The sequence below is a fragment of the Corynebacterium sp. NML120713 genome (genome assembly GCF_001875735.1).
GTDB classification, from domain to species: Bacteria; Actinomycetota; Actinomycetes; order Mycobacteriales; family Mycobacteriaceae; genus Corynebacterium; species Corynebacterium pseudogenitalium.
In genome coordinates this window covers 1-57,671 of the sequence record NZ_MLCR01000029.1, presented here as the reverse complement: position 1 = coordinate 57,671, position 57,671 = coordinate 1, and the positions used below count along the sequence as shown (strand labels likewise).

Genomic DNA, 57,671 nt, shown 5'->3' with positions numbered 1-57,671 from the left:
ACATGGAAGAGGGAGTTACAGCAACAATCCCCGCGCCTTACGACGCCTCTTTGATAGCTACCCTGCAGGACCAAGCAGTCCGTGCATTCAATGCACTGAACTGTAAGGGATTGGCACGCGTGGACTTCTTCGTCACCGACAAGGGGCCTGTGCTCAACGAGATCAACACCATGCCGGGGTTCACCGCAATTTCGATGTACCCACAGGTGTGGAACGCAAGCGGCATCGACTATCCGAAACTGCTCGACACTCTGGTCCGCACTGCGCTGCAGGTAGCCGACGGCGCAACGGACTAAGACTTGCGTTCGGGGACGTGCTTCTCGACGAGCTCGGTCAGCGTGGTGATGACCTCATTGCCCTCACCTGAGGGCACAAAGGCCGCGACGTTGACCTCTCGCCCGAGCGCGTACCACGTCGACGAGGTGGTACCAGTTGCAGTGATGGTGTCCTCAAACCAAGGGATCCCGTTGATCTGTTGCAAGGTCGCTCCGGCCTCGTAGTGCTCCGGGTCGTTCACACCACAACGCAGCACAATCGGTTCGTGGCCAAGCTGCGTCCAGACTGCAGTTTGCGGCGAAGCCACTTTGTTCTCAGGAAGCCGTTTATAGCCTTCGACGAGCGATTCAGGAAGCGCAGCAAGCAATCCGCCGCATGCGTTTGCTCCACTCCCGTCCGTTAAATGCGTCGCTGGCTGCAGCTCAGAGAGCGGCGCCGGGTTGCGGGGAAGATCGCGCTGCGGCAGCGCACTCACGTTAATCTCGTCCACTGGCGTATCTGCCCTGCCGAGTCCCTCCGCGTCGGTAGTCACGGCGACTACCGGCCAACGGTCCGCGCTAAACCACGTGACCATGCTTGAGCCTGGGGTGGCGTCGTCAATTCTGATCCACTCTGCACCATTGTGGGAGGACACCGGGGTGTACTCGGTGTACTGCAGGGGCATTTCCACGCCGCAGCGCAGCGTGACGCGTCGAGTTGAAGAGGACTGCCACGCGGCAGCACCTGCCGGAGCCGGGGCGGCGAGCTCCGCACGCTTGTGCCCAAGCACCTTTTCAGGAAGGCTGTCCACGAGCGCAGCGCACTCGGGTGAATCAGCCTCGGGGGAAGGCAGCTCAGTCATCGCCACAGGCTGCAGTGCCACCTGCTGGAAAAAATACCGAGCACCCACAATGACGCCCAGAACAAGCGCCACTGCGAGGCCCAAACTGATGTAGACCGCTGTACGGTTAATCTGTGAATCATGCAACGCGCCAGTGGAATCTTTCATGGCGTACAAGTCTACTGAAAGGCGCACTTTGGTGAGTAACGTCGGCTTTCCCACGCACGGCCCGACGCTCCGGGAGGTGGGAGAACAAGCAACGATTGACGCCATCGTTGGTGCAGCGCCATCGCCGCTCAACGGTGATGACGCAGCAGTGCTCGAATCGCACACGCCGAATAGCCGCGCGGTCGTAACAACGGACATGCTCGTCGAGGGACAGCATTTTCGCTTTTCGACGACCACCCCTGCTTTGTTGGGGCGCAAAGCCATCGTGCAAAACTTCGCCGACATCGAGGCGATGGGTGCTCGCCCCGTTGCCGCGCTACTCGCGCTCTCGGCGCCTCCGGACACCCCGCTTGCCGTCGTGAGTGAGCTTGCACGAGGGATCCATCTCGAATTGGAGCGATACTCGAGCGAGCTCGTCGGCGGGGACATCACGAGTGGGAACCAACTGACGATCGCGATCACCGCGATTGGTTCGTTAGGAGGCAGTTTGCCGCCACTGCGCTTGAGCCAAGCGCGTCCGGGGCAGCGAGTGATAGCGCACGGGAAAATCGGCTATTCTGCTGCAGGCTTTGCACTACTGGAGTCCGGACGGGAAATCCCGGAACGGCTTGCAGATATCGTACATGCGCACCGCTGCCCGCAACTGACTCCTGGGCGCGGGGTTGTTGCACGAGCAGCAGGGGCTACAGCCATGACAGACAACTCCGACGGGCTACTGCACGATCTGGGCGTGATAGCCCGGGCCTCGAACGTGGGGATTAACATCTCGCGCGCCGCTGTAGCCCCAAGTGATCAGCTGCGAGAAGCCGGTGAGTTCCTAGGCGTCGACCCATGGGACTGGGTACTCAACGGGGGAGAAGACCACACGTTGCTGGGCACGATCGATGGGTCCGCACCCGTGGGGTATCGTTCGATCGGTACGGTCACACGCAAAGTCGGCGTGGAAATCGACGGCGTCGCACACACCGCGCGCCATGAATGGGAGCCATTTTCATGAACTTACCCGTCCACCCTTCCTGGCAGGAACCGCTGGCGGAAGTAGAACCTGCCATCCACGCGATGGGAGACTTTCTCCGCGGTGAACCCGCGTACCTGCCTGCCGGAAAAGATATTCTCCGTGCGTTTTCGACCCCATTTGAAGATGTCCGTGTGCTCATCTTGGGCCAAGATCCGTACCCGACGCCCGGCCACCCCATGGGTCTCTCATTCTCGACGCAGCCAGGCGTGAAACCGCCCCGATCGTTGGTAAACATCTACCAGGAGCTCAACGATGACCTCGGTATCCCCCCACGAGCCGACGGGGACTTGACCTCCTGGCAGCGAAACGGAGTCATGCTGCTCAACAGAGTACTCACAGTCCGGCCCGGCGCGCCGGCGTCACACCGCGGGAAGGGCTGGGAAGCGGTGACCGCACACGCAATCGCAAAGCTCGCTCAGCGTAATACGCCGTTGGTTGCGATCCTGTGGGGCAGAGACGCACAAACTGCGAAACAGTTCCTCGGGAGTACGCCAACGATTGAGTCCCCACATCCGTCGCCGCTGTCGGCGCGCCGGGGATTTTTCGGGTCGCGGCCATTCAGTCGGGCAAATCAGGCGCTCATTGCACAGGGTGCCTCACCTGTCGACTGGGCACTGTAGACTGTCTGACCATGGAAACAGCAACTGCACTCGATGGACCACGGCTCCTGTCCTGGGCTCGTCGGGCAGCGGCAGAACTCGAACGTCGCCGACACGAGATCAACCAGCTCAATGTGTTCCCCGTCCCGGACGCGGACACTGGTTCCAACATGGCGCAGACGATGGCGGCGGCTGTCGAAGAGGCGTCGAAAAGATCTGATGCTCAGTCGATGCAGGAAGTAGCCGAAGCGCTTGCTGTTGGCGCCATTCGCGGCGCGCGTGGCAACTCGGGTGTTGTGCTGTCCCAGGTCATCCGAGGCGTCGCGCAAACCGCCGATGAAGATACTCGAAGCGGACAGTTCATCGCGAACGCGCTTGCCCAAGCAGTGCAGTTTGTTGACCGTGCAATTGCCGAGCCTGTAGAAGGCACCGTGATCACGGTGCTGCGGGCGGCGTCGACTGCGGCATCGCAAGCGCTGCAGGAAACAGGGGGAGAAGCACCCGCGTTGAGCATCGCGCAGGCTGCCGCCGACGCTGCGCAAACTGCACTCGCACGTACCCCGTCACAGCTGGAAGCGCTGCGGGAAGCGGGCGTCGTCGACGCAGGAGGCACCGGCCTCGTTATCCTCCTAGAATCACTTGTATACGAACTCGACGGCCAACCCTACGAGGTAGCGCAGCCTGCCACACACGCATCCAATCACGTGACCTCACACGCAAGTGGCAAGGCAAACCTGGAAGTCATGTTCTTCTTCGAAGGCGACATGGATGCCCTTGAGGGCGAACTGAGCACCATGGGCGACTGTCTTGTGATCGCTCGCAATAACGAGCGCAGCGGCAAAGTCCACATTCACTCCACCGAGGCCGGCGCAGTGATTGAGCGCGCGTTCGCCCGCGGTACCGTGACACAACTGCATCTCGAAGTGCTCCCGGACGAACCTGTCACGCAAACTCCCACAAGACTGGTTGTCGCAGTGACGCCTCCCGGATCACTTACTGATCTCTACGCGCAGGCAGGTGCGGTAACAGTCGCGCCGGGCGAGAATATTGTCGCGGACATCCTCGCCGCCGTCCACAAAACCGAAGCTCGCGAAGTTATTTTGCTGCCGAACGGACTGCTTGATCAGCGAAGCCTCGCCGCAGTGGAGAAAGCAACCCACGCCTTCGAACAAAGCATCACCCTGCTTCCTACCGTGCGGCTCGTTTCCGGTATCGCGGCGCTCGCCGTTCATGACCCAGCCCAACCACTCGCGACGGCAGCTTTCACCATGTCGGAGGCCGCCGGAGAAATGCGAACCGCTGTCCTCCAGCGCGCCCCTAAAGCCGGGCTCGTGCAAGGAGGGGCAGTCTCGAAGGGCGACATCATCGCCATGGCACACGGCGAAACACTCCTGATCGCTGACGACGCGATAGCCGCCGTCGAAAAGACCTGCAAGCGCCTCCTCGAGCCCGGTGGGGAACAAGTCACCGTACTCTTCGATACCGCATCACTGCGCGCCGAAGACCTCGCGGCACTAGACGACAAACTCGACGTCGACGTCATCGTTTTCCCCGCAGACGGGCTCGGTGCCGTCGCCGAGATCGGAGTCGAATAGGAAGTGCTAGGAAACATCGACCCCAGGCCGCTCAACCTCGTCATCCCCCTGAAACAAGCCAAGGCAATCACCAAACACCTTGGATACAGCACCTGCGGCGAGCTCCTCGAGCACTACCCACGCCGATACCTCCACTACGGCACCGCGACCGACCTTGCCACCATCAATGAAGGCGATACACTCAGCATCGTCGGCGAAATCACCGCTACCCAACGCATCCCCAACAGAAAACACCCCAACCGACCCATCTACCGAACCCACGTCTACGACGGCACCAACACCTTCACCGCAACATTCTTCGGCTCCAACTACGCCATGCGAGTGCTCAAAGAACACACCCGCGTGATGATGACCGGCAAAATCAGCACGTACCGCAACGAAATCCAGTTCCAACACCCAGACTTCGTACTACTCGACGGCCCCACCCAAGCCACCGGAGCACTACGACAACTCCAACACTTCGGCGACCTCGAAGCAATCCTCTCCGGACACGAATGGCTCCCAATCTACCCGGCAACAAAACAGGTCAGCACCTGGACCATCATGGGAGCCGTCCACACCATCCTGCAAAGCCTCCCCACAGTCCCCGAACCACTCGGCGCAAGCCCTGACGGATACATCGCCCGCGACAGCGCCATCCGCACCATTCACCAACCTGACACCGAAGGACCCGAACCCGCCCGCCGACGCCTCAAATACGACGAAGCCATGACCGTCGCACTCGCCATGAGCGTGCGACGCACCGATGCAAACAACCACAACGCTCCAGCCCTTCCCAAACAACCAAACGGCGAACAATCCCGACTCATTACACAACTCCCATTCCCACTCACTGGCGGGCAACAACGCGTCATCCAGGAAATCTCCACCGACCTGACTCACGCCCACCCAATGAGCCGCCTCCTCCAAGGAGAGGTCGGCTCCGGCAAAACTATCGTCGCACTGATCAGCATGCTCCAAGCGGTTGATAACGGCGCTCAAGCAGCCCTGCTCGCACCTACCGAGGTGCTCGCGCAGCAACACGCACGATCGCTTACAGAGACACTCATGCGCGCCGGGCTGCACACGACTGTGGTGCCACTCACAGGCTCCATGCCGACGGCACTGAAGCAAGATGCCCTCCTCAAGATTGTCTCGGGTGAGGCGGACATAGTCGTGGGCACCCACGCGCTGATTCAAGACAGCGTGGAGTTCTTTAACCTTGGCTTCGTCATTGTCGACGAGCAGCATCGTTTTGGCGTGGAGCAGCGCGACCGACTTCGCGCTAAGTCGGGGGCGCAGACTCCGCACTTACTTGTCATGACAGCGACGCCGATCCCGCGCACAATCGCAATGACCGTCTTTGGTGATCTCGAGGTCTCGGTGCTCAACGAGCTGCCAGGCGGAAGGAAGCCTATTCAGTCCTCAGTTGTTCCGGAGTTCAAGCCGACGTGGATTGCACGTGCGTGGGAGAAGATGCGAGAAGATGTCGCGGCTGGCCACCAGGTCTACATTGTGTGCCCGCGTATTGACGGCGAGGGTGGTGTCCTTGAGACTGCCGAGTGGTTGCGCGCTACCGAGTTCCCAAGCCTGCAAGTAGCCGTACTGCACGGCAAGATGCGTGCTGAGGAAAAAGACGCTGTGATGTCCGATTTTGCAGCGGGTGGCATTGACATCTTGGTAGCTACGACCGTCATCGAAGTTGGCGTAGACGTGCCGAACGCGACTGTCATGATGGTACGGGAATCAGAAAGCTTTGGCGTTTCACAGCTGCACCAGCTGCGAGGCCGAGTCGGGCGAGGCGGCAATCAATCTCTGTGTCTTTTCCATACACAGGCAGAAGAAGGCAGTGATGCCTTTCAGCGGGTCTGGGAGGTTGCTCAGACGAGCGATGGCTTTGCTCTTGCCGATCTAGACTTGCGCCACCGCCGTGAGGGTGACGTGCTCGGAACAGAGCAGTCAGGTATCCGTCGCACGTTTAAATTGATCGACTTGATTGAGGACTACGAGATCGTTACCAGTGCGTACCGCGATGCGGCCCGCTTTGTCGAAGAAGACCTTGAGAAGGCACGGGCGCTCAGTGCACACCTCCAAGATGAGGACTTTGTGTACCTAGAAAAGAGCTAAAGCTAGAGTGAGTACCATGAATCGCATCATTTCTGGTGAAGCCCGTGGGCGCAAGATTAAAGTTCCGCCGGAGGGGACACGGCCAACGTCGGACCGCGCGCGAGAGGGCCTCTTTTCCTCTCTGCAGGTCCGCTTTGGGTTCCCTGGGCAGCACGTCCTTGACCTCTTTGCCGGATCCGGCGCACTAGGGCTGGAGGCAGCCTCGCGTGGAGCTGAGGAAGTGGTGCTTGTGGAAAACGACCCGAAAGCGGTCGCGGTGATTGAGCACAATGCGGGCGTTGTCGGGCACCCGAACACCCGTGTCGAGCCCGTGAAAGTCTCCGCGTATGTGGCGCGTGCTCCCAAGCAGCACTTTTCAATGGTGCTCGCCGATCCACCCTACGACCTTGCCGATGAAGCCGTCGCTGAAATGGTCACTGCGTTGCAGGAGCTACTTGTCGACGGCGCCGTGGTCGTCATCGAACGCCACCGCGAAAGCCCCGAGACCGCATGGCCGCCCGCGTTTACCCCTACGGGACAGAAACTCAAGAAGCGCTTGTACGGGATTGCAAGGTTCGATATGGCAGTGTATACAGCCCCCTCAGACGCTCAGGAGGAGTGAGTTATGGCCCAATCGTCAGCTTCGTCCCGTAACGTTGCGGTGTGCCCCGGGTCGTTCGACCCCTTCACGAACGGGCACCTGGATATCGTAGACCGTGCTCGACGCCACTTCGACGAAGTAGTCGTTCTGGTAACTGGGAACCCAACCAAGAAAACCGGAATGTTTACAGTGGCGGAACGCGTCGCCTTGATCCAGTCCGCCGTCGCCGACATGCCGGACGTGAAAGTAGACAGCTGGGGTGGGTTGTTGGTCGACTACACCAGCGCACACGGCATTACTGCCCTGGTGAAAGGCTTGCGATCGTCACTTGACTATGAGTATGAGCTGCCAATGGCGCAGATGAACCGCCGACTCACCGGTGTTGAGACGTTCTTCTTGCTCACTGACGAGAAGTACGGCTACATTTCGTCCTCGCTATGCAAGGAAGTCGCCCGCTTCGGAGGCGATATCGGGGGACTGGTACCTCCGGCGGTCATGCAGGCGATGAACGAACGCCTGCGCGAAGCAAAGTAAAAACCCGGAAGATCAGCCAAGCAGATCTACCGGGCTCCGATTGGGCGCTCAAGCTAGAAAATTGTAGAAAGGAAGGCCTTCGTGCGTTCCTTTTGAGGGTTGTCGAGCACCTGTTCAGGGGTGCCGTACTCGACGATCTGACCGTCGGACATGAATGCAACGTGATCTGCGACCTCGCGCGCGAATGCCATCTCGTGCGTGACCACCAACATTGTCATGCCGTCCTGCGCAAGTTGCTTCATCACCCGCAACACTTCACCGACAAGCTCCGGGTCAAGTGCGGACGTGGGCTCGTCGAAAAGCATGAGCTTTGGATCCATCGCGACCGAACGAGCGATAGCGACTCGCTGCTGCTGACCACCTGAAAGCTGGATCGGGTAGGCGTCCGCCTTCGATTCGAGACCGACCATGCGCAGAAGCTCCATCGCACGGACCTTTGCCTTCTCCGGCGACTCGCCCTTGACATGGACCGGAGCTTCAATGATGTTGTCGAGCACGGTGCGGTGCCCGAACAAGTTAAAGCTCTGAAAGACCATCCCGATGTCCCGGCGCTGGACTGCGGCATCCTTCTCGCTCATCTCATAGAGCGTGCCGTTCTTTTCGCGGTACCCGATCAGATCACCATCAACGTACAGGCGACCAGCAGTGACCTTCTCAAGATGGTTAACGCAGCGAAGGAATGTGGACTTGCCGGAGCCGGAAGGACCGATCAAACAGGTAACAGAACCCGGAGCTACTTCGAGGTTGATGCCCTTGAGTACTTCCAAGCTGCCGAAGGACTTCCATACGTCAACCGCTTGGATCATTGGCGTTTGGGCGGGGGAAGAAGATGTAGGAGAAGCCATGGTTACCGTTGGTTCCTTTCTGGAGCTTCAATGATCTCGACGTTGTTTGGAATTGTGCCTTCGGCGTCGGCCAAGCTAGCGAGCTGCCGGGCAGTGAGCTGGCGGGTTGCGCCCCGGTCGAAGTAGCGCTCCAGGTAGTGCTGCGCGACCATCAGCAAGGAGGTGATTACCAAGTACCACGTTGCTGCCACAAGCAGCAACGGAACCGGCTGGAACAGCGCTGCAGCGATATCCATCGAGCGGCCGTACAGCTCCAGGGAGTAAGGAACCGCAACAACCAACGAAGACGTCTTCAGCAAGGAGATAAATTCATTTCCTGTCGGCGGAATGATAATGCGCATCGCTTGGGGAAGAACTGTCCTAGTCATGGTCTGGGACCAGCTCATGCCCAGCGACTTCGACGCTTCAATCTGTCCTTCTGGAACAGCGGAGACACCCGAGCGGACAATTTCCGCCATGTAGGCGGCCTCATTGAGGCCCAGACCAACGACGGCGAGAGCAAATGCGGAAGAGGTGAACGGATCGAGGGAGATTTGCGTAAACCCGAGATTGATGGAGTCGTAGATTGCTCCGATCAGGCCCCAGAACATCAACTGAACGTACACGGGGGTACCGCGGAAAATCCAGAGGAAAACCCAGCTTACGGTGCGAAACACCGGGTTGGGACTCATACGCATCACGGCAAGGAGCACACCGCCGACCACGCCAATAAGCATCGCGAGGACCGTAATCGCAATGGTGTGTAGAGCAGCTACCGCGATTCGAGTATCGAAGAGGTACTGCGCGTATGTGTCCCACCCATACGCTTCATTCTTGGCTGCGCCAATAATAAACCAGACAACGAGGACGCCGAGCAGGACCGCGAGCGCCCACCGTCCTGGGTGCCGTAACGGTTTCGCTTCAATTCTGGCAGGCCGACTTTGGCTAGTAGATGGTGTGGTCATGGTCTGTTACTTCCATTCTGTAAGGGGCTGTTCGTTAATAAGCGCGGTATCGAGCAGGCCAGTTCGTACGTTCCACTGCGCCAAAATGCGCTCGTAATCGCCAGTGTCGATGAGATGCTGCATTGCGTGGGCAAGCGCAGTGCTCAGACCTGAGTCTTTTGGCACCGCGATTCCGTATGGTGCTGCGTCGAACATGTCACCCACGAGCTCGAGCTTCCCGTCGGAGCGTTCGACCGCCCAAGACGTGACAGGGGAGTCAGCACTAAAGGCATCTGCACGGCCAACCAGTGCCGCGAGCGCCGCGTTGTCAGAGGTGTCGAACGACAGGATGGTGATGGGTGGTTTTCCTGCTTCAATACAAGCATCATTCTTCGGACGCACGTCATCGGTCTCGGAAACGGTTGTGCGCTGAACCGCAACTGTGAGACCACAAGCATCCTCTGGGTTCACATGCGTACCGGTGAGTTGAGCCCACTGGATTCCTGCGAAGAGGAAATTAACGAACTCAAAGCTTTTGCGGCGCTCTTCGTTATCAGTAAATCCAGACATGCCAGCGTCAAGGCTGCCTGCCTGAACCGCAGGTAGGATCATAGAAAAATCCATCTCCTGTGGATCGAATTCGAGACCCATGATTGAGGCAAGCGCGCGCCCGAGGTCAAGCTCCAGCCCGATCAAATTACCTTGTGAGTCTTTGAACTCGAAGGGGGCGAATGGTGGGTTGGCGCCAATTGAGAATTTGCCGTCTTTCGAGACATTCTCGGGCACCATCGCCGCAATCTCAGGAACGGTAGCAGGCTCAATAGGCTCCCAGCCATCTGGGTTGCCACCTTCCACGTTGGTAACGCAGCCACTGAGAAGACCAACGCCCATCATCAACGTGAACGCGCTGAGGACCCTCGTCGCCTTGCCAAAGCGTTTGTTTTGGTTCATTGTTTTCGACCTTGTTTGGGATTGTTTCTAGCGTGGGGTTGGAAGCGATCGCAGCCCACGCATGATGAGCTCTACCGTTTGTCCAACCAGAAACACACTCAACATTGCGAGAAGCACTGGTGCTGTCGCTTGGCTTGAGCCCTGAGAACTTTGAGCAAAATTACCAGTGAACAATCCACGGACCATATTCGAAGATCCCTGTACCTCAGCTTTAGTCCATTCGAGCGGGTTTGCGGTGCTTGGTATCGACGACCCCTTCGCCCATCCCTGAACAAAGTCCTTGCCGTCGCCCTCTGGCATGTCATCAGTCCACTTGAGGAATAGCTCAGAGCTGGAGATTTTCTGCACTGGGTTCTTTTCGGGCGGAATGTAGAGAGGGTCGTTCTCTGGGTCTTGATCCAGGGAGCTCTTCTTTTCGCCCTCGGACGCGCTAGAAGCTTCACCGGCGTCTTTATCAGAGTCTATCGAACTTGTAGCAGGTGCTTCGGGGGCTGGGATTTCCGCAAGTGCGGAAGGGCTGACCACCGAAGCCGTTGCAATGAGAGAAGCCGCGGTGACCGCGGCCGTGATACGTTTGCGCATGAGTGAATAATACCCACTCGGACAGTTTTGCGCTAACAAATCGAAAGATTTTACCCCCAGGCAGTTCTGACCTGGGGGTTTACTAATCTAAGAGAGGGAAGAAGTGGTGATTTTATCTATTCTTCCGAAGTTGTAATATGCGGCACAGGCTCCTTCTGGGGAAACCATGCAGGTACCAATCGGGGTGTCCGGCGTACAGGCGGTACCGAAGACCTTGCACTGCCACGGCTTGATGTGGCCGGTCAGGACAGACCCGCACTCACATGCCGCGGGGTCTTCGACTCGGTTGCCGGGCACATCGAAAATGCGCTCCGCATCCCACTTGGCGAACTCTTCAGAGATGGCCATTCCGGAATGGGGAAGGGTTCCAAGGCCACGCCACTCGAACTCGTCCCGTATATCGAAGACCCTATCCAAGAGCGCTTGCGCTGAAGGGTTGCCCTCTGGGCGCACGACGCGGGCGTACTGGTTTTGGACGCGTGCCTTGCCCGCGGCAATGTCGCCCGACGTAAACTGCTCCAGCAACTGGGCAACGCCCTGAAGAATATCCAAAGGTTCGAAGCCGCAAACGGAGACTGGCCGGTTAAATTCTTCAGCCAGGAAATCGAAAGCCTTTGTGCCGACCACAGTTGCTACGTGGCCGGGCCCGATAAAGCCGTCAACCTCCGAGACACCCCCGTTGGCGATTGCACGCAGTGGTGGCTCGATGGTCACATGGTTAGAAAAGACTGAGAAGTTTGGGATATCGCGTTGCTTGGCGGCGGTTAGCGTCACAGCGGTGGATGGCGTCGTCGTCTCAAAGCCAATTGCGAAGAAGATAACGTGCTTATCCGGGTTCTCCTCCGCGATCTTGAGAGAGTCCAGTGGAGAGTAGACAAAGCGAACGTCGCAACCACGTGCACGAGCCTGCAACAGTGACTCCTCGGAGCCTGGAACACGCATCATGTCGCCGAACGTGGTCAAGATAACGTCAGGCTGGTTTGCAAGCCAGAGTGCGTCATCGACCCTGCCCATTGGAATGACGCAGACTGGGCAACCAGGTCCGTGAACGAGGTCGATGGAGTCGGGGAGAAGATTTTCCAGGCCGTAGCGGTAGATCGTATGGGTATGCCCACCGCAGATTTCCATGAGCTTAATCGGGCGGTCGAGTTGCTTCGCCTGTTCCTCAATGGTTGCAATCAGTTGGCGAGCTGCGGCTGGGTCGCGAAACTCATCGACGAATTTCATGTGGGGTCCTTTCTTAGGAACGTAGGGGGCGGTGGCTTAGTCGATTCTTGAGGTTGTAAACGAATCGAGCTCGTCCTCAAACGTATTTGCGCCGAGTTGTTGAATCTGTTGCAGGGTTGTCGCGGCTTCATCCTCGTCAATTTTTGACAGCGCAAATCCTACGTGTACCAGCACCCATTCGCCGACCTCGAGTCCTTCTTCAACAAGAAGGTCAGTGGAGATTGCACGGGTTACTCCCGAGATGCTGACTGTTGCGCGGGTGGGATCCTTAATTTCGACAACCTGCGCTGGTACTCCCAGACACATAAAGCAGAGCCTTCCATCGATTGCATTATTTTCACACTTTTTCGTGCTTATTCCGTTTTACATTATTGCCCATGATTTGTGCATTTCTAAAAGTACCCAGCAAGCCAACTATGCGCGTCACCCACAACCTTCAAGCCCCGAAAACCCAAAACGCGGTACCGGCGGTAGAATTCACACACGGAACTATTCGTAGCAATTCCACACGGTGGCTAGTTGCGAAAATAAGAAAAGGAAAGTGCTGTGCAGCCTAAAAACCGCCTCAATGTAGATGAGTCCAAGGTCAATGACAACATTGCTCGAGTGCGTCGTCGTGGTGGACGCTTGAAGGATGAATATGTCACGCTCGCACACGGGGCGGGCGGAAAGGCGAGCGCGACACTGCTAGAGCAGGTATTTTTCGACGAGTACGGCAACGATCTGCTCTCACAGGGGGAAGACTCGACGCTGTTGGACCTCGATTTGAACGGCGGGACGCTGGCGTTTACAACCGACAGCTATGTGGTGAACCCGATAGAGTTCCCGGGTGGATCCATCGCGGATCTCGCGGTAAACGGTACCGTCAACGATCTTGCCGTGGGTGGTGCGGAGCCGAAGTATATTTCGGTGGGTTTCATTCTGGAAGAAGGGCTTGAAGTAGAGACGCTTCGCCGGATCGCGCAGAATCTCCGCACCGCAGCAGAACGCGCCGGAGTACAGATTGCGACTGGCGACACAAAAGTAGTTCCGAAGGGTGCTGGGGACAAGATTTATATCAATACAGCAGGCATCGGCGTAGTACCTGCTGGACGGGAACTCGGTTTTGCAAAAGTCAAGCCTGGTGACCGGATTATCGTTTCTGGCCCGATCGCAGACCACGGTATGGCGGTCATGATGGCCCGCGGAGACCTCGCAATCGAAGCTCCGATCGAGTCCGACTCGCGCGAGGTCGCAAGTTTGGTGCGGGCGATGCTCGCCGATGCCCCCGAGACTCGTTGGATGCGTGACGCCACACGTGGTGGTCTAGCGACAGTCATGAACGAACTTGCAGAATCAACTGGCTACGGCGTTGCACTGCACGACGAGAAGATCCCTGTGCAGCCGATGACGCGCGCCGCTTGCGACATGCTGGGCATTGATCCGCTCTACGTCGCGAACGAAGGAACGTTTACGGCGGTGGTGCCGGAAGACCAGACCGACCAAGCACTCGCGGCGCTGCATGCAGCAGGCGCTGAAGGGGCGGCGGTGGTTGGAAAGATCGTCGAGGAACCAGCTGCAGCGGTGGTGTTGGTCACCGGCTTTGGTGGTACCCGTATGGTCGACAAGCTGGTCGGCGATCCGTTGCCACGAATCTGTTAACTTCCTGAGGCTGCATGGGTTCGCTACCGCGACCAGATCCTTCCTGCGGCCGCCTGGCCGAGGCTGAGCCCGCCGTCGGTGGCGGGCACTTTTTTATGCGTTAACACCGTCAATGAGGGGTGTTGGTGCCGGAGTACTTGCAAGATGTCGGTCATCAAAATGCGGTTGACGGCGCAGCCCCCCGTGATGCCAATGACCTCGGTTGCTTCTTCTTGGGCGGCGTCAATAAGCGAGCGAGCAACGAGTGTCGCTATGCCTGCGTGTGCAATTCGGGCAATGTCTTCGAAGAGGCGTGTTCCATCTAGGGTTGCGTTGATCACCCATTGTGCAAGATGCGGGAACGATCGAATATCTTCGGTTGCGTCAAGCGCTTCTGCCAGCGAAAGGCGAGACTTGCCTGCGAGGGCCTCAAGCTCCATCGCTGCTTGCGCTTCGTAGCTCACCGATTGCTGAACCTGGAGTATCGATGCGAACGCGTCGAAGAGACGTCCCATCGAAGTTGTTGCAGTGGTGCCGAACCCGCTGCTGAGCTGAGAGTCGACTAATCGCAACTCGTCTAGATCAACTTCAGGAGGCACGCTGAGGCCTTCGAGCTGCCAGCTATATGCGAGACCGCGCGCAATCCGCCACGGATTTCGCACCGCTTTATCGCCACCTACGAGGGAAAATGGTGGTAGGTGCCAGAGCCGCTCGGCGTTGCCATCGTCGGATACATGAAGTATTTCGCCACCCCAAATGGTGCCGTCCGTTCCGTAGCCGGTGCCGTCGAGAGCTGCAACGACGGCGGGCGTCGATAGTCGCTGATGCTCAGCCAACAGTGACAGTGCATGTGCGTGGTGATGCTGGACCTCAATGAGCTCGACGTCACGCTGGTCAGCGTAACGCTGCGCCCACATCGAAGTTTGGTAGCCAGGGTGCATGTCGCACACAACAACGTCGGGTTGTGCGCCTTGTATTGAGCAGAGCTGTTTTACCATTTTCTCGAAGTGCCGCTGAGCATCCCATGACCCCATATCGCCTACATGCGAGGAGACGTGTGCGTACCGCCCAACGGCCAGAGTCGCCGTGTTCTTGAGTTCGCCCCCTACCGCTAGGACAGTGGGCTTTCGCTCAGTGTCGAGCAGCATTGGAATCGGCGCCAGTCCGCGAGACCTCCGAACAAGCGTCGTATCGACGTAGACCGAGTCTTCCACGGGCACATAAATCTCACGATCGTGGAGCACAAACATGTCCGCGAGGTGCGTAAGTTTCCGAAGTGCCTCTTCATTAGTGACGCATAAAGGCTCGCCGCTGAGATTGCCCGAGGTAGCTACCACAGGTCGGTCAACCAACAGATGGTGCAGTGGCGAATATGGAAGCATGAGGCCTACTTCCCTCAAACCAGGCGCAATCCCTTCGCAGAGTGCTCCTTCGTGAAGCGGAACAGACACGATCGGATGTGACGGCGATACCAAAAGATCCTCCGCTTCTTTACTGAGTGTTGCAATGGATTTGGCGGCGTCGAGATTTGGCACCATCACCGCGAGAGGCTTGTCGGGTCGGCGCTTGCGCTCCCTCAGCTTTTCGACGGCCTCTTCGTTTTCCGCCGCGCACATCAGGTGAAAGCCACCAATCCCTTTGACCGCGACGACCGCACCAGATTCCCAGGCGTTTTGAACCTTGAGCACGAGCTCGTCGAATTTGCCGGGGTCCAATGCAAGCGCATCCGTTCGCGTTTCGGCGAGGACGGCACCGTTGGCATCCGTACACCACAAAGTAGGGCCGCAATGTGGGCAGCTTATTGGTTGCGCGTGAAACCGCCGGTCGTCTGGGTTCGTGTATTCTTCCTCGCATTGTGTGCACATAGGGAATTCACGCATGGTGGTAGTCGCGCGGTCGTAGGGGAGCGAAGTAATGATGGAAAGACGTGGTCCGCAGTGCGTGCAAGTGGTGAATGGGTAGTGGTAGCGCCGATTGTCTTGGTCATCAATATCGGCTAGGCAGGCTTCACACGTTGTCATGTCAGGGGAGATGAGTGTCTTTTCTCCCTCGACATGTTCTGACTCGACAATCCGAAACCCCGTTTCGCCGTATACGAGTGGGAGTGAAGACGTTTGGCTATCCAAAATGTGAGCGAGAGGCGGGAGCTCGTCGATAAGCGTCTTCTGCGCATTGTGGAGTGCTGTTGCGTCGCCCTGAAACTCGATAAAGACTCCGCGCTCGTTGTTGCCGACAAGTCCAGTAAGGCCGAAGCGTTGTGCGATTCGCGCGACGTGCGGACGCATTCCCACCCCCTGGACAATGCCTTCGAGAAAGACGCGGACTCTGCTCTGTGCTCCCATGCTGCATACTCTACAAACTTCTTGAATAATCGCCTAGGCTAGGTGCTGTGCATGAAGTTGCATTAAGTCATCAGTTAGCGTCAGCAGTTCAGCGCGCAGCGCGCGGACGAACAGTGCTGTCGGTGCACCTCCGAATCGGTGCGCTGCGACAAGTCGTGCCGGAATCACTCGAGTATGCCTGGGGGTTCGTCACAAAGGGGAGCCCCATGGAAAAGTCGGAGCTGCGGATCGACTGGGTTCCAGCCGAGATCGAGTGCAGCAACGGGCATCGAAGAATACTCGACCCCAATGAGTATCTCGACGTCCGATGCCAGGAATGCAACGCTCCCACGAGTGTGATTACGGGCGAGGAATTCGCTGTCGTAGACATTGATGTGACATCTGACCGTTAAGAAGGAGAAAAGAAGCATGGGACGTTTCCACCGCCACGACGACGGGACTGTTCACAGCCACGATCATTCGCATGATCACACGCACCACCACGAACACGATCACCTCCACGTGGGAGTAGATGCGGAGCACTCTGAGCACGGAGACCACACTGGGTATGACACTGGACGTGAACGCATCGCGGTGCTTGAGGATATTTTCACGGAAAACGATGTAAAAGCGGCCGCAAACCGTTCCGCGTTTGAAGAGCACGGCGTGGTTTGCATCAACGTGATGAGCTCCCCGGGAGCAGGAAAGACGACGCTGCTGCGTAAAACCTTGGAAGCGCTCGCGGACAAAATCCGTTTCGGGATTGTAGAAGGTGACATCGAAACTGCGTTAGACGCAGAGCGCTTGGAAAACCTCGGTGCACAGGTAAGTCTGCTCAATACCGGGAACGGGTTTGGGGGCGAGTGCCACCTCGATGCTCCGATGGTTGCGCATGCTTTAAAGGGGCTCAACCTCGATGATGTCGATATGGTGCTGATTGAAAATGTTGGCAACCTAGTGTGTCCGGCTGAATTTGAAGTTGGAGAGCATCATAAGGTAATGGTTGCCTCAGTTACCGAGGGGGAGGATAAGCCGCTGAAGTACCCGGTCATGTTCCGGAGTGTCGAAGTGGTCGTCGTAAACAAGGTTGACCTGCTGCCTTACCTGAATTTCGATCTCGATCTGTTCAAGGAAAATCTTGAGAAGGTGAATCCTGGAGTGAAGGTAATCCTTACCTCAGCTACAACGGGGGAAGGATTAGACGAGTGGAATGAGTGGCTTATGTCCCAATCGGGGGTAGATTTCTAGCCCTGCCGACTTCACGACACCGGAATTACTTTCATGTCTTGATACCCTGGCCCTATAGATGCGTTAAGCATGCAGCTTGACCGCTGATGGAATCTGTACACGTTCATTTGAGGGGTATGGGCCGGAGTATGTGCCGGCACATGGCTCTCGCATGAGAGGGAAAATCGATGCTTCTACAAGACACTTGGCAGAGTGGAACGCTTTGGGAAAACCTGTCGAAGAAGGGGGTGAAGCGTCGAGACTTCCTTAAAATGTGCAGCTCTATGGCTGCAGTGTTTGCAGTGGGTGCGCCGCTTGCCTCACGCGCCAACGCTGAAGAGACTGAGGTAATTGCCGAGGCGCTCGGTGATGTAAAGAAGCCAATGGTTGCTTGGCTTCAGCTACAGGAGTGCACCGGCTGTATGGAGTCGGTGCTTCGTTCCGGTTCCTCCACAGTTGAGGACCTCGTCTTGAACCAGCTGTCGATGAACTACAACGAGCTCGTGATGGCTGCATCAGGGCACGCAGCCGAGCAGGCACTGGAAGAGATGAACAAGGAACCGCACATTCTGGTGGTCAACGGCTCTGTTCCAACTGGTGCAGGTGGCGCATACTGCCAGATCGGCGGCAAGAGCGCCGAGCAAGTTCTCCGCGAAGCCGCAGAGAACGCAACCGTAATCCTTTCCGTAGGTGCATGTGCAGTGTATGGCTCAGTACAGGCTGCTCGTCCAAACCCGACCGGGGCAGTGGGTGTTGACGAAATTATCAAGGATAAGCCAGTCATCAACGTGGCTGGTTGCCCGCCTATCGGTGAAGTTATCACCGCAACAATCACCTACCTGCTGACCCACGGTGAGCCACCAAAGGTGGATGCAGAGGGTCGTCCACTCTTTGCGTACGATCAGCGCATTCACGATTCCTGTCCGAAGCGTCCACACTTCGATGCGGGCCAGTTCGTGCGCACGTTTGATGACGAAGGCGCTCGTAATGGCTGGTGCCTCTATGAAGTTGGTTGCAAGGGCCCATCGACCTTCTCGCCATGCCCGATCATCCAATGGAACCTCAAGTCCGGCTGGCCGATCGGCGCTGGTCACCCGTGCATCGGTTGTACGGAAAAGGACTTCTTTGACCGGTTTACTCCGTTCTACGAGGAACTGCCGAATGTTCGTGCATTCGGTCAAGAAGCTTCCGCTGGCAAGATTGGCCTCGGCCTCATTGGTGTCGCCGCCGCTGGTACCGCAGTCCATGGCGCACTCAGCGTAGTCAAGGAGGTTGGCATCCGTCGCAAGAGTGGCGAAGTTCAGCCTCTTGCGGCCTTTGGCGAAGAAGATGGTCCCGAGGATATCTCGGCACTTATGGCAGAGGGTGATCGGGCATTTGCGACGAGCACAGATGCCGATGGCCATCACAGGCCGACCAACCCTTCCGCGTAAGCGGCGTTCACGACGATTGAAAGGAAAAGCAACTAAAAATGGCTGAAAGAGTTGTTGTAGACCCGCTGACGCGTATCGAGGGTCACCTCCGCATGGAGATGGAAGTCGAAGACGGCACCATCACCAACGCTTGGAGCGAGACCACGATGTTTCGCGGCATTGAGAAGATTGTAGAAGGTCGAGATCCACGCGACGTCTGGGCGTTTGTTGGCCGTATCTGTGGTGTTTGCACTGGCGTCCACTCCCTGGCAAGTGTTGTTGCCGTCGAGGATGCGATTGGAAGCCACATCCCAAAGCAGGCGCAGCTCATCCGTGACCTCGTCCTGACGAGCCAGGAGATCCACGACCACGTTGTGCACTTCTACCATCTGCACGCCTTGGACTGGGTAAACGTCGTCTCCGCCGCAAAGGCAGACCCGGAGAAGGCAGTCGAGTTTGCTAAGTCCATTGGTTCGAAGTGGAAGCTGAACTCCGTTGACAAGTTCCAGGAGGTCAAGGACACCTTGAACTCTGTTCTTGACTCCGGTCAGCTGTCTATCTTCACTGGTGGGTACTGGGATCACGAAGACTATCGCCTGCCTCCAGAAGCGAACTTGATGGCGGTCTCTCACTACCTCGACGCGCTGCAGTTCCAGCGCTCCATTATTCGCATCAACACAGTGTTTGGTGGCAAAAACCCGCACCCGAACTTCCTGGTAGGCGGCATGGCCTGCACGATTGATCAGGATAAGTCCGAGACAGTCAACCAAGTTTCTATTGATCAAATCAAGAACTGGGTTGCAGAGATCGACGAGTTCGTCAAGGGCGTGTACTTGCCCGATGCAATGGCGATCATGGGCGTATACAAGGACTACTTCGATATCGGCGCTGCAGCTCCAAACTTCCTCGCAGTCGGGATGGCAGGTGCGACGGTTCGTGGTGACCATATGGAGCGCACCATGGGATACACCCACACGGATATCACCCCAGGTATCCTCCTGAACGGTGATTACTCCAAGGTGCATGAGCTCAACCCAGACCTGTTCAAGGAATATGTTTCTTCCGCATGGTTTGCGCAGGAAGACAAGAACGAGGGCAAGCACCCATTTGAGGGCGACACCATCGCCGATTACACCGGTCCGAAGCTGCCATACAAGTGGCTCGGCGATAACGAGGAATACACCTGGTCGAAGGCGCCGCGTTACGACGGCCACGTTATGCAGGTTGGCCCGATTGCTCGTATCCTTCTTGCGTATGCACAGAACGAGCCAAGCACGAAGCGTCTCGTTGATGATGCGCTCAAGAAGCTTGACATAAAGCTCGAGCAGCTGAACTCGACCGGTGGTCGCACCCTGGCACGTGCTCTGGAAGCGGTAACGACGTCCGAGGCAATGTCCAACGTGTTGTTGCCTGAATTCATCGAGGGACTTCGCAAGCGCGATTACGATGTCTTCGACTCGAGCAAGTGGGAGCCTTCAACCTGGCCGAAGGAGGCCGAAGGCTTCTGCATGATGGAAGTGGCCCGCGGGTCCCTCAGCCACTGGACCAAGATCAAGGACGGTAAGACGGAGCGGTACCAAGCTGTCGTCCCGACCACTTGGCTGGCGGGCGGCCGTGACCCTGAAGGCAAGATGGGCCCGTACGAGGAGTCGCTGGCGAACGGTAAGCACCCGCTTGCTAACCCAGATGAACCGCTCGAGGTCCTTCGTACGATCCACTCGTTTGACCCCTGCATGTCCTGTGCAGTCCACTTGTTGGACACAGAAGGTAATGAACTTGTGAAGGTGATTACCCAATGAGCACCCAGCTAAATCGTGCATCTGCGGGTTCGGGTGATACACCGGCCACTCGCCAGATCACACCAGACAAGAACTTGGTGTTGAGTGTTACAGAATCTCGTCCGATTGATGACATCGGTGCCGAGACCCTGTTGCGCTTGGCATCTTCGCAGCCCGCAGACTCTCCCGACCCCGTGGACCAAGCTTTGCTGCGGGCGGTTGACCCGGACTACGTATATGGCACTGTAGAAAGCTTTAGCCCTGCGACGCCGAGTCGAAAATACTCGCTGTCGGTGGTGCGCAACGCAAAGCTGCTCGGTGAGCGCCAAGACGTAGCAGTGATGCGTGGAGATCTTGCATCAGTAATTCAAGCATCTGCGTGGGATAAGCACGAGATGAAGACGATGATGCAAAACGTCGACACGGTCTCCAAGTTCGGCAATCGCTGCATGGGCGTTGCCGTGGCACCAGTCGACGGCGACACCACGGGTGAATTTGTCCTGAAGGGCTACATTGCCTTCGGCATCGGCGACCATGTTCGTCCTCGCCCAGTGACTAAGGGCGGCTACACACGAATCGAGATGTGGCCGGTTGCCCTGCGTTGGCAGCACTGGATTAACATGCTCCTGATCATCATTATGACGATCACGGGCTACTACATCATGGATCCCTTCTTCGGTCCATCGAACGCACATGACGCAGGAATGCTCATGGGCTGGAATCGTCTGATTCACTTCATCGCAGCCTTCGCGTGGATCGCGCTGTCCATTTGGAGGCTCGCCATCATGGTGTTCGCCCAGACACGGCAGATGAAGTGGCGGGCGCTCTGGCCGGTGCGAAGTCAGGATGACCTCAAGTTGATGTGGGAACAGACGAAGTACTACCTGCTCCTCACCAATGAGCCACCGCCACGTGTTGGGCACAACGGTCTGCAACAGACTGCGTACACCGGAATTTACGCTCTGTGTATGGTGCAGATTTACTCTGGTCTTGCGCTTTTCGGTTTGCCCAAGCAGGATAGCTGGTTCTGGCGGCTCATGGCTGCACCCGTGGAATGGATCGGCATCCCATACTTCCGTTTGGTGCATGCATTGATCATGTTCATTATTTGGGCTTTCGTCATTCTGCACGTCTACCTTGTGTTCCGTGCCGATGCGACGGAGCGCCACGGTGGCCTGTCTGCAATGATCAACGGCGGTGTTTGGTTGCCGAAGGGCACGAAGCCGGTTGACGGCCCTGAGGTTGAGTAGAGTATGACGGTCACGAGGAAGCTTCGTTCCGCGCCAGATGTCCCGGTGCCATCGCCTGAGCTGGTGACGCTTGATGGCGTCACTATCAACGTCATTGGCATTGGAAACGAGATCATGGCGGATGACGCAGTTGGGCTGGCCATCCTCCGCGAGCTTGAGGCGGACCCGATCCAGGGCGTGAACTTCATCTATGGAGGAACGTCTGGCATGGAGATCCTACCCATGGTGCAGGACGCCGACTACCTGCTGGTGCTCGATGGGCTCAAACAGGGCCAGCCAGGTGATGTGGCTGTGCTCGTCGGTGATCAAATTCCGCGCCTATTGCAACAGCAGCTATCGCCTCACCAGGTGGGACTGCTGGACCTGTTGAGCGCCGCGCGCCTCACAGGTCAAGAACCCGACAACGTGGCGGTTGTGGGTATCACGGCGCGCGACGTCGAATTCCGTACATCGCTGAGTGAGGAGATCAGTGCTGCAATTCCAGAAGCAGTGCAGCGGGCCCGGCAGCTGCTAAAGGAGTGGACATCAGAAGCTACTCAACATCAACCCAAGTAACTTGGAACTCGTCACCCCCACGCAGATCTGCAGTGGGGGTGTCACATTTAGGGCATCGCAGCGCGAAGTATTCGTCAATCTCGACGGTATCTTCACATTGAGGGCACCAGACTGCCGCGGGGATAATGTCCAAGTCGAGCCGGGCTTGAGCACACGTTGTATCGACGCGTGCAAGATCCCATGCTTGGCGAAGCGCATACACATCAACCCCGGAGCGCGTGCCTACTTTCATACCGACCGCCAGGACGTTTCGGCCGGGCACCGACTCGTTCACTGCATCGATTACCCCGCGAAGTAGACTCAATTCATGCATACCCCCATTATGTTCAATTGGGGTAGGCAACGCGAGTAAGGAGCATGGAAAATGTCAGAGAAGTTGTTTCTTGACGCCGTCATCGATCCGCTTGCAGCGACAGTCATTGTTGAAGGCGAGGGCAATGAACGCACCGCACGCTTCGACATCGCCGGCGTGCCGCGCGTAGACAAGCTGTTAGTGGGCAAGCGCGCGAGCGAAGTTCCGACTATCGTGACGCGACTCTGTGGGCTGTGCCCGGTAACGCACCACTTGGCGGGGATGCGAGCACTTGACCAACTTGTTGGGTCGAGCGATTCGATGAGCGAGCAGGCCGTGCAGCTCCGGCGCCTTCTTCATGCGGGTTCGGTCCTTGACACGCTCGCACCGCGCCTGCTGCCTGACCACGGATTAGAGATCCGCAAGTTTGCGAAGCTGGTGCTGCGTGCCGCCGGTTGTCCGGGTCACTTTCCCGATGTTGCGATTCCTGGGGGAGTGCACGCACACGCCGATGCCGATGAGGTCAAGCGCGCAGCTGAAGGCGTCTCGACGATCCGTAGTCTCTTGCCTTCCCAACCGGTTGAGCCTGTGGAACAGCATCCACCAAAGCTTGCCGACCTTTTCGCGTGTGATGCCGACGGCGCAGCAGATCCACTAGGAGAGTGCATTGCCGCGCGTTTCGAGGGTGAGCTGCATTTGTTCCCAGCGCATGATTTCTATGAGCACGTTCGAGAGCAGCACCCCGGTGCTATCACCCCGCGGCCCCAGGTACTTATCGACGGCCACTGGCGCGACTACCGGGTAGGCCCAGTTGCGCGATTCCCCCATCTGAGCGCGCGCGACGCCCAGTTTGCGCTTGTGCGCTCGGTACTCGACGATATCGAAAAGCTTTTGCAGGTTCCTGAGCTGTTGGCTGAGCCGGTCGTCGTCGATAATTCACTGCGCGATGGCACCGTAACGGGCATCGTTGATGGTCCTCGAGGCTTGTTGGTGCACCGCTACACTGTGGAAGACGGCAATCTGATCGATTGCCAGATTTTGAGCCCTACCGCGCAAAATGAGGGATGGCTTGCTCGGATGCTCACAGAGGCATCGACTCCTGCAGAGATGGAGTATGCGATCCGTAGCGCGGATCCTTGCCTGCCGTGCACCTCGGCACCGGAAGGCGCCATGAACATCAACATTGAAAGGAAATGATGTAGCGATGTGTCTTGGAGTTCCAGCGAAAGTGCTGAGCACTGGCGACCTGTCCAGCCCCATGCCGATGGGGGCCATCGATATGAAGGGTGAGGAGCGGCCATGCTGCTTCGCATATCTTCCAGAAGTTGAGGTGGGGCAGTGGGTGCTCATCCAGAATGGATTCGCAATGGACGTCATTTCGGAAGATGACGCGCAGGCCTCGTTCGAGGCAATCGATGAGTTTGATCTGCTACCAAACCAACCCGGCTCTACTGTGCGCTGACCTTAACGGCGTCCGATTGTTGTTCTGCTCGCGCCGTGCGCTATATTGAGCAGGCACGCCCCAGTAGCCCAATTGGCAGAGGCAACGGATTCAAAACCCGTCCAGTGTGAGTTCGAGTCTCACCTGGGGCACAAGGAGCCTGGTCGAGGATTCCCTCGACCAGGCTCCTTTTGTACGAAACTTAGCTATCAGGCTGATGCCAACTCGTTGATGCGTTCAACAGTTGTGACTGGGTCATCAACTGTGAGGACGAGGCGGGCGAAGTTCTCATCAGCTAACTCGATTACGACCGTATTCTCGAATCCGCTGACGTTCCAAAACAGCTTTTCACCATCTGAGTGGAACGTTCCCGCAAGCTTTTCTCCCATCCTTAGTCCTGGGCAGCGAAAACCCTTCGGCTCGTTCTTCATACCCGGGTCATGTGTAGCTCCGCGTACATGTTCCCAGGGAACCTCGATGGATCCTTTGAACGACCAAATCTTATCTAAGCCGAGTGGCTCAACAACCAGAGTAGCGTCGGTGAATTTGAGATTGTTGTTGCTCATTGTGCCTCTCCTTTGGAAGTGCTGCTTGCGCGGTCGAGTAAGTGCTTGCCTAGTGCTGCTGGGCCTTCAGCAAAGCAAAGGGAATTTGCTTCGAGAATCAAGGGGCGTAGCTCTTGGCTTACGGGCGCGACTTCCACGAGAGTGACTGCAACAAGACTCTTGGCTTCTAGTGTCACTTCACCTGTCTTAGCGTTTCGGCATACTGCTTCCAGCGCCGTTCTCAGCAGGCCATGTTTGGAACCGAAGATTTTATAGAAGCTCGAACGATTTATCTCAAGGTAGGTAAGAGTTGCGTCAACGGACTGTGCTGTATACCCGCGTTCACCGAAAAGCTTTATAGCCCTGCGGATGACTTCGTCTTCATCGAACTCTCGTGGTCTACCCATGACTTTCATACTATTCGTTCTGGAATGCATTGTCCATTATCTGAGGCGGATTAGATACCGTGTCGCGCGCCAAGTGCGTGTTTATGGCTCTACGCCCGGATACTGGAAAGGAACCGGTGCTGTTGTGGTTTGGGGCTCAGTTTAAAAGTAGCGTTGGTTAGTGGATTATGCTCCGGTACCGAGTAGACCGCGCACAAGTGCGGTGAACCCGCCGAAGATCGCCAGGGCGAGTGCTATTCGGTACCCCAGTTGTACTGGTACCCGTGGTGCCATACGGGTGCCAACAACGATGCCCAACACCATCGCAACAATGCCAACCACCCACGTTTCAGGAGTCACCGCGGAGAGGTTTGCTGCACCAGTGATTTCCTTAATGGCGAATGAGAGTGCGCCGCTGACCAGGAAGATTGGCTGGAGCGTAGCTGCGTAGATCTCCTTAGGCCAGCGTGCCGCGTGGGCGTACACGGTGATTGATGGGCCAGCTACGCCTGCCAACGTGTTCATGAAACCACCAAGTGAACCTGCGATAACAGAAGGTACGGTGCCTTCAATATTCGGTATGTAGCGTTTTCCCAACGTCACTGTGCCGAGCGCGATCAACAATAGAACGCCAACGATGATTAGAAGCAAACTAGTTGAAACTGCCCGTATGAGGAATGCGCCGGGTACCGCACCCAAAACAAGGGCTCCGGCAATTGGGGCAAAGCGTTTCCAATCAACGCGCTCGCGCATTGAATAGGTGTTGGCTATCGCGTTGACTGTGGCTAGCACGTTGACCATCAACACCCCAGAGACTGGACCGAGGAGGACAGATAGTGCGGGGGCCGCGATAAGCCCAAGGCCCATTCCTGAAATTCGCTGCAAGGCAGCTCCAGCGAACACAGCCAGGAAGATTCCGATCAGAACTGTTGTCACTGCACCCTCCTGTGCTCTGCTTCATATACAGCGCTCATCACCCTACCTGACGAATTTTAGATACCTGGAGTGAACTGGCGATTTAGATGATCGCGTGGTGCGATTCACGCCTGAGCGCTTGCCTGCTATATACTTTGCGACGTCGCCCCAGTAGCCCAATTGGCAGAGGCAACGGATTCAAAACCCGTCCAGTGTGAGTTCGAGTCTCACCTGGGGCACAACACCCGGCCATAAGCCGGGTTTTCTTGTTTGAGTCGTCATGTCGGGACGTACGTCTACACTAGGGGCCGTGAAGAAACGGTTATTGCTCATTGACGGACACTCCATGGCATTTCGAGCGTTCTACGCTCTGCCTGCTGAAAACTTTTCGACGACCGGTGGCCAAACAACGAATGCGGTGTATGGCTTCTTGTCGATGTTCGCCAACGTTGTGGCGCAAGAAGCACCAACGCATATTGGTGTGGCGTTTGATGTGGGGCGCAAGACGTTTCGAACGGAACGTTTTCCGGAGTACAAAGCTCAGCGCGAATCCACTCCGCCTGAGTTTAAGGGGCAGGTTCCGCTGATTCAGGAGTGCCTTGAGGACCTCGGAATCATCAGCTTGTCGAAGGAGAATTTTGAAGCTGACGATATCGTGGCGACGCTGGTGCACCAGGCTCGCGTTGATCAGGATTTCGAAATTGTCTTGGTTTCAGGGGACCGCGACTACCTACAACTGGTAGACGATTCAACGACGCTGTTGTACCCGATGCGCGGGGTTTCGACGATGACACGTTTCACTCCGGACAAGGTCGAGGAGAAGTACGGGCTGACTCCGGCACAGTATCCGGATTTTGCGGCGCTTCGGGGAGACCCGTCTGATAACCTCCCCTCGGTTCCGAAGGTCGGGGAGAAGACGGCGACAAAGTGGATCACGCAATACGGTTCGCTTGCAGAACTCGTTAACCACGCGGATGAAATCAAGGGAGTCGCAGGTCAAAACTTCCGAGACCGTATCGAGCAAGTGCAGCTCAATCGTGAACTCACGCAGATGGTCACCGACGTGGAGCTCCCTGTTACGCCAAATGACTTGGAGCTAAAGGCCGTAGACATCGGTGCTATTGCGAAGCGATTTGATTCTTTGGAGTTCGGCACGAATCTTCGCGAACGTGTGCTATCCGCGCTTCCTACGGAAGGGGACGCCGAAGAGCATTTGCCTGTGGAGCTTCCAGAAGTTGTGATCGACGAAGGGCCGTTGGACGATTGGATCGCTTCCCATAGGGGGCAAGGATTAGCACTGTATGTGGACGGTAGTCCGGTGCCGGCAAACGGCGATGCTACTGCGATTGGGATCGTCGATAAGGAGCGGCACGGCATCCAACGCGAAACAGCGGAGCTTACCCCTGAAGAGGATGCTGCGCTGAAGGACTGGTTGGAGTCAGATGACCCCAAGTACCTCCACAACGGTAAAGCTATGTATCACATGTTGCGGGGCAGAGGCATCACACTCAGCGGGATTGCGCATGACACAGCGATTGCTGCCTACCTGCTTCGCCCGGGGCAGCGCACCTATGCGCTGGCTGATGTATACCAGCGTCACTTGCAGCGACAGTTGGACGTAGGGCAAGAGCAACTCAGTCTGTTGGATCAAACTTCACAGGTTGATGCCGCCGTTGCTGTGTTGGAACTGGCGCAACATCTTGCTCAAGAACTTCGTGAAATCGACTCTTACGCGCTGTATGCCGACCTGGAGCTGCCACTTGTACCCATTCTTGCCAGGATGGAGGACGTCGGCGTGGCTGTTGATATCGAAGCTCTTGAAAATCTTCGCAAGGAGTTTACTGACAAGGTTGCCCAGGTAGAAGGAGAGGCCCGCACGCTTGTCGACGAGCCAGCTCTCAACCTTTCGAGTCCGAAGCAGCTTTCTGTCGTTCTTTTCGACAAACTTGACTTGCCTAAAACCAAGAAAACAAAGACTGGGTATTCGACGGCAGCCAAGGAGATCGAGGCGCTTGCAGAAAAGAATCCGCATCCGTTCCTTGATCATCTGTTGGCACATCGTGAATATCAGAAGATGAAGTCCACAATCGAGGGGCTTATCAAGGCGGTACACAGTGATGGCCGAATTCACACAACCTTCAACCAAACCGTGACTTCAACGGGCCGACTGAGTTCGACTGATCCAAACCTGCAGAATATTCCCGTCCGTACAGAGACAGGTCAAAAGATTCGAGCAGCATTCACCGTTGGTAAGGGGTATGAGTATCTTCTGACCGCTGATTACTCACAGATTGAGATGCGAGTGATGGCGCACCTGTCCGGGGACAAGGGGCTCATCTCCGCGTACAAGGATGGCGAAGACCTGCACAACTACGTCGGTTCACAGGTATTTGATGTTGCTATCGACGCCGTGACGCCCGAGCTACGCCGTCGGGTCAAGGCAATGTCATATGGTTTGGTTTATGGGCTCTCTGCGTACGGCCTCGCCGCGCAGCTCTCGATCTCGCCAGGTGAAGCCAAGGAAATCATGGAGAGTTACTTCCACCGTTTCGGTGGGGTGAAGCACTATCTGGACTCGGTCGTCGAGAAAGCCAGAAAGGATGGATACACCGCAACTGTGTTTGGGCGCCGACGCTACCTGCCTGAGCTCAACAGTGACAACCGAGTCGCCCGAGAAAATGCTGAGCGGGCGGCCCTGAATGCTCCTATCCAAGGTACTGCCGCAGACATCATTAAAGTAGCGATGATTCACGTTGACCGAGCGTTGGCTGACTACGAGTCCCGTGTGCTGTTGCAAGTGCATGACGAGTTGGTTGTTGAAGTCGCTCCGGGTGAGCTCGATGAAGTGCGTGAGATTGTTGAGCGGGAGATGGATCGCGCTATTGAACTCAACGTGCCGCTCGAGGTTTCTACCGGATACGGAGAGAACTGGCAGGATGCTGGCCATTAGGGCGGGAAGTGCGGGGCTATAGAGCGGCCCCCATTATTCCGCTCTATAGCCCCGAGACGGTCCCAGAGCCTCCTTCTCAATCCGTCTGGGACTGCCTTCCCCCATCAACCGCTTCTTCCCCCGAGTTCCCCCGAGAAGCGGTGCCACGGTTCACCTCGCGAGGTTTCACAGCTCTAGATTGGCCTTATCTATCGCTGCTGCGCCTTGATCGTGGCAATGAAAACACTAACAGACGTCTGTGGGGAACGTAAGAGAATTGGCCAAAAATGGACTACATTAAACAAAATATTGACTAATTATGGGGGTGTGGGATGGCGAGTGTATTGCTTTGACCTGCGAGTTTGCGCCTTATCGGCGGTGCGGCAGACTTACGGCGTTCTCAGTTGGCGAGTTCGGTGAAGGATGTGTTGTTTGCCTTAACGGTCGACCTGATGGGGATTTATCCGAGTGTTGATATTTGCGCGAGCTGGGCAAAGGCGATATTCTTGCACGAGCATATCTGGGCAATAGGTCTCGTGGTGTCGTAATAGGAGGGCATCACCGGCTCATATTGCGGGATCTTTCCGCGCTGGTAAGAGATGATATGCCCCTGTCCAAATACGATCTCCTATTTCAATTTCGGAGCACATTTAACTTATGCGCACTTCCAACGCACCACAGGTCGCAATCAACGATATCGGCGGACCTGAGGAATTTCTCGCCGCTGTAGACGCAACCATCAAGTACTTCAATGATGGTGACATCGTCTCCGGCACCGTAGTTAAGGTTGACCACGATGAGGTTCTCCTTGACATCGGCTACAAGACTGAGGGTGTTATCCCTACCCGTGAGCTGTCGATCAAGCATGACGTTGACCCGGACGAAGTTGTCCAGGTCGGCGACGAGATCGACGCACTGGTCCTGACCAAGGAGGACAAGGAAGGTCGCCTCCTGCTCTCCAAGAAGCGTGCTCAGTACGAGCGTGCTTGGGGCACCATCGAAGAGCTGCAGAAGAACGACCAGCCAGTTACTGGTACGGTCATCGAGGTTGTCAAGGGTGGCCTCATCCTCGACATCGGTCTTCGTGGCTTCTTGCCTGCGTCGCTCGTTGAGATGCGTCGCGTCCGTGACCTGGATCCATACATTGGCCAGGAGCTCGAGGCAAAGATCATCGAGCTGGACAAGCACCGCAACAACGTGGTCCTGTCCCGCCGTGCATACCTCGAAGAGACGCAGTCCGCTGTTCGTTCCGACTTCCTGCACCAGCTGCAGAAGGGTCAGGTACGCAAGGGCGTTGTTTCTTCCATCGTCAACTTCGGTGCTTTCGTGGACCTTGGCGGCGTAGACGGCCTGGTTCACGTTTCCGAGCTGTCCTGGAAGCACATCGACCACCCATCTGAGGTTGTCACCGTCGGCGATGAGGTTACCGTTGAGGTTCTCGACGTCGATCTCGACCGTGAGCGTGTTTCCCTGTCGCTGAAGGCGACCCAGGAGGACCCATGGCGCGTGTTCGCACGCACCCACGCTGTCGGCCAGATCGTGCCGGGCAAGGTCACCAAGCTTGTTCCATTCGGTGCGTTCGTTCGCGTCGAAGAGGGCATCGAGGGTCTGGTTCACATCTCCGAGCTGGCACAGCGCCACGTCGAGGTACCGGACCAGGTTGTCAACGTTGGCGAAGAGGTCATGGTCAAGGTCATCGACATCGATCTCGACCGTCGTCGTATCTCGCTGTCGCTGAAGCAGGCGGACGAGGATTACAACGAAGAGTTCGATCCGTCCCGCTACGGCATGGCTGATTCCTACGACGAGCAGGGTAACTACATCTTCCCAGAGGGCTTCGATCCGGAGACCAACGAGTGGATGGAGGGCTTCGACGAGGCTCGTCAGCAGTGGGAGGCTCGCTACGCAGAGGCTGAGCGCCGCTTCCAGGCGCACACTGCACAGATCGAGCGTCATCGCGCTGCTGCTGCCGAGGCGGCAGAGCAGGCGGGTGACCAGGCGAACTACTCCTCGCAGTCCAACGCTGCAGCTCCGGCAGCGGATGAGACCGCTAGCGCAGGTGGCTCGCTCGCATCTGACGAGCAGCTCGCAGCACTTCGCGACAAGCTCGCTGGCAACTAGTCTTTATTAGCTAATCGACGACCCCTTCCTGGAATCCAGGAAGGGGTTTTCGCCTAGTATGTGACGCATGTTGAAAATTGGGCTTACCGGAGGAATCGGAAGCGGAAAGTCGTCCGTTGCCGCGTTGTTACGTGAGCGTGGCTTCGTCGTAGTCGATGCTGACCGTATCGCGCGCGATGTTCTGCAACCAGGAAGCGATGCGCTAAAAGAGGTGGCTGCTGCATTCGGCGATGACCTGGTGGACGCTTCCGGCGCTTTGAACCGCAAGTTGCTGGCGCAGCGGGCGTTTGTCTCGGAGGAACAGACGCAGAAGCTGAATTCGATTACGCATCCTGCGATTCGCAAGGAGTCATCACGGCAGTTCGACGCCGCTGAAGCTGAAGGAGCCCGGGTTGCTGTGTACGATATGCCACTGCTTGTAGAGCTTGGGCTGCACCGTCAGATGGACTTCACCGTTGTAGTCGATGTGAACGAGGAAGAGCGAGTGAGGCGGCTGGTTCAATTGCGCGGTCTATCGGAGGCAGACGCCCGTTCCCGTATAGCACGGCAGATTGATGACGACGATCGACTTGCGGCCGCTGACTACGTGATTGACAATAACGGTCCGTTGTCTGAGCTCGCTCCGCAGGTGGATGCTTTGGTCGACTATGTCGAGCGAGAATTGTTGCAGCATCAACGTTGAGGAATCTGGTTGAGTCATTAGACTGAGCTGCATGGCATTTGCAGCAGAGCATCCGGTCCTGGCACATTCGGAGTTTCGACCAGTAGGCGAGATCGAGCGTCGAGAAAAGCCCTTTGAAGTCGTCTCGGAGTTTGAGCCATCGGGTGATCAGCCTAAAGCGATCGCAGAGCTAGATGAACGTCTCAACCGGGGAGAAGAAGACGTCGTCCTCATGGGTGCCACCGGCACCGGCAAGTCGGCGACGGCAGCGTGGCTGATTGAAAAGCAGCAGCGCCCAACGCTCGTGATGGCTCCGAACAAGACGCTCGCCGCGCAGCTAGCAAATGAGCTTCGGCAGCTCCTCCCAAATAACGCGGTTGAGTACTTCGTCTCGTACTACGACTATTACCAACCAGAGGCATATATCGCTCAGACGGATACATACATCGAAAAAGATTCCTCCATTAATGATGATGTAGAACGCCTGCGTCACTCAGCTACCTCCGCATTGCTGTCGCGTCGTGACGTAGTGGTGGTGTCGTCAGTCTCTTGTATCTACGGCCTTGGTACGCCGCAGTCCTACCTTGATCGCTCTGTGGTGCTGCGCGTGGGGGAAGAGGTTGAGCGTGACCGCTTCCTTCGATTACTCGTTGATATCCAGTACGAGCGCAACGATATTGACTTCAAACGCGGTACGTTCCGAGTAAAGGGCGACGTCGTCGATATCATTCCCGCGTATGAGGAAGTCGCGGTTCGGGTTGAGTTCTTCGGAGACGAGATTGACAGCTTGTATTACATTCATCCGCTCACGGGAGACGTGCTGAGCCAAGAAGATGAGCTTCGGATCTTTCCTGCTACCCATTACGTGGCCACTGAAGAGCGAATGGAAAAGGCGATCGAATCCATCAAAGAAGAGCTTGCAGACCGTTTAGAGGACCTTGAGAACCGCGGAAAACTACTTGAGGCTCAGCGACTTCGGATGCGCACCGAGTATGACCTCGAGATGATTCAGCAGGTTGGCTTCTGCTCAGGCATTGAGAACTATTCTCGTCACATGGACGGGCGCGAGGCAGGATCGGCGCCAGCGACGCTCATCGACTACTTCCCGGAAGACTTCCTCACAATTATCGACGAGTCTCACGTGACCGTCCCGCAAATTGGAGGAATGTTTGAAGGCGATATGTCGAGGAAACGCAACCTCGTGGAATTCGGATTCCGGCTGCCGAGCGCCGTCGACAACCGTCCGTTGACCTTCGATGAGTTTGAATCGCGCGTGGGGCAGACGGTGTACATGTCCGCGACACCGGGCGATTACGAGCTCGAAGCAGCACACGGCGAGTTTGTTGAGCAGGTTATTCGCCCAACAGGCCTCGTCGATCCAAAGGTCACGGTGAAACCGACGAAGGGACAAATCGACGACCTGATTGACGAGATTCGCGTCCGGGTGGAGAAGAACGAGCGCGTGCTGGTCACTACCTTGACGAAGCGCATGGCTGAGGACTTGACTGATTATCTCCTGGATAACGGGGTAAAGGTGCGCTACCTGCACTCTGACATTGATACGCTGCAGCGCGTTGAGCTGCTCCGCCAGCTGAGGCTTGGAGAGTTTGACGTCCTCGTTGGCATCAACCTGCTGCGAGAGGGTCTCGACTTGCCGGAAGTTTCACTTGTTGCAATTCTCGACGCCGACAAGGAAGGGTTCCTGCGTTCGACCAAGTCGCTGATTCAGACTATCGGGCGCGCAGCTCGTAACGTATCTGGAGAGGTCATCATGTACGCCGACCAGGTCACTGAGTCGATGGAGGAAGCAATCAGTGAGACAGAGCGGCGTCGCGAAATTCAGTTGGCGTACAACAAAGAACATGGGATCGATCCGCAGCCGCTGCGCAAGAAGATTGCCGACATTTTGGATCAGGTATATGAGAACACTGACGGTGAAGCTGAAAATGGCGTTGCCTCGGATACCGCAGTTGTATCGAAGCCAGACGTGTCCGAGATGGCCTCTGATCAGGTACAAGCATTGATCGACGACCTTACGAAGCAAATGGGTGCAGCAGCTCGCGAGTTGAAGTTTGAGCTCGCCGGCAGACTGCGTGATGAAATTGCTGATCTCCGAAAGGAACTTCGTGGTATGAAAGATACAGGAAACTAAGAAAGGTTCGAGGAATCTATGCATACCTATAAGTCGATTGCTGTCGGTACTGACGGTTCACCAACTTCGCTTGTTGCGGTTCGTGCTGCTGCGAGCCTGGCCCGCGTGTATGACGCGAAGCTCACAGTCATCTGTGCTCACTACACAGCGTCGGGCTCGATGCTGAACGCAACCAACGCGGAGCTGAGCAAGATCGATATCGTGACGGAATCGGGCGCCGAGGATATCTTGAGGCGTGCGAAGGCGATCGCAGTCGAAGAACAGGCACCAGAGATTAACTTGGTCTCCAGTGGCGGCCAGCCTGCGAATGTACTGCTGGAATCAGTAAAGGAATACAGCGTAGATCTCCTCGTGGTTGGAAACAAAGGAATGCGGTCCCTCGCCGGTCGAGTCTTCGGCAACATCCCAGGTAGCGTGGCAAAGAAGGCGCCGGTTGATGTCATGCTCGTTGACACCCGAGCTGAAGGCCATGACTAGCCTTCATCCGCGCGAGAACCAGGTACTATAAATTTGACCGTGCTTGTTGGCGCCACCGTTATCCAGCGAGCGACAGCTGAATCAGGAAAGGTCTCAAGAATACAGCTATGGCCAATTACTACAAGACCATCGTCGTAGGGTCCGACGGGTCCAAGTCTTCATTGCTCGCCGTTGAGCGTGCTGCAAAAATGGCGAGTGCATTTGGTGCCACGCTAGTGATCGGTACCGCGTATTACGAAACGGAAGCGGACGCGACGAAGAGCCTGCGACAAGATTCGGTCACCATCCTCGGTGACAAGGACGCGTTGGCAAATCTTGAAGCGGCAGCAGAACATGCGCGACAGCACGGAGCAAAAGACGTGCAGACTGCGACCCGTCCGGGTACTCCAGTAGAGGCTCTGATGGCGATTGTTCGTGACAACAATGCGGAACTGCTGGTGGTCGGTAACCGCGGTATCAACTCTCTGACAGGTCGCCTGCTGGGGTCTGTCCCAGCAGACGTTGCTCGCCAATCGGACTGCGACGTCATGATCGTACATACCGTCAGCTAACGCTTCATATAACAACCTCCGGCCAACTGCCTGGCCGGAGGTTGTTCTATGGCATCTCACCGATGACAGCGAGGCTTTGAGTTGCTCGGGTCATCGCCACGTAGAGGTCTTGCCAACCTTGCGGAGAGGCGTCGATAATTTCTTGGGGTTCTATTAGTACTACATGGTCAAATTCGAGTCCCTTCATCGCATCGACATTTGACTTGTCGATGATCGCTGTCGTGCGCCCATCCTCGTATGTTGCGACAGTTTCTGGGGTGGTGCCGGAAGGCCAAAACTCGACGGGTTGCCCAGTGCTTCGAATACTCTCAGGGACCGCTGCCTCTGAGTCGATCGCGTGAAGAACTTTCGCGGCGTACTCCATAATCTCCGACGGAGTCCGGTAGTTCACACTCAAGGTATGCGTGCGGAAACGCGAGCCAACGAACGGTTCCAGCGTTGCTGACCAGTCGTCTGAACCCGCAGGCGAAGAAGTCTGCGCGGTGTCTCCAACTAATGTCATCCACTTTGATGGGCAGCGCCGAAACACCATCCGCCATTCCATCGGTGAGAGCTCTTGTGCCTCATCCACGATCACATGCCCATAGGCCCATGTGCGATCTGCGCGTGCGCGCTCTGCGGTCGAACGGATATCGGTGCTCGCCTGGCGCTGCGCGAGCGTTTCCGCATCAATGACGTCTGATGCAGAAAGGATCTCAGCCTCGAACTGGTCGTCATCGTTGTCAGTGGACTCGGATGAAGCCAAGACGTCCAACGCGTCCTCTGCCTCGGCCACCTGCTGTTGCCACGCATCGTCAACGGAGTCACGAATACCCTCCGCTGGGCTACTACCAATAAGAATCGAGAGCTCGTCGAGTAACGCAGCATCCGACGGGGCCGTTGCCGCACCAGGCTCCCGAAAGAGGGCATCTTGTGTGTAGTCGTCGTAGTCATACGCGACAGCTGCGATTGCGTCGCGGTCTTCAAGCAGATTGCGTAGTACTCCTGCAGGCGACAGAGTGGGGAAGTGGGCGTCAATAAACTCTCGGACCTGGGATTCTTCAGCCAGGTCATCGTGGAGCTGATCGACGTCCGCAGCAGATAACAGATTCTCACCGCCTAGAGGGTCCGCACCAATGGTGTTGGCAAGTGCTTGCGCAAGAAGTTCGCAAAGATGTTCCGCAAACACGGCTCGTGCTTCATTATGAGGACGACGTGACCGTCGTGCTTTGGTTCTGGCTGCCTTAACCATGGCCGGCGTCGCAGCGACGGGAACGTTCTCAATTGAAAGGGTTACCGCGCGCTCCGGGACCGTCTCATATGACTGCACAGCCCGCTTGAGAATCGTGACCATCTCAATCGAGCCTTTGACTTCCCGTGCAGCAAGCGACTCGCTACCTTCCGGGGTAAAACCGGGGATTAAGTCTGAGATGGTGGAAAGCACTACGCCGGTCTCGCCGAGCTCCGGAAGAACTCGCGAGATGTAGTCCAAAAAGACGGTATTGGGGCCAAGAACCAAGACGCCGGTCTTCGCCAGCTGCGCTCGCCAAGTATAGAGCAGATACGCAACACGATGAAGAGCGACTGCAGTCTTGCCAGTACCTGGACCACCCTCGACAACCATCACTCCACGCGTAGCGTCACGAATGACGGCATCCTGTTCACGCTGGATTGTCTCAACGATGGATTGCATGTGCGCAGTGCGTGGCCGATTCATGGCGCGTCGCAGCGCAGCCTCGGATCCGACACCCGAGGCTTCAACGCCCGTACCTGTGCCGGAGAGGACCTCGTCGTCAATAGCTTCCACCGTGCGGCCCCTCATACGGATGTTTCGCCGGGTTTGCACGCCTGAAGGGTGCGCCGTCGTTGCGAGGTAAAACGACCGTGCCATGGGTGCACGCCAATCGATGAGGAGCGTCCGGTACTTGTCTTCGGGGGCGTCGATGCCCATCCGGCCTATATAGCGTCGGTCAAGATTGTCGCTGTTAGGGACTAGATTCTCCGGTGACTCGTCCTCCACATCAATTCGGCCAAAAACTAAGCCAACTTCTGCCAGGTTGAGTGCATCGAGTTTTGCATTCAGCCCATGATATTCGGTTTCGCGCCGGACGAGCGCATCAGAATCTGGGTTGTCAGGGTCGACATCTCGTTGCACCGCTTCCAGTTTGGCTTGGGCTTTCGATACTTCATCGTCAAGACGAGAAAATAGACCGTCGACGTAGTGCTGTTCGCGAGCAACCTCTTGCTCTGACACGGTGAACATAATCTCCTTCAAAGTAAAAGCCACCCCGCAACCACAACTATGCGGCCACGGGGTGTACTACAGAAAGTCAGATTAGCTGAGCTTCTTCTGAACCTTCTTTACCAGCTTGTTCGCGCGCTTTTCGGCCTTCTTAGCCTTACGCTTCCACTTCCACTGCTTGCACTTTGACGGCGCAACATCCAAGTTGTCGAAGGCATCCTGCAGGGAGTCAACCGCGCTCTGGGCACGGTCCTGCAGCTTCGCGGTGCTCTTCTTTACCTTGCGCTTTGCCTTGAACTGGTCCAACTTGCTTGGCTCGAGGCTCTCCAGCTTGTCCTGGAGATCCCCAACAACGCTGTTGACCTTGCGCTTTGCCTTGAACTGCTGGAGTTTGCTTGGCTTCAAGTCCTTGTAGGTGTCTTGAGCGCTATCGGAAACATCCTCCATCCAGTCACCCGCATCAGAAAGGAACGAGGAGGTTTGCTTGCGCGCATCCTGCCAGAAGCCCTCAGCTGCGTCAGATGCCTGGTCCGCAAACTTAGAGGCCTGCTTCTTCCAGTCATCCTTGTTGTTATCGACGTAGTCGACCACTTGATCTGCAGTATCGGACAGCCAGTTACTTGCTTTACCCAGAGCCTTTTCGGTCTCAGACTGGGTAGGCAGTGCCTGCTGTACGTTCTTCTTCGCGGTGCGGGCAGCCTGCTGGGCGCGCCACTGCAGCCCTGGCTTGCCAGCAGTGTCCACAGTCGCGAGGAGCACACCACCGGCGAGAGCGACATCGGTCAGCGCGCCAGTCTGACGACGCTGCTTCTCATTCGCCTCGTCAGCCTCCCAGAAGGCATTACGGCCGATAATCGAGGGGATTGCAGTCGCAGCGAGCAGTGCAGCGGAAGTGCGTGGCAGCTTGCCAATGGCGAAGAGGCTGCCTGCACCTGCTTTAATGCCACCAACGACCTGAGCGGCCGTCTTCGGGTCGCTCGGGATCAGACCACGGTACTCGCTCGGAACGGCACCGCGGACCTTATCTAAAAGCGCCTTCGTGCTTTCTTTATTGGCATTTGGGTCACGCAGCGTCTGAACACCGTCAACGATGTAGACGGACGCGAGCATTGGCCTTGCGAGTTTTCGAATCATAAATGCATTCCTCTTTTCTTTTCGCAACGTACCGGTCGCTGTATATACGTTCTATGTGACGTCCGACATTCGGATTACGCTTTTACCAGCGACGGTTCCACCAAACATCTAAATCTGGACGCTCTGCACCAAGCGTAGTGGATTTACCATGGCCCGGCCACACAATTGTCTCATCCGGGTATGCGTCGAAGAGTTTTTCTTTGACATCGCGGAAGAGTCGCACGAAGTCGCCTTCGGAATTTGTTTTCCCAAGCCCACCAGGGAAAAGGGAATCACCGACAAAGAGGTTAGGCACCCCCTTGAGGTCGGCGCGCACGGCTGCGCCACCTGGGGTATGTCCACGCAGAATTACCACTGGGAGCTCGTGGCCTGCGAACGAAATCGAGTCGCCGTCGTGGAGTTCGCGGTCGACAGGAGCAGGCAGGGCAGGTACCTCGAGGAACGGTGCCCAGTGTGTAGCGCCCGTTGCTTCCAGGACTGTAGCCAATGCGCGCACGTGGTCGTGGTGGCGATGCGTCGTTAATACATCCGTGATCTTGACTCCGGCCTGTTCGGCCATGGCGAGGATAGCCGGCGCGTCGTCAGCGGCGTCGATTAGCAGGCCCTGGTCATCTGCGCAGAGGAGATAGCAGTTGTTGTCCATCGAGCTGACGGAAACTTGGTGCAGTGTTATTTGGGGCAGTGGAGTTGATCCTGAATTCATGGTGCCTACCCTAGTCAATTCTTTCTTCGCCAGAACAGTGATTACCGAAGTGGTATACGCTGGTATGTTCGGAACAAAATGAACCGATCTTCTGGAAGAGGTATCTAGGTGGCTGACCGTCTTGTTGTACGTGGAGCAAGAGAACACAACCTGAAGGGCGTCGATGTGTCTCTGCCGAGGGACAAGATGGCCGTATTTACAGGCCTGTCTGGATCGGGTAAGTCCTCGCTGGCATTCGATACGATCTTTGCGGAGGGACAGCGTCGATACGTTGAGTCTCTTTCGTCGTATGCTCGGATGTTCTTAGGACAGATGGATAAGCCCGATGTCGATTACATTGACGGACTATCGCCCGCGGTATCAATCGACCAAAAATCGACGAACCGTAACCCCCGTTCGACTGTAGGTACCATCACCGAAATCTACGATTACCTTCGCCTGCTCTATTCGCGGGCTGGCACTCCTCATTGTCCAGAGTGCGACGCTGTGATTGAACGGCAGACGCCGCAACAAATTGTGGACCGCGTGCTGGGGATGGAGGAGCGCCTCAAGTTCCAAGTCCTTGCCCCGGTAGTACGAAAGCGTAAAGGCGAGTTCGTTGACTTGTTTAAGGATCTCGCCGCTCAGGGTTACTCTCGAGTGAGCGTGGACGGCGAGTTGTACCAGCTCAGCGATCCACCGAAGCTTGAGAAGCAGGTCAAACACACGATTTCGGTGGTAGTGGACCGCCTTCAAGTGAAGCAAAGCCAAAAGCAGCGTCTCACCGACTCAGTGGAGACAGCACTCAAACTTGCCGACGGCCTCGTTGGCTTCGAATTCGTTGACTTCGATGAGGGCAACCCTGATCGGATCCAGATCTTCTCTGAAAAGATGGCGTGCCCGAACGGGCACAAACTTAACGTTGAGGAGTACGAGCCGCGCGCGTTCTCGTTTAACTCACCGTTTGGTGCCTGTCCAACGTGTGATGGTCTCGGGACGCAGAAGAAGATTGACGAAGAACTCGTTATTCCAGATCCAGACGCACCAGCAATTGATGCTTTCCAGCCATGGAACTCCAGCCCGAACAAGCGATACTTCGTCAAGTTGATTGAAGCGTTAGCAAAAGAGGAGGGCTTTGATGCTCACGCTCCGTTCAGCTCGCTGACGAAAACGCAGCAGAAGCATTTGGTAAATGGTTCCAAAACCAAGATCAGCGTGCGGTACAAGAACCGCTACGGCAGGCAGCGGTCATTCAGCGCAGCTTATGAAGGCGTCATTGGGTACCTGGAGCGTAAGCTCGAGCAGGCCGAAAGCGATACCCAGAAAGACCGACTGCTTGCTTATACGCGAGAGGTACCGTGTCCTTCGTGCAAGGGCGCTAGGTTGAAGCCCGAGATTCTCGCCGTTCGCCTCGACTCAACAACGCATGGTGAACGCTCCATCGCCAGGCTTACGGAACTGAGCATTGAGGATGCGTCCGAATACCTTGATAATTTGGTACTTGGTTACCGTGAGGAAATGATCGCGGGTGCGGTACTTCGAGAGATCCAAGCTCGGCTGCACTTTCTCTTGGACGTAGGACTGAGTTACCTCTCGCTCGCTCGGTCAGCCGGCACCCTGTCGGGCGGTGAAGCGCAGCGCATCCGTCTGGCCACGCAAATTGGGTCTGGCCTTGCCGGTGTACTGTACGTGCTTGATGAGCCGTCAATCGGTTTGCATCAACGGGATAACCAGAGGCTGATTAAGACTCTGAAGAAACTTCGCGACCTTGGGAACACGCTGGTTGTGGTTGAACACGATGAGGAAACGATCCGTGAGGCTGATTGGTTGGTAGACATCGGGCCGCTCGCCGGAGAATACGGCGGGGAAGTGGTCTACCAGGGAGAACCCGACGGTATCCGTGAAGTAGAGAACTCCATTACCGGAGACTACCTTGCGGGCAGGAAAAAGATTGAGGTCCCGGATCAGCGTCGACCGGTAGACGCAGACCGCAAGCTGAGAGTTGAGGGCGCGCGAGAGAACAACCTCAAGAACGTATCAGTGGATATTCCACTGGGAGTGTTGGTAGCTGTTACTGGGGTATCTGGGTCTGGCAAGTCTACGCTGGTAAACCAGATTCTGGCTAAGACTCTCCAGAATGAGCTCAATGGAGCTCGACAAGTCCCGGGACGGGTAAAGAAAGTCAGTGGCCTTGACCATCTCGATAAACTTGTCCAAGTCGACCAGAGTCCCATCGGACGTACACCACGATCAAACCCCGCGACATATACAGGGGTGTTTGACAAGATCCGCAACCTATTCGCGGAAACACAAGAGTCAAAGGTTCGCGGCTACAAGGCTGGCCGATTCTCGTTCAATGTCAAAGGCGGGCGCTGTGAAGCGTGCCGTGGTGATGGCACTATCAAGATTGAGATGAACTTCCTACCGGATGTATACGTCCCGTGTGAGGTGTGCCAGGGAGCACGATACAACCGTGAAACCCTCGAAGTGCGCTATAAGGGTAAGAACATTGCCGAAGTTCTCGATATGCCGATTTCTGAAGCAGCTGAGTTCTTCGAGCCAATTCAGTCAATCCATCGATACCTCAACACGCTTGTAGACGTCGGCCTGGGCTATGTACGTCTTGGGCAGGCTGCGACAACGCTATCCGGTGGTGAGGCACAGCGGGTGAAGCTCGCGGCAGAATTGCAGAAGCGAACTAACGGCCGAACAATTTACATCCTCGACGAGCCCACTACGGGGCTGCACTTCGAAGACATTCGTAAGCTCATGCTTGTGCTGAATGGCCTGGTGGAAAAGGGCAACACTGTGTTGGTGATCGAACACAACCTGGACGTTATCAAGTCGGCGGACTGGGTGATTGACATGGGGCCTGAGGGGGGATCAGGCGGTGGAACGGTGGTCGCGCAGGGAACGCCAGAAGACGTAGCACGTAATGGCAAGTCTCATACAGGTGCTTTCTTGAAGGAGATATTGCAATAGATCCAGCTTGAATGCATGATTTGCTTGAATAAACTTCATGTATTAAAGTTCTCACCACTACCGCCCAGAGCATTCTTTACAAAGGTGCCTGGGCCACAAGTGGAGTGAATCCCACCCCATGCCGGTCGATAGTGATCAGGATACGGGTCAAGGTAGCCAAAGCATTTTTTGGTTGCCTACGGAAAGCTCCCGCGTTATTAGTAATAGCGCGGGTTTTGTGTTTTTGCGCAGAATCACTGGTGGTCTGGTAGCGATCACACATTGGTTTCTATGTTTTAGGAGTTCTCATCAGCGCTGAAGCTCGGATTAACGATCGTATCCGCGTCCCGGAAGTCCGCTTGGTCGGCCCGTCCGGCGAGCAGGTAGGGATCGTCCGTACCGACGATGCTCGGAAACTGGCTTACGAGGCCGATCTTGACCTCGTCGAAGTTGCGCCAAAGGCGAAGCCGCCCGTGGCGAAGATCATGGACTACGGCAAATACAAGTATGAGCAGGATCAGAAGGCTCGCGAGGCCCGCAAGAACCAGCAGCAGACCGTAGTGAAGGAACAGAAGTTCCGTCCTAAGATCGATGAGCACGACTACCAGACGAAGAAAAACAATGTGGAGCGCTTCCTAGAGAAGGGCAACAAGGTCAAAGTCACCATCATGTTCCGTGGCCGCGAGCAATCGCGCCCAGAACTCGGCTACCGCCTCCTCGAGCGTCTTGCAGACGACATTCAAGAGGTTGGTGTCGTGGAGTCCCGTCCGAAGCAGGACGGGCGAAACATGACGATGGTATTCGGACCTGCTCGCAAGGGCAAAAAGTAGATCAAGTTTTCAACTCTGAAGGGCTTTCAACATGAAGCAGAAGACCCACAAGGGCACCGCAAAGCGCATCAAGGTTAACGGCAAGGGCAAGCTGCGTCGTGAGCAGGCTGGTAAGCGCCACCTGAACGAGAAGCTGTCTTCGAAGCGTCGTCGCAAGCTCTCGGGTACCACCGACGTAGCTAAGAACGACGTGAAGCGCATGAAGCGCCTCCTCGGCATGTCCTAAGCACTGCCCAAGTTAAAACAACCGGTGAACGAAAGAAAAGGAAGTATTGACTCATGGCACGTGTCAAGCGTTCAGTTAATGCCAAGAAGAAGCGTCGCGCGATTCTGAAGTCCGCAAAGGGCTACCGTGGCCAGCGCTCCCGCCTGTACCGTAAGGCAAAAGAACAGTGGCTGCACTCCCAGACCTACGCCTACCGCGATCGTCGTAAGCGCAAGGGTGAGTTCCGTAAGCTGTGGATCCAGCGTATCAACGCCGCGGCCCGTATGAACGACATCACTTACAACCGTCTCATTCACGGCTTGAAGCTCGCAGAGGTCGAGGTTGACCGCAAGATCCTCGCGGAGCTCGCAGTGAACGACTTTGCAGCCTTCTCCGCTATCTGCGAGATCGCTAAGAAGGCCTTGCCAGCTGACGTAAATGCGCCAGTTGATGCAGCATAAGTTGCCTAGAACGTTGAACTAGGACGGAGCCCGTCGGCAAGCGTGAACGCTTGGCGGCGGGTTTTTACATTCAGGAGTAGGAAATTTCGTGGCCCTTGACTTTTCACAGCCCTTCACCGAACGAACCCCGCGAGTCGTGAATGCAGCGAAGCTGCTCCGCGCAAAGGGACGCAAGAAAGCAAACCGCTTTCTGGTGGAAGGGGTGAACAGCGTCGAGGCTGCCGTAGCTACGGGCGCGGCTACTGACCTCTTCGTGACAGAACATGCTTCACAAGCCTTTGCTGACGTTGTGACTACCGCAGAATATATGGATGTATATGTTCATGCCATTACAGACATCGCAGCGAAGCACTTGAGCGACACTGTAAACACCACTGGTATTTTTGCTGTTTGCAAGCCAGTGTTGTGGTCAGTCGGGGCAGCTCTTCGCGGCAAGCCTTCTTTTGTTGTGGTCGGGATTGATACTAACGATCCGGGTAACGCAGGCACCATGATTCGCATTGCTGACGTGTGCGGGGCGGACGCTGTCATATTTGCCGGCGACTGCGTCGATCCTGAGTCGGGCAAGGCTGTGCGGGCCTCAGCAGGTTCGTTGTTTCACTTACCTGTGGCACGCGAGCGCAATACCCAGGACGTCCTTGGCCAGTTAAAAGCAGCAGGGCTTCAGACAGTAGCGACGACTATTGACGGCGAGGTATCCCTTGAGAAAACAAGTGATCTGCTTTCTGCCCCGATTGCTTGGCTGTTCGGAAATGAAGCACACGGATTGCCAACAGCTATTGCAGATCGTGCTGATGTACGGGTATCAATCCCGATTCAGGGATCTGCAGAGTCGCTGAACCTTGCAACAGCGTCAGCAATGTGTCTTTGGGAAACTGCCAAAGCAAAGATGGCGCAACAAGAGCTTTAGTTATATGTGTCGTGTCTGAAGCGACAGGTATGCTTAGTTTCGTTTTAACGGCTTTACAACCTTTACTACAAAGCGTAATCGGAAGGACCGAGTGTGTCGGAAAATAGTGGAATCGAATTGTCAGAAGAGAAACTCAATGCGGCAGCAGAAGCTGCAATTTCGGATTTTGAAGCAGCTGCAGACCTGCAGGCGTTAGAAGAGGCTCACAAGCAGCACTTGGGCGACCAAGCCTACATCCCTCAGGCTCGGCGTGCACTCGGTTCGTTGCCAAAGCAAGACCGTAAAGACGCTGGTAGGGCAGTGAATGTGGCCCGAGGCCGTGTAGAGAAGGCGTATGCCAAACTTCACGCGGTGCGTGAAGCCGAGTACCGCGAGGCTCAATTGAAAGCAGAGGCTGTCGACGTAACTCTACCGACACGTCGTTCTCAGCTGGGCGCGATGCACCCCATCACAACGTTGAGTGAGCAGATCGCAGATATCTTTATCGGCATGGGGTGGGAGATCGCCGAGGGGCCAGAAATCGAAGCCGAATACTTTAATTTTGATGCACTGAACTTCATTCCGGATCACCCGGCGAGGACGCTGCAGGACACCTTTTACGTTGGTAAACCTGGTTCCCGCCAGGTGATGCGCACGCATACTTCGCCTGTCCAGGTTCGAACGATGCTTGACCGTGATGTGCCTGTGTACATTGCTTGCCCTGGCAGGGTATTCCGCACCGATGAACTTGACGCAACGCACACCCCAGTTTTCCACCAGATTGAGGGTCTTGCCGTCGATAAAGGCCTGACTATGGCTCATTTGCGTGGCACACTCGACCACCTTGCGAAGACGCTGTTCGGGCCAGAGACGAAGACGCGTATGCGTACCAATTACTTCCCCTTCACCGAGCCATCTGCTGAAGTAGACGTTTGGTTCCCAAATAAAAAGGGTGGTGCTGGCTGGATCGAGTGGGGTGGCTGCGGCATGGTGAACCCGAACGTGCTTCGCGCAGTAGGCATTGATCCGGATGAGTACTCAGGCTTTGCGTTCGGGATGGGCCTTGAACGAACTCTCCAGTTCCGTAACGGCTTGTCAGACATGCGTGACATGGTCGAAGGAGATATCCGTTTCACCGTCCCATTTGGTGTGCAGGCTTAAAGGAGTTAATGACATGCTGATTTCAAAAAATTTCCTCACCACCCTTCTGCAACAGGCGGGCAATACTGGTTGGTCTGTCACTGACGAAGAGATGGACGCAGGCTTCGTTCGCGTCGGTTTTGAGACTGAAGGCTACGCCCCGATTGAAAAAACCGAGGGCCCCCTAGTGCTCGGCAAGGTCCTTGAAATTGAAGAGCTCACCGAGTTCAAGAAGCCGATTCGTTACTGCCAGGTTGACGTGGGACAGGCGAATGGCACGGGTGAGCCGCAGGGCATTATTTGCGGTGCACGTAACTTTACTGTTGGCGACACGGTAGTTGTCGCGCTTCCGGGGTGCGTTCTTCCGGGTAATTTCGCTATTTCTGCGAGAAAGACTTACGGGCATATCTCTAACGGGATGATGGCGTCAGCGGCGGAGCTCGGTCTGACCGCGAAGAGTGCTGGCATCATTACTCTTAGCGATGAAATCGGCGCCCCTGGCACTGATGCGCGGGAAGTTCTGGATCTCGACGACACTATCTTCGAAGTGAACGTCACTCCGGATCGTGGTTACGCTTTGTCGGCGCGTGGCCTAATGCGAGAGCTTGCGTCGGCATTCGACATCGCTTTTGTCGACCCAGCTCAGCAGCCTGACATCGCCGGCATCGATATTTCTGCAGTTCCTGCGCCAGCAGGTTCCCTTCTCGACGTCACCGTAGAGCCGGACACCGCTACGAAGCGCTTCGGGCTGCGAAAGGTGGAAGGCATCGACCCCGAAGCGGCGTCGCCGTTTTGGATGCAGCGCGAGCTCATGCTCAGCGGCATCCGTCCAGTGAACGGCGCAACCGATGTTACGAACTTCGTAATGTTGCTGCTCGGTCAGCCGATGCACGCCTTTGACGCAGATACAATCTCTGGCGCGCTTCGCATCCATAATGCGGAAGAGGGCACTGAATTCGAAACACTGGATCATACAATGCGAACCCTTCGCGCTTCCGATGTAGTCATTTCTGATGACTCTGGAATTCAGTCTCTGGCTGGTGTCATGGGTGGCACGACCTCAGAAATTTCGGAAACCACGAAGAATGTTTACTTCGAAGCAGCAACTTGGGATGAACTTACGGTTGCGCGTACTGCTCGTCACCACAAACTGAGCTCAGAAGCCTCCCGTCGATTTGAGCGTGGAGTCGATCCGGCACTGGTGGAGGTAGCGTTGGATGTAGCTTGTGAGCTGCTGACGAGCTTTGCCGGGGGCAAGGTTGCAGCAGGTCGTACGTTGGTGGGTGAGGTGCATCAGCGAACTGAGATCTCTATGGCGAAAACGTTCCCTTCGGCATTGATCGGCGTCAAGTACTCTGAAGAGACCATTTCTCAGCGGCTACATGAAGTCGGGTGCGGCGTTGAAGAAAGTGGTGGCAATTTCATTGTGACGCCACCTTCCTGGCGGAATGACCTTACGGTCCCAGTAGAGCTTGTAGAAGAGATTGTTCGGCTCGAAGGGCTTGACGCTATTCCATCGATTCTTCCGACGCCGAAGGGGGGACGTGGCCTGACTGCAACGCAAAAGCGTCGTCGTGCAGTGACGCATGCTCTTGCGTACTCAGGTTACGCAGAGATTATTCCTACACCGTTTATGGCCACGGGTCTTTTCGACGCCTGGGGCCTGAGCAAGGACGATGCCCGCCGCGCAACCGTGTCGGTTCAGAATCCTCTGGATAGCGACTATGCCGTACTCGCTACGACACTCTTGCCCGCAATGCTCGAGGCAGTAGCGAAAAATGCGGCCCGCGGTCAGCATGACGTGTCGATTTACTCAGTTGCACAGGTAGCTATCGGCGGGGAAGCTGAAACACCAATGCCAAGCGTTGATCACCGCCCGGACGAAGAGACCCTGGCAGCAGTGGTGAACTCATTGCCGAAGCAGCCGCTGCATGTTGCAACTGTTGGCGTCGGAGATGCCGAAGTTGAGGGGCCTTGGGGCGATTCGCGAATGTACTCGTGGGCTGATGCTGTTGAATCTGCGCAGATAGTTGCGCGGACAGCCGGAATAGAGCTCGAGGTCCGGGCAGCAGACTACCTACCATGGCATCCGGGACGCTGCGCAGAGCTGCTGGTCGACGGTCAAGTTGCTGGTCACGCAGGTGAACTGCACCCGCAGATTCTGGAAGAATGTGGCTTACCTGCACGAGTTTGCGCAATGGAGATGGACCTTTCGGCATTGCCACAGAGTGCTCACCTGCCCGCTCCGAAGCTGTCTGCGTACCCGGCGGTTCACCAGGACCTTGCATTGGTCGTGGACGACTCGACACCGGCCGAAAGCGTGCGAAAGACCGTAGCAGAACACGCCGGGCCGTTATTGGAAAATGTAACGCTGTTTGACGTCTATCGTTCTGAGTCCCTCGGCGAAGGCAAGAAGTCGCTCGCATTTGGACTCCTGTTCCGTGCGGATGACCGAACGCTCACTGAAGACGAAGCATCGGAAGGGCGTTTGGCTGCGGCTGAGGCAGCGAAACAGGAATTTAATGCCACGATGAGGGCGTAGGTTACTTGCTGCTGACAGGCAGGACATCGCAGTAAGCGGCGTCCTGCCTGCTGTCGTTTTAGGAATGCATGTATCTGGAATCGGCACGAGCTTGCCATTTGTCTGGCAGGATGGGACTCCGTAGCCACAAGCGTCTACACCCGTGAAGGAGCCATAAAACTATGCCGCAACAGACCATTCTCACCCCTAAGGGATTTGCGGCTGCAGGTCTTCACGCGGGAATACACGAACGCAAGGGAAATGATCTGGCGCTTATTGTCAATCAGGGACCTGCTTGGAACGCAGCAGCGGTGTTTCCAGATAGTCGGGTCTGCGCCTCGTCTGTTCGAGCTACGCGCGAAGTTATGCGCTCGTATGCTGTAAACGCAGTTGTTTTAACAACAGGCAACGCTAATGCCTTCAACGGCTCAACGGGGGATGCGGACACTCGTGAGATTCAGAAGCGCGTATCCCAAGAGATTGGAGTCCCAGAAGACCGGGTCGCAGTCTGCGCGAAGGGACAGTTCGCAGTGCCTTTGCCAATGGAGCGTGTGAAAACTGGGTTAGCCAAACTCGCCACGGATCTGGGAGATACCCCTGCGCACGCTGAATCGGCTGCGGCCGCAATAGCGTCAACCCAAGGAACGATCAATCAAGCAGGCGTGAGCTGTGGAGCTTGGAGTGTCGGGGGCATTTCCCAGGGGGCTGGAAATTCACAGGAAACACTAGACACAGTACTGGGGTGCCTCACCACAGATGCGCTTGTACCGGCCTTTTCACTCGAAAAGGCATTGCGACGGGCTATGGAAACTACGTTTAATACGCTTGATCGATCTACAGCCCCGCTAACGAACGATACGGTGTTGTTGCTCGCATCTGGTGCGAGCCAGGTCACCCCCAACCAAACTCAGTTGGATGAGGCAGTGCTTGCGGTTTGCGAGGCATTGGTGGAGCAGCTTTTGGTCAACCAGGGAAGCGCGACCAAGAAATTAACGCTTGCCGTAGCTGGCGCTGCAAATGATGAAGAGGCACGCATCGCAGCACAAGCCGTAGCATGTGACGGACGTTTTCGAGAGTCGCTACTCAGTGGTGCTCCGGACTGGCCACGCGCACTCGCGATTGCGGGGAAGACAAAAGTGTGCCTAGATGCTGAGGCACTGGAGATCAACGTCAATGGAACACAGCTCTGCCAGGGAATCACTCCGCTCTTGACAAGCCGGGTGCTTGACTACGACGAACACGTGACTATTACGCTGGATCTAGGAACTCGTGGCGTCGGTACAGCAACAGTGCGGACGCTTTTGGAGCCTATGTAAGGGGAAAGTGGGCGTCGAAAAGCGAACGTCCAGGAGGCTTTGAAAATACAATAGGGGAGACGTCCGCATATTTTGCAGCAATCATAACGCAGAAATAGGAAGTAAACAGCATGGTGAACTCAGTTCGGCACTTTTTCGCAGACGATGACTTGACGCCAGAGGAACAAGCGCAAGTGCTCACGCTTGCCGCAGAGATGAAAAAGAACCCTTATGCGCACCGACCTCTCGAAGGGCCGAAGTCTGTTGCGGTACTTTTCGACAAGACCTCCACGCGCACGCGGTTCTCCTTCGATACAGGGATTGCACAGCTGGGTGGGCACGCGATTGTTGTCGAAACTCAGAATGCACAAATGGGCAAGGGTGAGTCCTACCAAGATACGGCGGCGGTGCTTTCGCGATACGTCGAAGCAATCGTTTGGAGGACGTATGCCCACGACAATTTGCTCCAGATGGCGGAGACATCACAGGTTCCGATTGTTAACGCGCTTTCCGATGACCTGCACCCGTGCCAAATTCTTGCGGATCTGCAAACAATCGTCGAAACCTTTTGTCCTGAGCAGGGGCCGGCGGGACTCCACGGCCTGAAAGCTGTGTATTTGGGAGATGGCGCTAACAATATGGCCAACTCCTACATGATTGGGTTCGCAACTGCGGGGGTAGACATCGCGATCATCGCGCCTCCGGAGTTTCATCCGGAGCAGCGGTTTGTGGACCGTGCGCGCGATCGTGCAAGCCAGACAGGTGCGACAGTTACGGTTACCAGCGATGTTGCTGCGGTAGCTGGAGCAGACGTGGTTATCACGGATACTTGGGTGTCAATGGGCATGGAGGGAGATGGAAAAGATCGACGCACTCCGTTCTTGCCATACCAAGTAAATAGTGGAATTATGCAAATGGCCGGTAATAATGCGATATTTCTTCACTGCCTACCGGCGTATCGTGAAAACGAAGTGACCGCAGAAGTAATCGATGGGCCGCAGTCGCGAGTCTTCGATGAAGCTGAAAATCGTCTTCACGCCCAAAAGGCGTTGTTGACCTGGTTGTTGGAGCACCAATAATGACCCAAACTGTCTCAAGAACTGCGCGACAAGCTCGGATTCTGGAGATACTTGTGAGCACGCGAGTGTCTTCTCAGATCCAGCTTTCCGAGCTTTTGCAAGACGAGGGTATCGAGATTACGCAGGCAACCCTGTCCCGTGATCTTGATGAGCTGGGAGCAAAGAAAGTGCGGCCAAGCGACGGAAGCCGTGCATATTACACGGTGAACTCCGATGCCGAGGCTTTTGATGCCTTGCATACAGGCCCACGTGAGAAACTTCGTCGAATGATCGAGGAACTCGTCGTCTCTGTTGACCATTCTGCGAATATGGCTGTACTGCGAACTCCACCTGGAGCTGCACAATATCTGGCTAGCTATATAGACAGAGTCGGTTTGGAGCAGGTAGTAGGCTGTATCGCTGGTGACGATACGATTTTTGTTCTCGCCCGAGATCCGCTTAAGGGCGGTGACCTAGCCCAGCAGGTATTTGGACGCAATACAAAGGCGTAAGTGACGCCGAAGCAAGCACAAACCCCGCGCTAGGTATACTATGTACCGCAGTGCAGAATATGATCTAGAAACACAAGGAGCTTTGATCCATGACTAACCGTGTTGTACTCGCATACTCAGGCGGGCTCGATACCTCTGTTGCGATTTCCTACCTCGGCGAAATGCTTAATGGCGAAGTCATTGCAGTAGCACTCGACCTTGGCCAGGGCGGCGAAGATATGGAGTCCGTACGTCAGCGCGCATTAGATTGCGGTGCTGTGGAATCCATCGTTATCGATGCGAAAGATGAATTTGCTGAGGACTACTGCCTGCCAACCATCAAGGCGAACGGTATGTACATGGGTGAGTACCCGTTGGTGTCAGCAATTTCCCGCCCGTTGATCGTAAAGCACCTTGTGAAGGCCGCACAGGAGCACGGTGGCACTCACGTATCACACGGTTGCACCGGTAAAGGCAATGACCAGGTTCGTTTTGAGGTTGGATTCCTGAACCAGGACCCAGATCTGGAAATTGTTGCGCCTGCTCGCGATTTTGCGTGGACACGCGATAAGGCGATTGCGTACGCAGAAGGAAAGGACCTGCCAATTGAGCAGTCGGCAGCTTCGCCATTCTCGATTGACCAAAACGTTTGGGGGCGCGCGGTAGAGACAGGCTTTTTGGAGGACCTCTGGAACGCGCCGACGAAGGATCTATACGCTTACACGGAAAGCCCTTCGATGGGCAATGCGCCTGACGAGGTCATTATCTCGTTCGAGGGAGGCAAGCCGGTTGCAATCGACGGCCGCCCGGTAACGATGTTGGAAGCAATCGAAGAGATGAACCGTCGCGCTGGTGCGCAGGGCATCGGTCGTCTGGATATGGTCGAAGACCGCTTGGTTGGCATTAAGTCCCGTGAGATTTACGAAGCGCCAGGTGCGGTCGCTCTGATTACGGCGCACAAGGCGCTCGAGGACGTTACGATTGAGCGCGAGCTAGCTCGCTACAAGCGACTTATCGACGCGCGCTGGTCGGAGGAAGTGTACGACGGTCTTTGGTTCGGTCCGCTCAAGCGCTCTCTTGATGCGTTCATTGAGTCGACACAAGAGCACGTCACTGGGGACATCCGCATGGAAATGCATGCAGGTAAGGCAGTGGTCAACGGCCGCCGTTCCAACCACTCCCTGTACGACTTCAACCTCGCGACGTACGACACAGGCGACACTTTCGACCAGACCTACGCTAAGGGCTTCGTCCGTTTGCATGGTTTGTCATCGCAGATCGCGAACAAGCGCGATCGCGAAGCGAAATAGCAGGGAGCTTTGGAAGTTATGCAGCAGCATAAGACGAATGAAGGCGCGCTGTGGGGCGGTCGGTTTTCTGGCGGCCCTTCTGAGGCGATGTTCGCGCTGAGCGTATCGACGCACTTCGATTGGGTGCTTGCGCCTTATGATGTATTGGCATCGAAAGCTCACGCAAAAGTCTTGCACCGTGCAGGACTTCTTTCGGACGAAGACCTGAAGACCATGCTCGAGGGGCTTGAGCAACTCGGCGCAGACGTTGCAAGTGGTGCGTTTGTTCCCGAACCGACGGACGAAGATGTTCACGGCGCAATGGAGCGCGGCCTGATCGACCGAGTAGGTCCTGAGGTAGGAGGGCGCCTGCGTGCAGGGCGCTCGCGGAATGACCAGGTGGCAACGATGTTCCGGATGTGGGTTCGTGATGCCCTGCGCGGTGTTGCTCTGCACATTACGGATCTCATCGATGCTCTCGTTGCACAGGCGGCTGCACATCCCGATATCATCATGCCGGGTAAGACCCACTTCCAGGCTGCGCAGCCTATTTTGCTCGCACACTCGTTGCTCGCTCACGCACACCCGCTGTTGCGTGACTTGGAGCGGATTCAGGATGCGGACAAGCGGTTGGCTGTGTCGCCGTACGGCTCTGGCGCTTTGGCGGGTTCTTCGTTGCACCTAGACCCGGAGGCGATTGCGGAAGAACTTGGCTTCTATGAAGCAACCGACAACTCACTGGACGGCACAGCTTCGCGTGATTTCGCAGCCGAAGCGGCCTACGTTCTAGCCCAGATTGCAGTGGATGTGTCCCGCTTTGCGGAAGAGATTATCGCCTGGTCGACGCCAGAGTTCGGTTACGTCACGTTGGACGACGCATGGTCGACTGGTTCTTCGATCATGCCGCAAAAAAAGAACCCAGACGTTGCGGAGCTTGCCCGAGGCAAGTCAGGTAGGTTAATCGGCAACCTTACCGGATTGATGGCCACTCTTAAGGCGCAGCCTCTCGCGTATAACCGCGATTTGCAAGAAGACAAGGAGCCGGTAATCGATTCCGTAAACCAGCTCAACATTCTTCTGCCAGCGTTTACCGGGTTGGTCTCGACTCTCAAGTTCCATGGTGATCGAATGCGTGAGATTGCACCTGCGGGATTCACGCTTGCTACCGATTTGGCAGAGTGGATGGTTCGCCAGGGCGTGCCATTCCGAGAGGCGCACGAAGCTTCCGGAGCATGCGTGCGCATCGCGGAGTCCCGAGGCGTCAACCTTATTGACTTGACAGATGAGGAGCTCGCGAGCGTAGACCCTCGACTTAACGCAGGAGTCCGTGACGTGCTCACGATTGAGGGTGCTGTGAGCTCGCGCGATACACGCGGCGGAACCGCCGGTCCACGGGTAGAAGAACAGCGTGTACGCGTAGCGGAGGCAAATAGTAAGTATCGAGCGTGGGCAGAGAAGCCTGTGCGGGGTTAACATCGGTACCGCATTTGCGACGCCCACCTTTCGGTGGGCGTTTCAACTTTTTGTAGTGGTGGCGTCGATAAGTGACTAACAAGGGTGAGGTAAGCTCAACTGCATGAGTCTTGATCCCAAACTTCTCGACGTACTGGTGTGCCCGCAAGACAAAGGGCCGCTTGAGTATAAGGAAGACGAACAGTTGCTGGTGAATGAACGCATTGGTGTCGCGTATCGGATCGACGATGGTATTCCGGTCCTGCTAATCGATGAAGCAGTTCCCTATACAAACACCCACAAGTAACAACGCTGGGAAGACGACTCTCTGAAAGGAATTTCATGACTAACGCAAACATTATCGACGAACTCGAGTGGCGTGGCCTGATCAATCAGCACACGGATCTGGAGGCGTTGCGTGAAGAAACGCAGAAGCCTATCACGTTGTACTGTGGCTTCGACCCGACAGGCCCTTCACTACATGCCGGTCACCTGGTGCCGCTGCTGATGCTGCGTAGGTTCCAACTCGCCGGACACCGGCCAATTGTGCTAGCAGGTGGTGCTACCGGCAAGATAGGCGACCCGCGTGACGTGGGCGAGCGCACGATGAATTCCGATGACACTGTGGCAGATTGGGCCGAACGAATTGGAGATCAGCTGTCAAAGTTCGTCGATTTTGACGGTGAGAACGGTGCGCTGCTGCTGAATAATAATGATTGGATTAAGGACTGGAAGGTCATCGAGTTCCTTCGGGACGTCGGCAAGCATTTTTCGCTCTCCACAATGCTGAGTCGTGATACCGTCAAGCGTCGCCTGGAAAACGACGGAATTTCTTTTACCGAGTTCTCGTACATGCTGTTGCAGGCACATGACTTTGTACAGTTGCGTCGTACGCACAACTGTGTGCTGCAGGTTGGTGGTGGCGACCAGTGGGGCAACCTGGTGGCTGGTGTTGATCTGAACCGACGCATGGATTCGGAGCGCGTGCATGCGCTGACTGTTCCGCTTGTGACGGACTCCGAGGGCAAGAAGTTTGGCAAGTCCACGGGTGGTGGTTCGTTGTGGCTTGATCCAGAAATGACCAGCCCGTACACCTGGTACCAGTACTTTGTGAATGCTGCGGACGCCGATGTGATCCGGTACCTGCGGTGGTTCACTTTTCTCGATAAGGAAGAGCTGGATGCTCTTGCCGTCGAGGTCGAAGAGCGACCATTTAAGCGAGAGGCACAGAAGCGGTTGGCGCAAGAGATGACAGATCTCGTCCATGGCCGCGAAGCTCGTGAGGCGGTTGAGTTAGCGTCCCAGGCGCTATTCGGTAAAGCAGATCTGACTGATCTCGATGAGCGTACCTTGGCCAGCGCTGTTGCCGAGACGAATGTGTTCGAGGTCGCGGCTGGAGCTGAAGTCAGCATCGTGGACATGCTGGTCGGCTCCGGCTTGGCCGACTCGAAGGGTGCTGCCCGTAGATCGCTGAAGGAAGGCGGCATTTACGCCAACAACGAGCGTGTAGTAGATGAGAACTGGGTTCCATCCGTGGATGATTTTCTGCATGGAACCTGGCTCGTGCTGCGTCGTGGTAAGAAGACATTCGCAGGCGTGAAGCGCAGCTAGGCGCAGGTGACAGCATCTGAAAGCAACGCGGTGGTAGAGCAGAAGCCTATGCCACCGCGTTAAGTCTTTCCATGATGGTTGCTGCGATGCCCTCGGGAGTGTCATCGATATCCACAGCGAAACCCAGCTCGTCCGGTTGGAGCGATTCAAGCGTATCTAGCTGGGAATCCAACATTGAAGCAGGCATGAAGTGATCCGTACGGTGGCTCAGTCGTTTCAGCAGTAGCTCACGCGGCCCGTCTAGGTGCACAAATATAAGGGGTACGTCGGCTAGTCGGAGCTTGTCGCGATAAATGCGTTTCAGCGCTGAACATGTAACGACGGTTCGCTTTCCAGCACTGTCTTGCTTTTGAAGCCAGTTCGAGAGTTTCTCAAGCCACGGCCAGCGGTCCTCGTCGGTGAGAGGTTGGCCCTTACTCATCTTTTCGACGTTTTCCGCCGGATGAAACTCATCAGCCTCGACGAGTTCAAAGCCGGATCTCTGCGCAAGAATCTCGGCGATGGTGGTCTTTCCGCTTCCGCACACGCCCATAAGGATGAGGTGCGCCGGGGGTAGCTTCTCTGCTTCATGCATGTTCTTCCCTCCTTGATGCTTCACGAGTGGGGGTAGCTAAAGAAAGCGTCGCCCTGACATTGATGCAGTGCACGATCGCCCACTGAAGTATGTGTATTCTAACGCTATAGCCAGTTTTCCGTATTGACGCCCCGTAGATCGGTGCGTCGATACGGCCTTGAAGCCTCGCTTGAGAAGAGACAGGATAGCTCATGGAAACTTGGGAACAGACGTTGTCGGCCGGCCCCTTAATGGGGATCGCTGCGGTCGGCATTGCCCTCATTCTTTTGCTCATTATTCAGTTTAGGGTCCATGCGTTCGTCACGCTGATCCTCGTGTCTGTCTTGACCGCTATCGCGGCCGGCATTCCAACAGGAGAACTGTATGACGTTGTGATGGGCGGCTTCCGATCCACACTTGGCGACGTCGGTATTCTTGTCGGTTTGGGCGCGATGCTTGGCAAACTTATTGAGTACTCCGGTGGCGCTAGAGTCCTCGCCAACACGATGATCGATAGGTTCGGCGAGCGGCGAGCGCCGATGGCGCTTGGTGTGGCCTCGCTCTTGCTTGGCTTCCCAATGTTTTTCGACGCCGGCCTCGTTGTCATGCTGCCGATCATTTTCGCAGTTGCCGCTCGTATCGGTGGACCAATCTTGCTCTACGCAATTCCGACGGTTGCTGCATTCTCTGTCATGCACGTCTTCGTGCCTCCGCATCCAGGACCAGTCGCTGCTTCGACATTCTTCGACACAAACCTTGGTCTGCTGATCGTTTTTGGCTTGATTGTTGCAGTTCCAACGTTCTATGTTTCGGGCCTTTTGTGGGGTAAGTATTGCGCAAAGAAGTTCCCGTTTACGTCAGTAGCAAACGCCGTTTTCAACTCGGACGACAGCGATATTAAGTCATTGCCGAAAACAGGCACTGTCATTACGATTCTGCTGCTCCCGATGCTGTTGATATTCCTGAACACGGGTGTCGACTTTGCGACGAAATCTGGCGCAATTACAGGTGACGAAACCTGGGCGCAGGCGTTCACATTCCTTGGAAAGTCCGGTATTGCGCTGTTGATTTCGGTTCTCGTCGCGCTTCCAGTGCTCGGGACCTCACGTGGGGTGAAGGGTTCGGCGCTGGAAAAACTCGTCGATTCGGCGTTAGGGCCAATTGCATCCGTTGTGTTCATTACTGGTGCCGGTGGCATGTACGGCGGAGTTCTTCGTGCGTCTGGTATCGGCGATGCCATCGCGGATCTCATGCAAGGACTAGGAATTCCAGTCATCCTCGCTGTGTACTTGGTAGCGGTGATCATGCGCGTTGCGCAGGGATCTGCAACTGTAGCGCTGACAACCACGGCCGGATTGATGGCTCCAGCAGTACTGGCTGGCGGCTACTCGGAAATTCAGATCGTCGCAATTACATTGGCCTGTGCGGCCGGTTCGGTTTGCTGCTCTCTAGTGAACGACTCCGGCTTCTGGCTTGTGGGCCGTCTTTTTGGGATGGACGTCAAGACCACACTGAAAACTTGGACGCTGCAGCAGACCATAGAATCCGTGGCGGCATTCCTAATCACGCTTCTGATCTTTGTCCTTTTCTAACTCCTCGAGAAGGCGTTAGGGGAACGCAAATCTGATCCGTTAGCGCCTTCTCAATAAACTACTTCTACCAGCCAATTTGTGTTGTTGTTGGTGTGTGTGTAACTTTATGTGAGTCAGCGAGACCGACAACGCCCCGCCAGACAGACTCTTTAAGAGAGTGTGTGGTGAGATGGCGGTTAGGAAAACTACCGCTGGCCGACATAATGAAATAGGTTCTGTGATGCGGCGCGTTTTGCGTTGTTGAGAATGTTTTGTTAGTGTCAATTTTCGTCGCTTTGGATGCGCCACTACTGGTGGTGTGTTTGGGTGTGCGGTTGTTGTTTGAGAACTCGATAGTGTGCCAATGTACTTTTTATTTTTTTGATTGCATTGACTTTTGGTTGCGTGCTGTGTGCCATGTTTTGGTGTGTGCCGGCGGTGATGCTTGAA

53 protein-coding genes and 2 tRNA genes (1 of these 55 running past the window's edge) are annotated in these 57,671 nt (G+C 56.0%); 39 read left to right on the top strand and 16 right to left on the bottom strand.

Translation table 11 applies throughout. The features are described 5' to 3' along the window. Positions 1–296: the end of a D-alanine--D-alanine ligase family protein gene (locus tag BJP06_RS11525; RefSeq protein WP_071573935.1), read on the top strand. The gene continues 778 nt to the left of window position 1, outside the view; the window shows 296 of its 1,074 coding nt (coding positions 779–1,074); the start codon falls outside the window, past its left edge; it ends in the stop codon at positions 294–296. Here the strand turns inward: BJP06_RS11525 and BJP06_RS11520 are convergent. Beyond that, positions 293–1,264 carry a DUF3515 domain-containing protein gene (locus BJP06_RS11520; RefSeq protein ID WP_071573934.1) on the bottom strand — a complete coding sequence of 324 codons (972 nt, stop codon included), beginning with the start codon at positions 1,262–1,264 and terminating at the stop codon, positions 293–295. The genes BJP06_RS11525 and BJP06_RS11520 overlap by 4 nt on opposite strands. 31 nt (positions 1,265–1,295) lie before the next feature. Between BJP06_RS11520 and BJP06_RS11515 the strand changes: the two genes are divergently transcribed. From BJP06_RS11515 to coaD, 6 genes are read left to right on the top strand one after another with little or no spacing between them, the layout of a single operon-like run. Continuing rightward, positions 1,296–2,261 carry a thiamine-phosphate kinase gene (locus tag BJP06_RS11515; protein ID WP_083433297.1) on the top strand — a complete coding sequence of 322 codons (966 nt, stop codon included), beginning with the start codon at positions 1,296–1,298 and terminating at the stop codon, positions 2,259–2,261. Further along, positions 2,258–2,902, top strand: a complete 645-nt coding sequence (locus BJP06_RS11510; RefSeq protein ID WP_070362555.1) for a uracil-DNA glycosylase — start codon at positions 2,258–2,260, stop codon at positions 2,900–2,902. The genes BJP06_RS11515 and BJP06_RS11510 overlap by 4 nt, the downstream gene beginning before the upstream one ends. An 11-nt stretch (positions 2,903–2,913) precedes the next feature. Further along, entirely contained in the window at positions 2,914–4,476 is a 1,563-nt protein-coding gene (locus tag BJP06_RS11505) for a DAK2 domain-containing protein (RefSeq protein ID WP_071573932.1), read from the top strand. A gap of 3 nt (positions 4,477–4,479) precedes the next feature. Next, positions 4,480–6,582, top strand: coding sequence for an ATP-dependent DNA helicase RecG (locus BJP06_RS11500; protein ID WP_071573931.1), 2,103 nt, complete (start codon positions 4,480–4,482; stop codon positions 6,580–6,582). A gap of 16 nt (positions 6,583–6,598) precedes the next feature. Next, the gene (locus tag BJP06_RS11495; protein WP_071573930.1) at positions 6,599–7,183 is read left to right on the top strand and encodes an RsmD family RNA methyltransferase; all 585 of its coding nucleotides are present in this window, start codon (positions 6,599–6,601) and stop codon (positions 7,181–7,183) included. Between the two features lie 3 nt (positions 7,184–7,186). Further along, complete coding sequence (coaD, locus tag BJP06_RS11490; protein WP_071573929.1) at positions 7,187–7,696, top strand: pantetheine-phosphate adenylyltransferase; 510 nt, start codon at positions 7,187–7,189, stop codon at positions 7,694–7,696. Between the two features lie 53 nt (positions 7,697–7,749). Here coaD and BJP06_RS11485 read toward each other — a convergent pair whose 3' ends face one another. From BJP06_RS11485 to BJP06_RS11460, 6 genes are all read right to left on the bottom strand, one after another. Next, the gene (locus BJP06_RS11485) at positions 7,750–8,541 is read right to left on the bottom strand and encodes an amino acid ABC transporter ATP-binding protein (RefSeq protein WP_070362550.1); all 792 of its coding nucleotides are present in this window, start codon (positions 8,539–8,541) and stop codon (positions 7,750–7,752) included. Positions 8,542–8,543: 2 nt separating this feature from the next. Continuing rightward, the gene (locus BJP06_RS11480) at positions 8,544–9,485 is read right to left on the bottom strand and encodes an amino acid ABC transporter permease (protein WP_070362549.1); all 942 of its coding nucleotides are present in this window, start codon (positions 9,483–9,485) and stop codon (positions 8,544–8,546) included. Between the two features lie 6 nt (positions 9,486–9,491). After that, positions 9,492–10,358 carry an ABC transporter substrate-binding protein gene (locus tag BJP06_RS11475; protein WP_071573944.1) on the bottom strand — a complete coding sequence of 289 codons (867 nt, stop codon included), beginning with the start codon at positions 10,356–10,358 and terminating at the stop codon, positions 9,492–9,494. Positions 10,359–10,442: 84 nt separating this feature from the next. After that, a complete protein-coding gene (locus BJP06_RS11470; protein ID WP_070362548.1) occupies positions 10,443–10,997 on the bottom strand; it encodes a hypothetical protein in 555 nt (184 codons plus the stop codon). An 87-nt stretch (positions 10,998–11,084) separates the two neighbouring features. Further along, positions 11,085–12,224, bottom strand: coding sequence for a hydrogenase formation protein HypD (gene hypD, locus BJP06_RS11465; protein ID WP_071573928.1), 1,140 nt, complete (start codon positions 12,222–12,224; stop codon positions 11,085–11,087). 36 nt (positions 12,225–12,260) lie between these two features. Next, positions 12,261–12,530, bottom strand: a complete 270-nt coding sequence (locus BJP06_RS11460) for a HypC/HybG/HupF family hydrogenase formation chaperone (RefSeq protein ID WP_070362546.1) — start codon at positions 12,528–12,530, stop codon at positions 12,261–12,263. Positions 12,531–12,770: 240 nt separating this feature from the next. On the opposite strand from BJP06_RS11460, the gene hypE reads away from it, so the two are divergent. Continuing rightward, positions 12,771–13,865 (top strand): hydrogenase expression/formation protein HypE, encoded by a 1,095-nt coding sequence (gene hypE, locus BJP06_RS11455; protein ID WP_070479136.1) that lies wholly within the window; start codon positions 12,771–12,773, stop codon positions 13,863–13,865. Between the two features lie 23 nt (positions 13,866–13,888). Here the strand turns inward: hypE and hypF are convergent, their stop codons facing one another. After that, entirely contained in the window at positions 13,889–16,186 is a 2,298-nt protein-coding gene (gene hypF / locus BJP06_RS11450; RefSeq protein ID WP_070479134.1) for a carbamoyltransferase HypF, read from the bottom strand. A 47-nt stretch (positions 16,187–16,233) separates the two neighbouring features. Here hypF and BJP06_RS11445 point away from each other — a divergent pair, with 47 nt between their 5' ends. From BJP06_RS11445 to BJP06_RS11420, 6 genes are all read left to right on the top strand, one after another. Further along, positions 16,234–16,578 carry a hydrogenase maturation nickel metallochaperone HypA gene (locus BJP06_RS11445; protein ID WP_070362543.1) on the top strand — a complete coding sequence of 115 codons (345 nt, stop codon included), beginning with the start codon at positions 16,234–16,236 and terminating at the stop codon, positions 16,576–16,578. A 16-nt stretch (positions 16,579–16,594) separates the two neighbouring features. Next, positions 16,595–17,413, top strand: a complete 819-nt coding sequence (gene hypB / locus BJP06_RS11440; protein ID WP_070362542.1) for a hydrogenase nickel incorporation protein HypB — start codon at positions 16,595–16,597, stop codon at positions 17,411–17,413. 167 nt (positions 17,414–17,580) lie between these two features. Further along, on the top strand, positions 17,581–18,825 hold the full coding sequence (locus tag BJP06_RS11435) for a hydrogenase small subunit (protein ID WP_071573927.1): 1,245 nt from the start codon (positions 17,581–17,583) through the stop codon (positions 18,823–18,825). Positions 18,826–18,863: 38 nt separating this feature from the next. Further along, positions 18,864–20,603: a nickel-dependent hydrogenase large subunit gene (locus BJP06_RS11430; RefSeq protein WP_071573926.1), complete on the top strand. Its 1,740-nt coding sequence runs from the start codon at positions 18,864–18,866 to the stop codon at positions 20,601–20,603. Further along, positions 20,600–21,832 carry a Ni/Fe-hydrogenase, b-type cytochrome subunit gene (cybH, locus tag BJP06_RS11425; protein ID WP_083433295.1) on the top strand — a complete coding sequence of 411 codons (1,233 nt, stop codon included), beginning with the start codon at positions 20,600–20,602 and terminating at the stop codon, positions 21,830–21,832. The genes BJP06_RS11430 and cybH overlap by 4 nt, the downstream gene beginning before the upstream one ends. Before the next feature lie 3 nt (positions 21,833–21,835). Then, positions 21,836–22,387, top strand: coding sequence for a HyaD/HybD family hydrogenase maturation endopeptidase (locus BJP06_RS11420; RefSeq protein ID WP_083433294.1), 552 nt, complete (start codon positions 21,836–21,838; stop codon positions 22,385–22,387). On the opposite strand, the gene BJP06_RS11415 is transcribed toward BJP06_RS11420, so the two are convergent. Beyond that, positions 22,365–22,700, bottom strand: a complete 336-nt coding sequence (locus BJP06_RS11415) for a hydrogenase maturation nickel metallochaperone HypA (protein WP_071573925.1) — start codon at positions 22,698–22,700, stop codon at positions 22,365–22,367. The two genes, BJP06_RS11420 and BJP06_RS11415, sit on opposite strands and share 23 nt — an antisense overlap. Positions 22,701–22,751: 51 nt before the next feature. Here BJP06_RS11415 and BJP06_RS11410 point away from each other — a divergent pair, with 51 nt between their 5' ends. From BJP06_RS11410 to BJP06_RS11400, 3 genes are all read left to right on the top strand, one after another. Continuing rightward, entirely contained in the window at positions 22,752–23,876 is a 1,125-nt protein-coding gene (locus tag BJP06_RS11410; protein ID WP_071573924.1) for a hypothetical protein, read from the top strand. Between the two features lie 7 nt (positions 23,877–23,883). Further along, entirely contained in the window at positions 23,884–24,141 is a 258-nt protein-coding gene (locus BJP06_RS11405) for a HypC/HybG/HupF family hydrogenase formation chaperone (RefSeq protein WP_070362538.1), read from the top strand. A 57-nt stretch (positions 24,142–24,198) separates the two neighbouring features. Next, positions 24,199–24,272 (top strand) — tRNA-Leu (locus BJP06_RS11400). Positions 24,273–24,329: 57 nt separating this feature from the next. Here the strand turns inward: BJP06_RS11400 and BJP06_RS11395 are convergent. From BJP06_RS11395 to BJP06_RS11385, 3 genes are all read right to left on the bottom strand, one after another. Then, a complete protein-coding gene (locus tag BJP06_RS11395) occupies positions 24,330–24,686 on the bottom strand; it encodes a hypothetical protein (RefSeq protein ID WP_071573923.1) in 357 nt (118 codons plus the stop codon). After that, on the bottom strand, positions 24,683–25,072 hold the full coding sequence (locus BJP06_RS11390) for a TetR/AcrR family transcriptional regulator (RefSeq protein ID WP_071573941.1): 390 nt from the start codon (positions 25,070–25,072) through the stop codon (positions 24,683–24,685). The genes BJP06_RS11395 and BJP06_RS11390 overlap by 4 nt, the downstream gene beginning before the upstream one ends. A 165-nt stretch (positions 25,073–25,237) precedes the next feature. Further along, complete coding sequence (locus BJP06_RS11385; RefSeq protein ID WP_071573922.1) at positions 25,238–25,987, bottom strand: sulfite exporter TauE/SafE family protein; 750 nt, start codon at positions 25,985–25,987, stop codon at positions 25,238–25,240. 144 nt (positions 25,988–26,131) lie between these two features. Here BJP06_RS11385 and BJP06_RS11380 point away from each other — a divergent pair. The 7 genes from BJP06_RS11380 to BJP06_RS11350 all read left to right on the top strand — a co-directional run bounded on the left by BJP06_RS11380 (position 26,132) and on the right by BJP06_RS11350 (position 34,857). Further along, a tRNA-Leu gene (locus tag BJP06_RS11380) sits at positions 26,132–26,205 on the top strand. Positions 26,206–26,246: 41 nt separating this feature from the next. Continuing rightward, on the top strand, positions 26,247–28,916 hold the full coding sequence (gene polA / locus BJP06_RS11375) for a DNA polymerase I (protein ID WP_071573921.1): 2,670 nt from the start codon (positions 26,247–26,249) through the stop codon (positions 28,914–28,916). A gap of 636 nt (positions 28,917–29,552) precedes the next feature. Then, positions 29,553–31,016, top strand: coding sequence for a 30S ribosomal protein S1 (gene rpsA / locus BJP06_RS11370; protein WP_070362535.1), 1,464 nt, complete (start codon positions 29,553–29,555; stop codon positions 31,014–31,016). A gap of 67 nt (positions 31,017–31,083) precedes the next feature. Then, entirely contained in the window at positions 31,084–31,698 is a 615-nt protein-coding gene (coaE, locus tag BJP06_RS11365) for a dephospho-CoA kinase (RefSeq protein WP_071573920.1), read from the top strand. Between the two features lie 31 nt (positions 31,699–31,729). Further along, complete coding sequence (gene uvrB / locus BJP06_RS11360; protein ID WP_070479118.1) at positions 31,730–33,829, top strand: excinuclease ABC subunit UvrB; 2,100 nt, start codon at positions 31,730–31,732, stop codon at positions 33,827–33,829. 18 nt (positions 33,830–33,847) lie between these two features. After that, positions 33,848–34,306, top strand: a complete 459-nt coding sequence (locus BJP06_RS11355; protein ID WP_070362532.1) for a universal stress protein — start codon at positions 33,848–33,850, stop codon at positions 34,304–34,306. Positions 34,307–34,413: 107 nt separating this feature from the next. After that, entirely contained in the window at positions 34,414–34,857 is a 444-nt protein-coding gene (locus tag BJP06_RS11350; protein ID WP_070362531.1) for a universal stress protein, read from the top strand. Between the two features lie 46 nt (positions 34,858–34,903). On the opposite strand, the gene BJP06_RS11345 is transcribed toward BJP06_RS11350, so the two are convergent. The 3 genes from BJP06_RS11345 to BJP06_RS11335 all read right to left on the bottom strand — a co-directional run bounded on the left by BJP06_RS11345 (position 34,904) and on the right by BJP06_RS11335 (position 38,915). Then, positions 34,904–37,099, bottom strand: a complete 2,196-nt coding sequence (locus BJP06_RS11345; RefSeq protein ID WP_071573919.1) for a UvrD-helicase domain-containing protein — start codon at positions 37,097–37,099, stop codon at positions 34,904–34,906. A 72-nt stretch (positions 37,100–37,171) separates the two neighbouring features. Beyond that, positions 37,172–38,212 carry a DoxX family protein gene (locus tag BJP06_RS11340; RefSeq protein WP_071573918.1) on the bottom strand — a complete coding sequence of 347 codons (1,041 nt, stop codon included), beginning with the start codon at positions 38,210–38,212 and terminating at the stop codon, positions 37,172–37,174. Between the two features lie 82 nt (positions 38,213–38,294). Next, positions 38,295–38,915, bottom strand: coding sequence for an MBL fold metallo-hydrolase (locus BJP06_RS11335; RefSeq protein ID WP_071573917.1), 621 nt, complete (start codon positions 38,913–38,915; stop codon positions 38,295–38,297). Positions 38,916–39,023: 108 nt separating this feature from the next. Between BJP06_RS11335 and uvrA the strand changes: the two genes are divergently transcribed. From uvrA to tyrS, 14 genes are all read left to right on the top strand, one after another. Further along, complete coding sequence (uvrA, locus tag BJP06_RS11330) at positions 39,024–41,876, top strand: excinuclease ABC subunit UvrA (RefSeq protein ID WP_071573916.1); 2,853 nt, start codon at positions 39,024–39,026, stop codon at positions 41,874–41,876. A 260-nt stretch (positions 41,877–42,136) separates the two neighbouring features. Further along, positions 42,137–42,685, top strand: a complete 549-nt coding sequence (gene infC, locus BJP06_RS11325; protein WP_083290943.1) for a translation initiation factor IF-3 — start codon at positions 42,137–42,139, stop codon at positions 42,683–42,685. Positions 42,686–42,716: 31 nt separating this feature from the next. Continuing rightward, entirely contained in the window at positions 42,717–42,911 is a 195-nt protein-coding gene (rpmI, locus tag BJP06_RS11320; RefSeq protein ID WP_070362525.1) for a 50S ribosomal protein L35, read from the top strand. 53 nt (positions 42,912–42,964) lie between these two features. Further along, entirely contained in the window at positions 42,965–43,351 is a 387-nt protein-coding gene (gene rplT, locus BJP06_RS11315) for a 50S ribosomal protein L20 (RefSeq protein WP_070362524.1), read from the top strand. Positions 43,352–43,439: 88 nt separating this feature from the next. After that, entirely contained in the window at positions 43,440–44,261 is an 822-nt protein-coding gene (locus BJP06_RS11310; protein WP_070362523.1) for an RNA methyltransferase, read from the top strand. Between the two features lie 111 nt (positions 44,262–44,372). After that, complete coding sequence (gene pheS / locus BJP06_RS11305; RefSeq protein WP_369822297.1) at positions 44,373–45,401, top strand: phenylalanine--tRNA ligase subunit alpha; 1,029 nt, start codon at positions 44,373–44,375, stop codon at positions 45,399–45,401. A gap of 13 nt (positions 45,402–45,414) precedes the next feature. After that, entirely contained in the window at positions 45,415–47,922 is a 2,508-nt protein-coding gene (pheT, locus tag BJP06_RS11300) for a phenylalanine--tRNA ligase subunit beta (RefSeq protein WP_071573914.1), read from the top strand. 161 nt (positions 47,923–48,083) lie between these two features. Continuing rightward, positions 48,084–49,217 (top strand): bifunctional ornithine acetyltransferase/N-acetylglutamate synthase, encoded by a 1,134-nt coding sequence (locus BJP06_RS11295; protein ID WP_071573913.1) that lies wholly within the window; start codon positions 48,084–48,086, stop codon positions 49,215–49,217. 110 nt (positions 49,218–49,327) lie between these two features. Beyond that, entirely contained in the window at positions 49,328–50,275 is a 948-nt protein-coding gene (argF, locus tag BJP06_RS11290) for an ornithine carbamoyltransferase (RefSeq protein ID WP_070362519.1), read from the top strand. Continuing rightward, positions 50,275–50,766 carry an arginine repressor gene (locus BJP06_RS11285; protein WP_071573912.1) on the top strand — a complete coding sequence of 164 codons (492 nt, stop codon included), beginning with the start codon at positions 50,275–50,277 and terminating at the stop codon, positions 50,764–50,766. Before argF ends, BJP06_RS11285 begins: the two co-directional genes overlap by 1 nt. Before the next feature lie 89 nt (positions 50,767–50,855). Beyond that, entirely contained in the window at positions 50,856–52,055 is a 1,200-nt protein-coding gene (locus BJP06_RS11280) for an argininosuccinate synthase (RefSeq protein WP_070479104.1), read from the top strand. An 18-nt stretch (positions 52,056–52,073) separates the two neighbouring features. Then, positions 52,074–53,507 (top strand): argininosuccinate lyase, encoded by a 1,434-nt coding sequence (gene argH / locus BJP06_RS11275; RefSeq protein ID WP_071573911.1) that lies wholly within the window; start codon positions 52,074–52,076, stop codon positions 53,505–53,507. Between the two features lie 103 nt (positions 53,508–53,610). Next, entirely contained in the window at positions 53,611–53,793 is a 183-nt protein-coding gene (locus BJP06_RS11270; RefSeq protein WP_070362515.1) for a Trm112 family protein, read from the top strand. Positions 53,794–53,828: 35 nt separating this feature from the next. Beyond that, positions 53,829–55,097: a tyrosine--tRNA ligase gene (gene tyrS / locus BJP06_RS11265; RefSeq protein WP_071573910.1), complete on the top strand. Its 1,269-nt coding sequence runs from the start codon at positions 53,829–53,831 to the stop codon at positions 55,095–55,097. Positions 55,098–55,143: 46 nt separating this feature from the next. Here tyrS and BJP06_RS11260 read toward each other — a convergent pair whose 3' ends face one another. Beyond that, the gene (locus BJP06_RS11260) at positions 55,144–55,671 is read right to left on the bottom strand and encodes a gluconokinase (RefSeq protein WP_071573909.1); all 528 of its coding nucleotides are present in this window, start codon (positions 55,669–55,671) and stop codon (positions 55,144–55,146) included. A gap of 191 nt (positions 55,672–55,862) precedes the next feature. Between BJP06_RS11260 and BJP06_RS11255 the strand changes: the two genes are divergently transcribed. After that, entirely contained in the window at positions 55,863–57,242 is a 1,380-nt protein-coding gene (locus BJP06_RS11255; protein ID WP_070976441.1) for a GntP family permease, read from the top strand. Positions 57,243–57,671: the final 429 nt, after the last annotated feature.

Coding starts and splice junctions, on each gene's coding strand:
- BJP06_RS11520 (WP_071573934.1), bottom strand. CDS start 1,264: ATGAAAGATTCCACTGGCGCGTTGCATGATTCACAGATTAACCGTACA.
- BJP06_RS11510 (WP_070362555.1), top strand. CDS start 2,258: ATGAACTTACCCGTCCACCCTTCCTGGCAGGAACCGCTGGCGGAAGTA.
- BJP06_RS11505 (WP_071573932.1), top strand. CDS start 2,914: ATGGAAACAGCAACTGCACTCGATGGACCACGGCTCCTGTCCTGGGCT.
- BJP06_RS11495 (WP_071573930.1), top strand. CDS start 6,599: ATGAATCGCATCATTTCTGGTGAAGCCCGTGGGCGCAAGATTAAAGTT.
- coaD (WP_071573929.1), top strand. CDS start 7,187: ATGGCCCAATCGTCAGCTTCGTCCCGTAACGTTGCGGTGTGCCCCGGG.
- BJP06_RS11485 (WP_070362550.1), bottom strand. CDS start 8,541: ATGGCTTCTCCTACATCTTCTTCCCCCGCCCAAACGCCAATGATCCAA.
- BJP06_RS11480 (WP_070362549.1), bottom strand. CDS start 9,485: ATGACCACACCATCTACTAGCCAAAGTCGGCCTGCCAGAATTGAAGCG.
- BJP06_RS11475 (WP_071573944.1), bottom strand. CDS start 10,358: ATGATGGGCGTTGGTCTTCTCAGTGGCTGCGTTACCAACGTGGAAGGT.
- BJP06_RS11470 (WP_070362548.1), bottom strand. CDS start 10,997: ATGCGCAAACGTATCACGGCCGCGGTCACCGCGGCTTCTCTCATTGCA.
- hypD (WP_071573928.1), bottom strand. CDS start 12,224: ATGAAATTCGTCGATGAGTTTCGCGACCCAGCCGCAGCTCGCCAACTG.
- BJP06_RS11460 (WP_070362546.1), bottom strand. CDS start 12,530: ATGTGTCTGGGAGTACCAGCGCAGGTTGTCGAAATTAAGGATCCCACC.
- hypF (WP_070479134.1), bottom strand. CDS start 16,186: ATGGGAGCACAGAGCAGAGTCCGCGTCTTTCTCGAAGGCATTGTCCAG.
- hypB (WP_070362542.1), top strand. CDS start 16,595: ATGGGACGTTTCCACCGCCACGACGACGGGACTGTTCACAGCCACGAT.
- BJP06_RS11435 (WP_071573927.1), top strand. CDS start 17,581: ATGCTTCTACAAGACACTTGGCAGAGTGGAACGCTTTGGGAAAACCTG.
- BJP06_RS11430 (WP_071573926.1), top strand. CDS start 18,864: ATGGCTGAAAGAGTTGTTGTAGACCCGCTGACGCGTATCGAGGGTCAC.
- cybH (WP_083433295.1), top strand. CDS start 20,600: ATGAGCACCCAGCTAAATCGTGCATCTGCGGGTTCGGGTGATACACCG.
- BJP06_RS11420 (WP_083433294.1), top strand. CDS start 21,836: ATGACGGTCACGAGGAAGCTTCGTTCCGCGCCAGATGTCCCGGTGCCA.
- BJP06_RS11415 (WP_071573925.1), bottom strand. CDS start 22,700: ATGCATGAATTGAGTCTACTTCGCGGGGTAATCGATGCAGTGAACGAG.
- BJP06_RS11410 (WP_071573924.1), top strand. CDS start 22,752: ATGTCAGAGAAGTTGTTTCTTGACGCCGTCATCGATCCGCTTGCAGCG.
- BJP06_RS11405 (WP_070362538.1), top strand. CDS start 23,884: ATGTGTCTTGGAGTTCCAGCGAAAGTGCTGAGCACTGGCGACCTGTCC.
- BJP06_RS11395 (WP_071573923.1), bottom strand. CDS start 24,686: ATGAGCAACAACAATCTCAAATTCACCGACGCTACTCTGGTTGTTGAG.
- BJP06_RS11390 (WP_071573941.1), bottom strand. CDS start 25,072: ATGGGTAGACCACGAGAGTTCGATGAAGACGAAGTCATCCGCAGGGCT.
- polA (WP_071573921.1), top strand. CDS start 26,247: ATGTCGGGACGTACGTCTACACTAGGGGCCGTGAAGAAACGGTTATTG.
- rpsA (WP_070362535.1), top strand. CDS start 29,553: ATGCGCACTTCCAACGCACCACAGGTCGCAATCAACGATATCGGCGGA.
- coaE (WP_071573920.1), top strand. CDS start 31,084: ATGTTGAAAATTGGGCTTACCGGAGGAATCGGAAGCGGAAAGTCGTCC.
- uvrB (WP_070479118.1), top strand. CDS start 31,730: ATGGCATTTGCAGCAGAGCATCCGGTCCTGGCACATTCGGAGTTTCGA.
- BJP06_RS11355 (WP_070362532.1), top strand. CDS start 33,848: ATGCATACCTATAAGTCGATTGCTGTCGGTACTGACGGTTCACCAACT.
- BJP06_RS11350 (WP_070362531.1), top strand. CDS start 34,414: ATGGCCAATTACTACAAGACCATCGTCGTAGGGTCCGACGGGTCCAAG.
- BJP06_RS11345 (WP_071573919.1), bottom strand. CDS start 37,099: ATGTTCACCGTGTCAGAGCAAGAGGTTGCTCGCGAACAGCACTACGTC.
- BJP06_RS11340 (WP_071573918.1), bottom strand. CDS start 38,212: ATGATTCGAAAACTCGCAAGGCCAATGCTCGCGTCCGTCTACATCGTT.
- BJP06_RS11335 (WP_071573917.1), bottom strand. CDS start 38,915: ATGAATTCAGGATCAACTCCACTGCCCCAAATAACACTGCACCAAGTT.
- rpmI (WP_070362525.1), top strand. CDS start 42,717: ATGAAGCAGAAGACCCACAAGGGCACCGCAAAGCGCATCAAGGTTAAC.
- rplT (WP_070362524.1), top strand. CDS start 42,965: ATGGCACGTGTCAAGCGTTCAGTTAATGCCAAGAAGAAGCGTCGCGCG.
- pheT (WP_071573914.1), top strand. CDS start 45,415: ATGCTGATTTCAAAAAATTTCCTCACCACCCTTCTGCAACAGGCGGGC.
- BJP06_RS11295 (WP_071573913.1), top strand. CDS start 48,084: ATGCCGCAACAGACCATTCTCACCCCTAAGGGATTTGCGGCTGCAGGT.
- argF (WP_070362519.1), top strand. CDS start 49,328: ATGGTGAACTCAGTTCGGCACTTTTTCGCAGACGATGACTTGACGCCA.
- BJP06_RS11285 (WP_071573912.1), top strand. CDS start 50,275: ATGACCCAAACTGTCTCAAGAACTGCGCGACAAGCTCGGATTCTGGAG.
- BJP06_RS11280 (WP_070479104.1), top strand. CDS start 50,856: ATGACTAACCGTGTTGTACTCGCATACTCAGGCGGGCTCGATACCTCT.
- argH (WP_071573911.1), top strand. CDS start 52,074: ATGCAGCAGCATAAGACGAATGAAGGCGCGCTGTGGGGCGGTCGGTTT.
- BJP06_RS11270 (WP_070362515.1), top strand. CDS start 53,611: ATGAGTCTTGATCCCAAACTTCTCGACGTACTGGTGTGCCCGCAAGAC.
- tyrS (WP_071573910.1), top strand. CDS start 53,829: ATGACTAACGCAAACATTATCGACGAACTCGAGTGGCGTGGCCTGATC.
- BJP06_RS11260 (WP_071573909.1), bottom strand. CDS start 55,671: ATGCATGAAGCAGAGAAGCTACCCCCGGCGCACCTCATCCTTATGGGC.
- BJP06_RS11255 (WP_070976441.1), top strand. CDS start 55,863: ATGGAAACTTGGGAACAGACGTTGTCGGCCGGCCCCTTAATGGGGATC.